28 protein-coding genes and 1 tRNA gene (2 of these 29 only partly in view) are annotated in these 57,671 nt (G+C 55.9%); 15 read left to right on the plus strand and 14 right to left on the minus strand.

What is annotated here, in order from left to right:
- Positions 1-6,384 carry the 5' portion of a DUF4347 domain-containing protein gene (locus DYY88_RS18310; protein ID WP_130199509.1) on the minus strand. It extends 1,686 nt beyond the left edge of the window, so 6,384 of the gene's 8,070 nt are visible here — the first part of the coding sequence; it begins with the start codon at positions 6,382-6,384; its stop codon lies off the left edge, out of view.
- A gap of 294 nt (positions 6,385-6,678) precedes the next feature.
- Here DYY88_RS18310 and DYY88_RS18315 point away from each other — a divergent pair, with 294 nt between their 5' ends.
- Entirely contained in the window at positions 6,679-6,897 is a 219-nt protein-coding gene (locus DYY88_RS18315; RefSeq protein WP_039728933.1) for a hypothetical protein, read from the plus strand.
- A gap of 552 nt (positions 6,898-7,449) precedes the next feature.
- Here the strand turns inward: DYY88_RS18315 and DYY88_RS18320 are convergent.
- The 5 genes from DYY88_RS18320 to DYY88_RS18335 all read right to left on the minus strand — a co-directional run bounded on the left by DYY88_RS18320 (position 7,450) and on the right by DYY88_RS18335 (position 20,660).
- A complete protein-coding gene (locus DYY88_RS18320) occupies positions 7,450-9,210 on the minus strand; it encodes a two-component system response regulator (RefSeq protein ID WP_039728931.1) in 1,761 nt (586 codons plus the stop codon).
- Between the two features lie 816 nt (positions 9,211-10,026).
- Entirely contained in the window at positions 10,027-15,531 is a 5,505-nt protein-coding gene (locus DYY88_RS18325) for a PAS domain S-box protein (RefSeq protein ID WP_052288641.1), read from the minus strand.
- Positions 15,532-16,188: 657 nt separating this feature from the next.
- On the minus strand, positions 16,189-16,311 hold the full coding sequence (locus DYY88_RS24935) for a hypothetical protein (RefSeq protein WP_302849256.1): 123 nt from the start codon (positions 16,309-16,311) through the stop codon (positions 16,189-16,191).
- A gap of 68 nt (positions 16,312-16,379) precedes the next feature.
- Complete coding sequence (locus tag DYY88_RS18330; RefSeq protein WP_084607167.1) at positions 16,380-17,315, minus strand: DUF928 domain-containing protein; 936 nt, start codon at positions 17,313-17,315, stop codon at positions 16,380-16,382.
- Between the two features lie 114 nt (positions 17,316-17,429).
- On the minus strand, positions 17,430-20,660 hold the full coding sequence (locus DYY88_RS18335; protein WP_039728927.1) for a TIR domain-containing protein: 3,231 nt from the start codon (positions 20,658-20,660) through the stop codon (positions 17,430-17,432).
- 252 nt (positions 20,661-20,912) lie between these two features.
- Here DYY88_RS18335 and DYY88_RS18340 point away from each other — a divergent pair, with 252 nt between their 5' ends.
- From DYY88_RS18340 to DYY88_RS18370, 7 genes are all read left to right on the plus strand, one after another.
- Positions 20,913-24,167, plus strand: coding sequence for a two-partner secretion domain-containing protein (locus tag DYY88_RS18340; protein WP_084607166.1), 3,255 nt, complete (start codon positions 20,913-20,915; stop codon positions 24,165-24,167).
- A gap of 155 nt (positions 24,168-24,322) precedes the next feature.
- Positions 24,323-26,323 carry a TRAFs-binding domain-containing protein gene (locus tag DYY88_RS18345; RefSeq protein WP_039728923.1) on the plus strand — a complete coding sequence of 667 codons (2,001 nt, stop codon included), beginning with the start codon at positions 24,323-24,325 and terminating at the stop codon, positions 26,321-26,323.
- 168 nt (positions 26,324-26,491) lie between these two features.
- Positions 26,492-32,023 carry a two-partner secretion domain-containing protein gene (locus DYY88_RS18350; protein ID WP_039728921.1) on the plus strand — a complete coding sequence of 1,844 codons (5,532 nt, stop codon included), beginning with the start codon at positions 26,492-26,494 and terminating at the stop codon, positions 32,021-32,023.
- Positions 32,024-32,144: 121 nt separating this feature from the next.
- Complete coding sequence (locus tag DYY88_RS18355; protein WP_039728919.1) at positions 32,145-35,318, plus strand: two-partner secretion domain-containing protein; 3,174 nt, start codon at positions 32,145-32,147, stop codon at positions 35,316-35,318.
- Between the two features lie 50 nt (positions 35,319-35,368).
- Complete coding sequence (locus tag DYY88_RS18360; protein WP_039728917.1) at positions 35,369-37,195, plus strand: ShlB/FhaC/HecB family hemolysin secretion/activation protein; 1,827 nt, start codon at positions 35,369-35,371, stop codon at positions 37,193-37,195.
- Between the two features lie 79 nt (positions 37,196-37,274).
- A complete protein-coding gene (locus DYY88_RS18365; RefSeq protein WP_039728916.1) occupies positions 37,275-39,953 on the plus strand; it encodes a CHAT domain-containing protein in 2,679 nt (892 codons plus the stop codon).
- A 369-nt stretch (positions 39,954-40,322) separates the two neighbouring features.
- The gene (locus DYY88_RS18370; protein WP_039728914.1) at positions 40,323-41,048 is read left to right on the plus strand and encodes an ABC transporter ATP-binding protein; all 726 of its coding nucleotides are present in this window, start codon (positions 40,323-40,325) and stop codon (positions 41,046-41,048) included.
- Between the two features lie 50 nt (positions 41,049-41,098).
- Here DYY88_RS18370 and DYY88_RS18375 read toward each other — a convergent pair whose 3' ends face one another.
- On the minus strand, positions 41,099-41,722 hold the full coding sequence (locus DYY88_RS18375) for a zinc ribbon domain-containing protein (RefSeq protein WP_039728913.1): 624 nt from the start codon (positions 41,720-41,722) through the stop codon (positions 41,099-41,101).
- Between the two features lie 576 nt (positions 41,723-42,298).
- Here DYY88_RS18375 and DYY88_RS18380 point away from each other — a divergent pair.
- Both DYY88_RS18380 and DYY88_RS18385 read left to right on the plus strand, forming a co-directional pair.
- Positions 42,299-42,379: transfer RNA gene (locus DYY88_RS18380), tRNA-Leu, on the plus strand.
- Between the two features lie 813 nt (positions 42,380-43,192).
- The gene (locus DYY88_RS18385) at positions 43,193-43,816 is read left to right on the plus strand and encodes a hypothetical protein (protein ID WP_052288640.1); all 624 of its coding nucleotides are present in this window, start codon (positions 43,193-43,195) and stop codon (positions 43,814-43,816) included.
- On the opposite strand, the gene DYY88_RS18390 is transcribed toward DYY88_RS18385, so the two are convergent.
- Positions 43,779-44,864, minus strand: coding sequence for a ribonuclease Z (locus tag DYY88_RS18390; RefSeq protein WP_367889308.1), 1,086 nt, complete (start codon positions 44,862-44,864; stop codon positions 43,779-43,781). The two genes, DYY88_RS18385 and DYY88_RS18390, sit on opposite strands and share 38 nt — an antisense overlap.
- 496 nt (positions 44,865-45,360) lie before the next feature.
- On the opposite strand from DYY88_RS18390, the gene DYY88_RS18395 reads away from it, so the two are divergent.
- Complete coding sequence (locus DYY88_RS18395) at positions 45,361-46,962, plus strand: calcium-binding protein (protein ID WP_039728912.1); 1,602 nt, start codon at positions 45,361-45,363, stop codon at positions 46,960-46,962.
- Positions 46,963-47,217: 255 nt separating this feature from the next.
- On the opposite strand, the gene psaM is transcribed toward DYY88_RS18395, so the two are convergent.
- Positions 47,218-47,307 carry a photosystem I reaction center subunit XII gene (gene psaM, locus DYY88_RS18400; RefSeq protein ID WP_072041362.1) on the minus strand — a complete coding sequence of 30 codons (90 nt, stop codon included), beginning with the start codon at positions 47,305-47,307 and terminating at the stop codon, positions 47,218-47,220.
- Positions 47,308-47,654: 347 nt separating this feature from the next.
- On the opposite strand from psaM, the gene phoU reads away from it, so the two are divergent.
- The 3 genes from phoU to DYY88_RS18415 all read left to right on the plus strand — a co-directional run bounded on the left by phoU (position 47,655) and on the right by DYY88_RS18415 (position 51,997).
- Positions 47,655-48,332 (plus strand): phosphate signaling complex protein PhoU, encoded by a 678-nt coding sequence (gene phoU / locus DYY88_RS18405; RefSeq protein WP_044151726.1) that lies wholly within the window; start codon positions 47,655-47,657, stop codon positions 48,330-48,332.
- Between the two features lie 550 nt (positions 48,333-48,882).
- The gene (locus DYY88_RS18410) at positions 48,883-51,243 is read left to right on the plus strand and encodes a ribonuclease R family protein (protein ID WP_039728911.1); all 2,361 of its coding nucleotides are present in this window, start codon (positions 48,883-48,885) and stop codon (positions 51,241-51,243) included.
- 118 nt (positions 51,244-51,361) lie between these two features.
- Entirely contained in the window at positions 51,362-51,997 is a 636-nt protein-coding gene (locus DYY88_RS18415; protein WP_039730418.1) for a flavin prenyltransferase UbiX, read from the plus strand.
- A gap of 147 nt (positions 51,998-52,144) precedes the next feature.
- Here the strand turns inward: DYY88_RS18415 and carA are convergent, their stop codons facing one another.
- Positions 52,145-53,296, minus strand: a complete 1,152-nt coding sequence (gene carA, locus DYY88_RS18420) for a glutamine-hydrolyzing carbamoyl-phosphate synthase small subunit (protein ID WP_044151398.1) — start codon at positions 53,294-53,296, stop codon at positions 52,145-52,147.
- 105 nt (positions 53,297-53,401) lie between these two features.
- On the opposite strand from carA, the gene DYY88_RS18425 reads away from it, so the two are divergent.
- The gene (locus DYY88_RS18425; protein WP_084607164.1) at positions 53,402-54,280 is read left to right on the plus strand and encodes a retropepsin-like aspartic protease family protein; all 879 of its coding nucleotides are present in this window, start codon (positions 53,402-53,404) and stop codon (positions 54,278-54,280) included.
- A gap of 135 nt (positions 54,281-54,415) precedes the next feature.
- Here the strand turns inward: DYY88_RS18425 and DYY88_RS18430 are convergent, their stop codons facing one another.
- From DYY88_RS18430 to DYY88_RS18445, 4 genes are all read right to left on the minus strand, one after another.
- Complete coding sequence (locus DYY88_RS18430; RefSeq protein ID WP_039728908.1) at positions 54,416-55,600, minus strand: S-layer homology domain-containing protein; 1,185 nt, start codon at positions 55,598-55,600, stop codon at positions 54,416-54,418.
- Between the two features lie 402 nt (positions 55,601-56,002).
- The gene (locus tag DYY88_RS18435) at positions 56,003-56,566 is read right to left on the minus strand and encodes a cysteine hydrolase family protein (RefSeq protein WP_039728907.1); all 564 of its coding nucleotides are present in this window, start codon (positions 56,564-56,566) and stop codon (positions 56,003-56,005) included.
- Positions 56,567-56,655: 89 nt separating this feature from the next.
- Positions 56,656-57,267 (minus strand): GIY-YIG nuclease family protein, encoded by a 612-nt coding sequence (locus tag DYY88_RS18440; protein WP_072041361.1) that lies wholly within the window; start codon positions 57,265-57,267, stop codon positions 56,656-56,658.
- Positions 57,268-57,360: 93 nt separating this feature from the next.
- Positions 57,361-57,671, minus strand: the 3' portion of a protein-coding gene (locus DYY88_RS18445) for a CAAX amino protease (protein ID WP_039728906.1). Its footprint extends 3,385 nt past the window's final position; 311 of the gene's 3,696 nt are visible here — the last part of the coding sequence; the start codon falls outside the window, past its right edge; it ends in the stop codon at positions 57,361-57,363.

Below are 57,671 nucleotides of genomic sequence, written 5' to 3' on the forward strand. Positions count from 1 at the left end.
CATGCCCAGGGTGGCGCTGCCCGTGATGCGGGTCAGGTTAGCCGGGTCGTCGATATTCAGATCAATCTGACCGCCGGGGGTAATGATGGTTTCCTGCACTGTTTCCCCAGTGCTGTTGGATTCCACCCGCAGTGTGCCATCGAGGGTGATGCCAGGTAGCCCCACCACCGAACCGTCGCCGTCGCCCATCAGGGCATAGGTCATATTGGTCTGTTCTTCTGGCGGCTTCGTGAAGTCGATCGCCTTATACAGCGCCAACCCAATGTCAGTGTTCTCCACCTTCACCCCAGTTTCGTCGGGGGTATCGAGCCCCGTCCCCATGAAGGCGTAGCCGTTGGTGATGCCCGCCAGCAGTCGGGTTTTCTCGATCTGCTGCTCGTCGTAGAGCACGGAGACCTCGCGGAAGCTGACCTTGCGGTTGGCGGTTTCGGTGCCGTCCGTCGCGGTGGGGTCGTTAGTGGAGGTGGCATCGCCCTCAATCAGGGTGACGCTGACGCCCAGTTCATTGGAGAGGCGATCGCTGAGGGCGACAGCCGCCGCTCGGCGTTGGTCGGCGATGTCATTAGTGGCGTTGAATTCCAGGCTGGCGCGGACAAACTGGTGGTCGCCAGTGCCCCCGGCAGCGGTCAGGTCGATGACTGCGCCCCCGGCAGTGGTGGCCAATTGCAGGCGATCGCCGTCCAGGCTAGCGACGTAGTAGGTGGTGCCGTCGGTGAGACCGCCGATCGCTTGCCCCCCAGCGGCTTCGTAGCGGATGGCTTCGCCCACTTCAAACGCGATCGCCTCCGGCAAAATAATCGTGTCGGTATCGACCTCGACCCGGATATCGTTGGTGGGCACCACCGTTGCCCCCGTGCTCAGGAAGCGATGATTACCGGTGCCGTCGCTGGTCAGGTTGATGGCACTGCCACTAGCCGTATTAGACAGGCGAACCTGGCGATCGTTGAGCACCTGCACATAGTAGGTTTGATTGTCCTTTAAACCGCCAATCGCCCGTTGATTGGCACTCACGTCATAGCGCACGGCCTCCCCATCAGTAAAACCATGATCCGCCTCAAAGTTGATCAGGTCATTCGCAGTATCTACCCGGATAATTTCCTCACTACCCCGCAGCATTGCCACAGGCATGAAACGAAAACTGGTACTCCGTCCCGTTTCGGCCACGTTAATATAGTTGCCTTGGGCCAGGTCTTCAGCGGTTTTTGCCAGCCGGAAGGTCTTGCTATTCAGCACCTTGACGAAATAGGTATTGTTCGCCGTGGGACGATAAACCGGAGCACCGTTGTTGTAAAAATCGGCAGTAATGCCAGAGAGGGGGGAATAGCGCTTACCTGCCCCAATTTGTAAGGACACCTGTTGGCCAGTGCGGAAGCCGTGATTTGACCACAGTTGAATAGCATTGCCTTTGACCACATTCAGCCCGCTGTCATAGCTGAGATGGCTACGACCGCTTTGTTCAATCAGCGAGAAGGTATGAGTCCCCGTGCCAGGGCTTGTGAGGTTAATCCGTTCGGCATAGGTGGGACTGTAACGGTCTTTAGAAAGGGCAATGGACCGATCATCAATCTTGACCACATAGTAGGCAGTGACCACATCGTAGTGATGCAAGGCATCTAGGGTGCCACCGATAGGGCTACCATCCACCGGCTCGTAATACTGAATTTTGTCGCCCGTTTGGAGGTAATGAGGCGTATTGAACTGGATGATGTCACGACTCACGTCAATCGTGCTACCCAGTTCATTCTCCGCCGAAAACGTTAACACAGGGCGAAGGGTATGTTCTCCATCGCTGTCGCTGGTGAGATCGACAATGGCGCTGCCGCTCAGATGGCGCAGGCGCACGGTGTTCGCGTCGATGACTTCGACGGTGTATTGCCGATCATCCCGCAGGCCCCCGATCGCTCGGTTGCCCCCCGTGTCATACTGCACCCGGCTCATGTTGGTGAGGCCGTGGGGCTGGCTGAAGTGGATCAGATTTTGCTCCAGATCCACCGCAAACTGATTGGTGGCGGCAAACTCATGCACCGCGTTGAGCTGATGCAGGCCCGTGCCATCGTCCGTCAAGTCAATGACCTGGCCCGTGCTGCGATCGACCAGTTGCAGGCGCGTGTCGCTCAGTACCGTAACTTCGTACTGTTGGCCCGGCGTCAGGCCCCCGATCGCCGTTTCGCCATCGGCCACGGTGTATTCCACCACCTGTCCATTCGTGAACCCGTGGGGCTGCTCAAAGGTGAGCCAGTCGCGATCGCGATCGACAAAATCTTCATTAAAGGCCCAGCCATCCACCGTCGCAGTGATGCCCTTCACCTCTGACTGTTCCCCTTCCAGGCGAGCTTTCTCGGCGGCGAGCTGGTCGCGCAGGGATTGATACAGATCGGCCCCAATAGTCGTGTCGTACTGAGCCAGGGTCAGGTCATCCACCGTCGGCGTCGAGGTGAGGTCCAGGGCACCCGGCACCTGATCCAGGAACCACTCCAGGGAGAACTCGCCGCCCATCGCCAGGGTATCGGCAGCCGTCCCGTCAACAGTGCCCTCCACCCGCATTTGGTTGGCCTGTGCTTCGGTGAACCGCACCTGAAGCGAGTCAGTCAGCCCCACCGGAATGGTTTCGTCAACCGCGCCGCCCGTCTCATTGATGCGGAGGGCCAGAGTGCCGTCCAGGGCCAAATCTTCCACGCCAATCAGCGCCCCCGCGCCGCTGCTGGTGAGGGCATAGCTGCCGTCATCGCCGTAGATCACCAGGCCCAGATCGGCGTTCGTGATCTGCACCCCAGCGGCGACATCCGTCCCCCCTTCAGACCCGATGAAGGTGGTGGCATTGTCCAGGCCGATCAGCAGTTTGGTGCCGTCTGCCGTCACGGTCTGCTGCATGCCAAACTGGCCGGAGGACTGCACCACACCACCAAAGTCCAGGGTGGCGTCGCCGGTAATTTGGGTGAACTCGCTGCCGTCGGCAAACTCCACCAGAATCTCGCCCGTGGGCGTCACCAGGGTTTCGTTCACCGCTGCGCCCATGCGGTTGATGGCGACATCGAGATTGCCGCTGAGACCCACCTCATTGACGCCGAGCAGGGCACCGCTCCCCGTCCCTTTGAGGGCAAAGCCCTGGGTGGTTTCGCTAGTGACGGCGTTCGTACTCTGCGTCCAAACCAAGCCCAATTTACCGTCGCTGAGTTCCACGCCAACCGCAGCGGCTGTACCATAACCGCTGCCCATAAAGGCGGTGGCCTCGGTGAAGGCGAACAGCAAGTCGGTGTCGGTAACATCGCCGTTGGTGCTGACCTGCTGATCGACGGTCAACCCGCCGTCAATACTCAAAAGGCCGCCCACATCGACGGTGGCGGCTCCGCTGACCTGGGTGATATCAGCCCCCGTATCAAACTGAACGGTGCGATCGCCGCCCGGTAGCGGAATGGTTTCATTCACCGCCTGCCCGGTGCGGTTGATGGCGAGATCCACCTCGCCGCTGAGGGTGAGGTCGTCCACGTTGACCAAACCGGCTGCACCGCTACCCTCCAGGGCGTACCCAGCGCCAGGATCGGTGTAGAGCACCAGGCCCAAATCCAGATCGTCGATCTGCAAGCCACTGCCGTTGGCCCCAATGAAGGCGCTGGCGTCGCGACTGCCCAGCTTCAAGCTGTCAGCAGTTTTATCAATGCCAAAGTCGCCACTGATTTCGGCAAAACCCGCAACGCCCAAGTCCAAGCTGGCTTCGATTTCGGTGAGGTTGGCTTCGGCTTCGCTGTAGCTGAGGGTGACCTCCTGATTGGGGGTGGCAATGGTCTCATTCACTGCCCGTCCCAGCCGATTGAGTTCCAAATCAATAGAACCAGCGACCGTCACATCATCCACCCCGACAATGCCCGCCGACCCACTGGCGCGGAGAGCGTAAGTCGCCGGATCGCTGCCAGCTTGTTCGGCGTACAGAGCCAGTTCCCCATCGTTAAGGGTCAGCCCCACGGCGTCGGCAGTGCCGCCATTTTCCCCGATGAAGGCGTTGACGCCCGTCGCGCCAATGCGGAGTTGACTCTCCGGTTGGCCGTTAGTCACGACCGATTCCTGCGCGATCGCAAATTCCCCATTCAGACTAGTAAGTCCGGCTATGTCCAGATCCGCTGTGCCAGCGATGCGGGGCAGTTCCACCCCGTCGGTAAAGCTGAGGTCGAGAGTGGAACCGTTGGCGAGGGCGATCGCTTCACTCACCGCGCCGCCCGTACCATTGACGGCCAGATCCAGTTCTCCGGACAGGTTCAACTCGGGTAAACCGAGCAAAGCCGCATTGCCCGTAGCCTTGAGGGCATAGGTGGGATCCGCATCGGCTTGACCGTAGAGTGCTAGCCCCAGCGTGGCCGCTGTGAGTTCCACCCCGAGCACCTCGGCAGTGCCGTAGCCCGTACCCAAAAAGGCCGTGGCGTTGGCAGTGCCAAAAAGGAGATTGTCCGCGTCAGCGGCGTAGCGCAACGCACTACCAGCAACGAGCACGTTATCGTCTGCCGCGAGGGCAAAGTTGCCGAAATCGACCTGGGTGCGGGTGCCGTCTTGGCTGGCGCTGATATTCGTGCCGGAGAGGGAGAGGTCGGCAATGCCCTGAAGGCTGGCGCTATCGGCGGTCAGGTTATAGGTATAAGTTTGGTCGGCGGCGATGTCGAGATCCAGGGTGCCGTTGGCGATCGCCAATCCCAGGTCGTCATACACCACTTCCGTGTCGGCCCCTCGGCCCACAAACGCTGACAGCGCCGTCCCCGACACATCCACCGTCGTGCCTTCAGCGGTTTCTTTTACCGTCAGACTGAGCTGCTCGCCGCTGATGGCGGTTTGCTCACCCAGAGCCAAGTCCGCCTGTCCCAAGTTGGCGGTGACGGTCGTGCCGTCTCCACTGGCGCTGATGGTGTTGGCCTCAACGGTGACGCCATCCAGGCCCGTCGTCGCAGCATTCGTCGCGGTTAGGCTGTAGCTGTAGCCATCCCCTTGCAGGTCGATGTCAACGCTAGCGCCACCGAGCACCACCCCGGCATCGTCGCTAGCATCAGCGGTAGCGGCTCCGTGGCCCAGCAACACATCGGCCCCCATCGCGCTGAAATCAAAGGTGCCGTCCACATTGCTGTATTGCAGCGTTTGACTCTCCAGCCGCGCCACGCCGCCCAAATCAACCTGGGCGTTGGCAAGGTCGATGGTGACACCCGCTTCTGTTCCTGAGATCGCCGCCGCATCTGCCGACAGGCTTAGGTCTGATACATTTTGCAGCACCGCCGACCCGGTGAAATCATAGGCGTAGGTGTTGTCCGCATTCAGGGTCAGGTTCAGCGTGTCGGCGGTAATACTCAGGCCGCTGTCGTCAGTGGTTTCTGGGGTGGCATTACCTTCGCCAAAGAAGGCGGTGACGCTAGTGGCGCTTAGGGTCAGGGTGTCAGCAGTGTTTTCCACCACGGTGAAATTGCCGCTGATGACGGAGCCATCCCCCACGGTCAGGTTCAGGTTGCTGAGGTCGCCCAGGGTGCCCGCCTGCCAAGCATCATAGATATTTTGGATGGTGCGATCGCCCAGCACCCCCGCATAATCCACTTGCAGCACCTGTGCTTCGATGTCCCCCGTTTGCGACTCTAGTACCCAGTCGCCGCCCAAATCCAGGCTGCCCGTGAGGTCATCAGACGCCGCTACATCCGCCCCGGTGAGGGCACTCAAGGTTTCAATAAACGCCTGCCCATCATCGTCCGCCGTCACATTACAGCCATACAGCAGAATGTCGGCCCGCTCGGTCAATGCTAATCGCCAGCCATCGATTTTGAGGGCATAACGGGCAATATTCTGGCTGGTAAGTTGGCTATTGCCCAGGCTCAGAGCCGCCTTGCCACCGTGAGAAATGATGTGGATGGCGTCCACGTCGGTGCGATCGCTCAGAATCTCCGTAATTTGGTCAATGCCGTCAACTTCAGAATCCAGAATGAACACTTCGACCCCTTCTGAAACCGAGTCGATGATGTCGGGGAAATGGTCAACGCGGGCATCCACGAAGACGATTTCGCGGGCGAGGGAGATCGAAGGCGTGATGGTCGCGAGGGTTTCTGCGGCGTCTTGGGCGGCTGGCAACAGGGCGTCAGTATCACCGATGAGACGAGTAGCTCCATTGCCATTGGCGGGAACTGAAGTGAACTCTAGCGGCGGCGTCAGCAATGCGGACAAGCCACCTTCTAGCTCTAAAGTCTGGCTATTAGCCCCAATGTCCAAATCCGCCAGGTCAACATCTTCAGCGATGGGAGAACTACTTGGAGGAGCATTGGACTCGCCTTCCAGCAAATTTGTGAGGACGACAGGTTCAACTACAGGTTGAAAAGACTCGGAATTTAAACCTGACAGATGACTGGAAGAAGATACACCGCTACCCATGCTCAGATACCCATGACCATATCTTGGAAGCTAGCACCCCCAAAATGGCCGATAACAGGCTAGATCTACCGATAAAAGGGTGAAGAGTCTCTGCCCACTTGTTGAAATTTACGTTGTATTACTGATACGTCCGTAAAAACCTGGGAATACTCTAGATTGTCGGAGGATTTGAGGCAGTTTGGTGAACATAAATCACCTGTTTAGACACAAAAATAAGTCTGAATAGAGCTGTCGTTAAATACCTTTACATTCTGAACACAATGCAATTCCGTGCAACTACGGTTGAGGTGACTCGTGGCAACTACTAAGCGAACCGTTTATCTGATTTCTGAACAGCAGCGCAATGCGTTACTAAATTATTTGCAAGACCGCCCATATCGTGAGGTCGCAGCAGGTATTCAACTGTTGCTCAATGCCCCGACAGCCAAAATCGATGTTGAACTGCCAGATGATGCACCCGCCGAGGCGGAGGCCAGTGAGGCCACGGTCGAAGAAGCGAGTACCGCTGCATAAGTGCCCGATTAGGTGACGATGCTTAATCGTCAGAGTCCTCATTAAACTTACATTTCAAGACTGAGTCACTCGGTACCCGATGGCTCAGTTTTTTGGTCTTTAAAGGAATGCTGTGAGGGCCGTGTTGTGCCACCCAGCGTAGGCAATCGCTATAGAGGGGGGCTTCTTTAATGAGGCTACCGACTCAGCTTTTCAGGCTCGTTAAGATGGCTGACCAAACTCATCGCATACGCCGACGCAGGCAGACTAAGCGCTGGACTCAGATGCCGAATGAGCGGATCCGAACAAACCGTGTCGATGATTTGGCTACTTGTCTATAGGGGCTGTCATAGATGGGGAAGGTGTTTAGTTTTAAGGTGATTCATGTGTCTTTTCCAGGTCTATTCTCAAGATGTATTTTGTCCTGAGTGAATGTTGTGATCGCGTGAAAGGTCTTGATGTCTAACGACTCATGAAAACTGTAATCAAATTGCATATGATCACTGACCTTGATGCCCTATTTAGACATTCATGTTTGATTCCAACACAACCAATTTCCAATTCACTGAATTTTTAACCGGAGTTGACCGTAGCCTTTAACAACGTCTCCAGATCAGCTGCAGATAAGGGACGAGAGAACAGATATCCCTGACCATATTGACAGTCTCGACCTTGAAGGAGCTCTAGCTGTTGCTGAGTTTCAATACCTTCGGCAATCACGGCAATTTTAAGTTGATGACTGAGAGCCAGAATGGTGTCCACAACGGGATAATCACTGCCGTTGACCTCCATGGCGACAACGAAGGAACGGTCGATTTTAAGTGCATCCACTGGAAAGCGATGGAGATATCCCAATGACGAATAGCCGGTCCCAAAATCGTCGATGCTGATCTGGATGCCGCGCGATCGCAGTTCTTGAGTAATGGCAATGGCCGCTTCGGCATTGTCCATAATGGCACTTTCAGTAATTTCGAGTTTCAGGTAAGCCGGATTAACGCCCGTGAGCGCCACAATGCGGTCAATATCCTGCACTAGGGTAGGGCAAGCAAATTGGCGCACCGACAGATTTACACTCATGGTCCAGTGGGCATGCCCCTGCTGGTGCCAGCGGTGCAGTTGTTCGCAGGCCTGTTGCAACACCACCATGCCCACTGGCACGATGAGCCCGGTGGCCTCCATGCAGGGAATAAACTCACCCGGCGACACCATGCCCCGCTCAGGATGCTGCCACCGGACCAAGGCTTCGAAGCCAGCAAACTGTTGAGTCTGCAAATCTACGATGGGTTGATAGTAGGTGACGAATTCTTGCCGTTCTAATGCCCGCTGCAAATCATTTTCGAGGGTCAGGCGATTGAGGCTAGCCTGATGCATCACCCGCTCAAACCGCTGGACACCTCCTCTGCCATGCTTTTTGGCGTGATAGGTAGCAGTGTCAGACGCTTGGAGGAAAGCCTCTGCAGCCTGATCACTGTCTTCACCTAAGACTGTGCCCACACAAACTGAGGCATAGATTTCTAATTCCCCGACCATAAAGGGCTGCTGAAAACAGTTCAGTAATCTGGCGACCAGTGAATCCATCTCGGCTTGGGTGGTCACGCCCAGACGCAGCCAGCAAAACTCATCTTCACCGACCCGCGCTAACTGGTCTTGGGGCTGCAAGTGAGCTTTTAATCGTTCGGCGATCGCCAGGAGAAACTGATTGCCCACGTCATAACCGAGGGAATCATTCACCAATTGAAAATCGTCGAGGTCAAGTTGAACCAGAGCCAAAGCGGTTTCGCCAGCGGCCAGTTGAGCTTGCAGATTTTCCAATAGGCCCGCCCGATTGGGCAAGCCCGTCAGAGTATCCTGCACAATCATGCGACGTAGCTCGGCGGTGCGATCTTGCACTTTGGCCTCTAGTTGCGCATTAAAGTTAGCCAGGCGGCGCTGCTGTTCATAGATCCGCAGCATGGTTTGGATGCGAGCGCTGAGCTCAATCCCGTTGAGGGGTTTACTGATAAAGTCATCGGCTCCGGCGGCCAAACACCGGGCCATGTCTTGTTTTTGGTTTAAGGCGGTAGCCATGATGATGGGCACAGTTTGCCATTGAGGCATCGCTTTGATCCGCTGGCAGACTTCGATGCCATCCATGCCGGGCATCATCACGTCTAGCAACACCAGGTGAGGATTACAGGTAGCGAGCTGATCAATGCCCATGGGGCCGCTGCTAGCGTAGTGCAGTTGGTAGGAGAGATCGCTATTCCAGCGACCCTCGTGGGCCATCAAGATGGTTTCGACGACTTCAAGATTGGTGGGATCGTCATCGATGACCAAGATGGAGATAGATTGCATAGCTGATAGTCATCCCTCAGATGATGTAGATAGGTTTTGGGGGCTCGTCGCCATGTCTACAAGCCTGAATCTCACCCCAAAAAATGACATTAGAGATTCTGCTAATTGAAACTTGAGTTGGGAAAGATTGCTGTGATCTCGCTTTCCTCATGGCTGCTTGATGAGATGCGTTTGGGCGACATCAATGCGGTCGGAGAATGTGATGGTTGGGCAGCTCAAGCTAGGGCGAGCAGTTCCTAACCTTTGTTAACCAGGATTTGTGATTTGACTGGCTGGCTGTGGACTTGATGGGCATTCGCGATTCAAAATTTGTATTGGCTAACCGTATTTAGTGTTCCCGGTTGAGTGTTCCCGATTGGCTGGCATGACCAAAACTATGGGGAGAATGCTGGGTGGCGTAGTTTTAATATTTGCGAGGGTCTGACTTGCCCAGTTGGAATACTGCATCTAAAGCCAAGCAACCCGAAGCAAAATCGGCATCTCGGAGGGAGCGTTCGTCACGATAAATGGGGGATATGTAAACAGAATTTGCTCTAAAAACAGCTCCCCGATCGCCCCGTCAGGGGACGGGTCCCTGTGGGGACAAGAACGATACCGCTAGAGCCAGCACAAGGGACCCGTCCCCTTAGCGCCGCCGGGATATCCCCGGTTGGCATTGTTCGGGGGATCGCGCCAGGGTCATGGACGATTGGCATGAGGGGGCAGGCAAGCCTGGAAAGGATTGAGAGGGCGGGGGATCGCACGTTGAGAGAAGGGCGCTTGGGGACTCAGCCCAGCGGGGATTGCCGAAACCTAGCAACGGAGACTGGTGGCGGGTCAAGGCTGCAGCAGCTCTTGAATCGTTTGGGCAAGCTGTTTTAGCCGAATCGGCTTGCTGATGTAGGCAGTGGCTCCGGCGGCGAGGCAGCGATCGCGATCGCTCTCCATGGCGAGGGCGGTGACGGCAATGATGGGTATCGCTGCCAGATCGGGATTTTGGCGCAGCTGGGCGATCGCCTCAAAGCCATCCATCTCGGGCATTTGCACATCCATCAAAATCAAGTCTGGCTGCGTGGTTTGGGCTAGATGGATGGCCTCTAGGCCAGTGTTGGCGACGATCAGGTAATAGCCTTTAGCGGTCAAATAAGCGGTGGTGGTGGCGATATTGGCTTCGTTGTCTTCGACGAGCAAAAGTAGGGGCGCGGTGTCGCGATCGACCGTGCCCGGAGCAGCCATCCTCGCTGGGCGATCGCCCATGGTAGCCGCCGCCGTAGCCAAAATCGGCAACCGCACAGTGAAACAACTGCCGCGATCGACTTCACTCGTGAGTTCGACTTGGCCGCCGTGCAGCTCGGCAATGCGTTTAACCAGGGCCAGCCCGAGCCCGGTGCCCTCGTGCTGACGATTAAGCGCAGTATCGACCTGGACGAAGGGTTGGAAGAGCTTTTGAGCATTTTCGGCGCTGATGCCAATGCCGGTATCGGTCACGGCCAAGGCCAGCACGCCGACGGTAGTGGCAGCATCGGCCTGGGGATGAACAATATCGTGGCGGCGGGCCAATTCTAATGTGAAGGGAGTATAGGTAACTGACAGCGTGACTTGGCCGCCTGCCGGCGTGAATTTGACGGCGTTGGTAAGCAGGTTAATGAGCACCTGGCGCAGACGACGTTCGTCACCATACAGAGCCGGCAGACGGGACGGCATCTGGGTAGTGAGCTGGAGTTGCTTTTTATAAGCCTGCTGTTTGACAAAAGTGAGGCTGGACTGGCAAAGCAAATCCACATCCAGAACAGCGAATTCGAGTTCGAGCTGGCCCGCCTCAATTTTGGATAAATCCAGAATGTCGTTGATCAGCGACAGCAGATGGGTGCCGCTGCGCTCGATGGTGACAAGACTGCGCTGCTGGCGCTCGGTAACCGGGCCAAAGACTTCCTCTTGCAGTCCTTCGGCCATGCCGAGAATGGCATTGAGGGGAGTGCGCAGTTCATGACTCATATTGGCGAGGAATTCGTCTTTGAGGCGGGTGGCGCGTGCCAATTCCTGGTTGCTGACAGAGAGTTGCTGGTTGCGCTCGGCCAGTTGTTGTTCGGCCCGCTGGCGATCGCCCAACTCTTGCTGCAACTGCTCAAATAGGTGGGCTTGTTGAATCGAGATCGCCAGCTGATCGGCAACTTGCTGGAGTCGCTGGGCTTCCGAGGGTCGCCACTGCCGCGGCTCTTGACCGGCATGGACTACCAGCACACCCCAGAGTTTACGGACCGGCTGGGGGTTAACCCGTCGGTGAGTGGCAGACTCAAATAGGTCAGTGAGGATGGGGGCCACAATTTTGGATTGAATCTGCCCCTGGCGAGCATAGTCTTGCGGGCAGTCCGTCCAGGGATTGGGCATCCCGTCTGGCACAATGCGGGGTTGCCCCTGACAATAAACCTCCAGCATCTGCTGAGGCCAGACTTCATCTGCCCAGGGTTGCTCATGCAGCGCCAGAAACTCGGGGCTGACGGCTTCCGCTGCGATGCGGCTATGACCATCCGCCAACAGCTGGAACACAATGACGCGATCGCCCCCCAGCATTTGCTTGACCTGCTGGGTCACCACGGGCAAAATCTCCGATAGGTCTAGGGATTGGCGCATATGCTGGGTGATTTCCCGCAACTGTTTTTCTTGGACAAACTGCTGTTTTAGCAATCGTTCCGCCTTGAGCCGCTGGCGGATGTCCACCAGGGTGGCCCGACTGCCCAAAATATTGCCCGTCTCATCTTTTTCCAGCTGTTCACTCATCAGCACCTGCAAGTGCGCACCATCGCGGCCCAGCAGGGTGATTTCATATTCCAGGTTGCTGAGCTGACCTGACTCAACCAACAGCGCTTTTTGCGCTTGATAAGTGGCATGACTCGCGACGGTGATGAACTGCGTCATGGGTTGCCCCAGCACTGCCTCCCGTGGATAGTCGAGCCACCGCAGGGCGGTGTCGTTGATGCGGGTCACACGGTCCTCGGCATCAAAAGAGCAATAACCGCAGGGGGCGTTGTTGTATAGATCTTCGATCTCATGGGCATAAGCGACCAGATCTAGTTCGGCTCGCTTGCGGTGAGTGATATCGCGATTAAGGCCGACCAACTGCACCGGGCGGCCCTGGTCATCGCGCTGCACTTGGGCAAAGGATTGCATCCATCGCAGTTCGCCGTTGGTGTGCCAGATGCGAAACTCGACCCCGGTGTAGGGGGCACCCTCAATGGCGGCCTGCATCAGTGCCTCGACCCGCCCAATATCATCACGGTGAATTTGGCTGCGCCATGCTTGCCAGGAGTTTAGCTGGCTGGTTTCGGGAATGCCATACATACGGCATAACGCCGCATCCCAATAGAGTTGCTGGTCTAAGTCCCAGCTCCAAACGCCCAACTGGCCTGCGTCTAAGGCGAGAGAAAGGCGATTGGAGAGATGCAAAAGTTGCCCTTCTGCTGCTTTGCGATCGGTGATGTCTTGGTTAATGCCGACCACTCGGGTCGGGTGCCCCTGAGGGTCTCGCTGCACCAGGGCGATCGCATAAAGCCAGCGCAGTTCGCCATCGGGTCGCCGGATGCGAAACTCAGTTTCATAGTCGGCTTCGCCCCGCAGGGCTGCTTGCAACAGCGCCTCTACTCGCTCTCGGTCATCGGGATGCAGGCTATTGCTCCAGGTCTCGTAAACGGCCCGGTCGTCAGGGTGTTGCAAGTCGTAGATGGTATGCATTTGCGCATCCCAAGACACTTCGTGGGCTAAATCCCAATCCCAGGTGCCGATCGCACTAGCTTCCAACGCCAGGGAGAGGCGATCAGTCAAATTTTGCAACTCAGTTTCGGCGCGCTTGCGTTGGGTCACATCTTGCGCAGTGCCCAAAATGCCCGTGATTTGGCCATTTTCATCGCAGAGGGGAACTTTATTGATCTCAACCCAAACTTCGACGCCAGTCGTCGTCACTAAGTGCTGCTCGATGTTGAGACACGGTTCTTGAGTGGTGATAATCTGCCGATCTTGGGCTTGAATGGCCTCGACAATCTCTGGCGGCCAGGCCATTTGCTGATCGGTGTGATGCAGCAATTCATCGAGTGAGGAAAGCCCAAACACCTCCACCGTTTTGGCGTTGCCCCCCCGATAGATCCCTTGCACATCTTTCCAAAATATGGCGATGGGGGCCGTATCTAATACGGTTTGCAAAAAGGCTTGCGAGGCTCTTGAGGCTCGTTCGGCGGCCTTGCGATCGCTGATGTCTTCGCACACACAAATCAGCAACCCATCCGGGGTGAGCGTTAGCGATATCCCCTCATCAAACGTGGTGCCGTCTTTGCGAGTGGCCCTAACGTTGCCGCTCCAGGCACCATCACGAGCCACGATGGGCAAAATGTCCTGTTCTATGCGAGCCAATTCGTCTGGCCCGTATAGCATGGTCCACGGTTGCCCGACCAATTCTGGCTGGGTATAGCCAAACAGGTCGAGGTGGGCCCGATTTAAATACAGGTATTGGTCATTTTGCAAAATGGCAATGCCATTGACAGCGGCCTCAATGGCGGCGAGTTGATGTTGGATTTGCAGGTCTTGCTGTTTGCGAGCCGTGATATCGCGAATCACAAAGACCACTTCGTCCGCGCCACAGGGCCGCACTCGCACTTCTTCGTAGCGCACTTGGCCGTGCAACTCAATGCGCTGCTCGCTCACACACAGTTTTTGGGTTCTGAGGGCGCGCTCAATGCGAAACAAATGGGCTTGGGCAATATCAACGGGTAAGACGTCCGTCATTAGATGGCCGGTCAAATCATCCAGGCTGCCAATGTTGGGCGTAAACGCCGAGGGATAAAAGTCTAAATATCGCCCCTCCCGCGTCATCCGAAAGACGAGATCGGGTAAGGCGGTGATGACGGCTTGCAGGCGATCGCGACTGTCTTCCAGTTCGGCTTCCATAGCTTTGCGATCGGTAATATCTATCGACATACCGCAGAGCCCATACGCCTCGCCTTGGGCATCTCGCAACCAAAACTTGTGGGATAACAAGGTGCGCTCTTCACCATCGATCAAAACGACTTCTTCAAACTGCTGCACATTGCCTTGGGTGATCAGCGACTGCTCATTGGCTCGAAACTGTTCAGCAATATGGGCCGGAAACAGGTCAAAGGGCGTTTTGCCTAACACCTCTTCGAGTTGGCGATCCAAAAGGGTGAGAAACGCTTGGTTAACAAAGCGATAGCGTCCGGCCAAATCTTCAACGTAGATTTTGAAGGGCGAATTATTCAGCACTGCCTGGATCTCTGCCTGGCTCTGATGTAGGGCAGCAGTGCGTTCAGCAACGGTTTGCTCTAGAGCCCGATTGAGCTCCTGGAGGGCTTGTTGAGCGGCGACCCGTGGAGTAATATCCTGAGCCATTACCAGTTCTGCCCGTCGCCCTTCGAACTCTAGGGCGTAAGACACAATCTCGACCTGAATGATCTGACCATTGCGCAGGCAGTGCTGCCAGATTCCCGCCAGATCGAGTCCAGTATCGACCTGGGCCACGTTTGCCAGCAGCCGGGGCACGTCGGCGGCGGGGCGAATGTCGGCAATGGTCATGGCCAAAAATTCTGCCCGGGAATAGCCGTATTTGGCGATCGCGGCATCGTTAACCGCTAGGAATTGCAGCGTTTCCAGGTCATATACCCACATGGGCTGGGGGTTGCCGTCAAACAGGTGCCGGTAAGTGGCCGCTTGCTCAGCCAAGACCTGACGAAACTGCTGATTTTCCTCCGCAATGCGTTGCAGTTCTTGCTCGACTCGCTGTTCAGTTTGGGCGCGATCGGCCACCAGCCGTTTCTGCTCGCTTATATCCGTGAAATAGCCCACCACCGTGGCTGGGTCACCCTGGTCATCTAGCAATACGTTCCGTTCATCTCGTAGCCACACATAATGGCCATCCCGATGGCGAAAGCGATATTCGTTGACCAAATGGCCCTGTTCAAATAGCTGAGCAAGGTCTGCCAGGGCTCGCTCCGTATCGTCTGGATGCAGCCGCTGTGGCCAAAACTGCGGTTCGCTCAGCACAGCCTCTGGGGAATATCCCAAAATTGCCTGAATATTGGGCGTAATGAACGTGCAGCCATAGTTCACCGCCGCCTCACATCGATAGGTCGTGGCCGGGCTGGCATTAATCAGGTGCTGTAGCTGCTCAGTTTTCGCCTCTAAGGCGTGCAACTGCTCAGTCTGCTGGTTCAGTTGGTCGGTCAACTGGGCTTGGGTGGCGGCGGCGGTGGCCCGTTCTGTCGTCAGCTGGTGAGATAGTTGCTGAATCTGGACTTGGGCGGCGGCTAGCTGCTGCCGGAGATTGGATAGCTCTGCCATGATCACCCTCCTCCCGATTGAAGTGCCCAATTGGCCAACTGGCTAAAGGGAGGTGCCTTCAGTCGTGTGCTGTGACCACATTATCTATTCAAAAATAATTCTTCCCGATGTTTAAATCTGGCAAACATTAAGGCATAAATTATTTTTTCACGAACGTTAATCTGCGTTAAAAGTCATTCAAAACGGGAATGCAAGTTGCCTTTAATTATTCCTCGGCGAAGATACCTAACTCATCTTATAAACGGTGTTCGACATTTCTCTGGCACGTCTTCAAGCAACGCTAGAAACCTTGAGGGCCAGTCTTTTTGTACTTATTGTCTCAAGTCTAATCAGAGCCAATTGTGCCTTGGTGATGAGGCTTTGAGAACTGAATGATGTCAGGCTCTAGCTTGACCTAATCACTCATTCCGTAGCGATCTGATGGGGCGCATCCCAGTTTCGTTACCCTCACCTTAAATCCCTCTCCCAGCGTTGAGCGAGGGACTTGTCCGGCCCCCCTTCTCCCAAAACTGGGAGAAGGGGTTGGGGGATGTAGAGCCTTGCTCTTCCCGCAGGGTGGGCCAATTTGCAAAAGTGGGATGCACCCGAGCTGATGAGCTGGTTAACTCACCCAAGATAAAACCGGGGCTGCCGATTTGCGGGCTTAAACCTAGAGCTTCAGACGCTGGCTGACCATTGTTCTTCAGACGCTGACTGACGCAGCCCCAAGCCGCGATCGCCTAAGACCTTGCAGCCTGTCGGGTCGCGGACTTTGAGGCCAACCGCTGCAGGCGCATTCATGCCTTGCTGGTGTCGTCGGTGGCGGGCTACCGGCAGTCGATGGAAACCCTGGGCTCTAACGCCGGAGATTAATTCTCTGATGAGACTTCGCGTAGGGGCTGTAGGGTTTGCGGGGCCGCATCCGTCACCGGAATATCCCACGCCTCGAGCAGGGAGGGCCATTCGGGAGCATTGGGGACAGTCGCCAAATCAGCGACCAACTCAAACCATAATTGGTTGTCGATGTAGGCTTGATAGCGGGCTTCTGGGTCGTTGCTGGCGATCGCGGTTTCTAGTTCGGCGCTGCTCGGCACTCGGGTAATAAAGCCAAACACGGAGGTTTGCTCGACCTCATTCAGCCTGGTTGGCGAAGCGGCCACTGACTCATTACTCACGGTGCCCTCAGCGGTGAGTCTGCGACAGAGCAGCCGGGCCGTCCACTGGTAAGTTTGCCCCACTGCCAACGGCGACTCTAGCGGTAGGGGCAGCTCGACGACGGCATCGTCATCGGGCAGCGCAAAGTAGTACTGCCGAAAACTCTCGGGATTATTTTCGGCGTCGCTCAGCACGAGTTCCAGCAGCAAATCGATGCGCTCACCGGTTCTAAATTGATCTAAATCTTCTTCCCCATAGTCGAGAATGCCTTGCTTCAGATTCGTTTGGGGCAGCTGTTGCTTGGCCTGGGCATCAGCCACCGTTTCCAGGTCGAGATACACAAAAATGGAGGGTGCCGATTGGGCCGTCTGCTGAGCGGTTTCGGGCACGAGGGCCGACAGTCGCCAGGTTTTGGCGATCGCCACGGCGGCCCCGGGTTCACAAAATTCGTCCCGAATAGCGCCACCGCGACTCGTGCCAGCAGCGCCCTCACCAGTATCGCCCGTAAAGATGCCGCGAATCGTATCAATCAGGCCAGCCTGGGCGGTAGTGCTGCTGGCGAGAAGCAGAGGGGTGGATAAAGCCAGCGCGATCGCACTGCGGCCAAGCGCAGGGACCAAAGAGTGAGAGCAGGGTGCAGAAATTTTCATCGTGACTCGCAGAAGAAATAGGAATAGGTAGCAAACGAACTTGGACGGGGATAATGGGGGGCCGCGATCGCCCCAACCTGGGGCCGGGCGGGCGGGGGCGATGGGGGAAGAGGGTTAGGGATGGCGGAGACGATAGCTGAGAATTGAAATGCCTCCGGTGCTGATTGTCAAGGTCAGCAGGGCGGGCACGAAGGGAATCCAGACTGAGTAGGCGACCATAGCCAGCCAACAGCTGCTGTACAGTAGGACGACCGCGATCGCCCAGCCCCCAGCCAGCCGGGGCCAGCGAATGAGCTGTCGGGCTAACAGCCCCCCCGCGATCGCCCAGGCCGCAATCCACAACAGCTCTTTGTCGAGTGACCACCAACCGAGCAGCGGGCGATCATCCAACGCTGCACTGATGAGTTGGCTCGCCTTTTGCCCGTGCAAAAAGACTCCGGGCATTTGGCCATAGGGGGTATCCCAAGAGTCGGCATTGCGATCGGTTAAGTCGGTATAGCCGATGAGGACGATGCGATCGGCAATCAGTTCCCGAGGCACCTGTCCGGTGAGCAGGGCTTCTAACGTCACTTGGGGCGCAAAGCGGGTGGCATCTTTGGCAATATTTTCGTCTGGATTGGGCGCCGTGCGGAAGTTCAGCAGGGTTTGATAGCCTTGCAACTCGGCCGCGTTGTAATAAGGGCCACGCGCCACAAATAAGTTAGGCACGACCACTTCGCCCAGGTTCATCCCGTTCCCCCTAAAGCCGCCTTCGGGCTTGGCTGGACTGCTAAAGACAACCCCTTCTTGAGCGAGATAGCGCTGAGCCAGCAACAGATTAAACGCCGTGTTGGTGTCGCAATCGGGCGGATCGGCACCATCCATCAAAAAGTGACGGCGCACATAACTGAGTCCGGCTTGCTGATCACCCGCCATATTCGCAAACCCGACCTGAGCACTGTCGACTTCGCTGGGTTGCTGGACGCCCGTGCCGCCTTGCGACAGATTACAAACCGCAATAAAGTTGTCACTCGCTTCCAAGAGGCTTTTCAGCTCTGGATTGGCGGGAAAATCGCGGTAAAAGTCCAGACCGACCAAGCGCGCTTGATTTTGCTGCAGAATACGCAAAACCTCGATGAGGGCATCATCGGGCAGGGTGCCAATGCTGGGGGTGTAGCGTTCGCTGATGAGGCCCTCGCGCAGGTAAGAGCCGCTGTCGGCGTCAATGGTGACCGTGAGAAAGCGATCGTCCTGCGGTTCGTTGGGACGCTGGCGCAAGAGATGGTCGTAGGCCAACAGTTCGGCCCCTTGCAGCAGTCCCATAAACCGAGCCATCAGAATGAGGAGGGTGGCGCCGAGGCTCACCCCCAGCACCGATCGCGGCTTGACTTTGCGCGATAGCACGTCTCGACTGGCTTGCAAATAGGTTTTGTGCAGGTCAGCGGGGGGCGGTGACAGGTCGGCGGCGGTGGCCAGCCACTGCTCGGCTTTCGGTAACTCTTTGGGGCGCAGCAACGCACTATCATCGCGGTTGGCCTGCTCCCAACTGGTGGCCCGCATGAGCAAGCGCGTATGGTTGCGCACATGGTCAGGATGGCTTTTGAGAATGCGGTACAAATTGCCAAAGTTAGCGACGAAATCCCCATCGCGATCGCAAAAATCCACCCAAGAACTGGTCATCAGGGCGGCTGGCAGGGCAGTCGGTTCCGGTTGGCTGGGGCCGTCGGAGAAACTTTGATGAGCCAGTTTTGTTCTTAATTGGTTCACCAGCGGCATCACCTCAGCCTGGTAGGACACCGCGATCACTCGTTTTGATAGCGTCTGCGCCGTCTGCAAATCAGCCAAAATAGGCGGGTCGGCCAACGCCTCTACCGAAACGACCACGACGACGTTTTCAGCCCGTTCAATATTTTGAGTAATCAGGGTCGTGAGTTCGGCACTGGCGGCGACCCGATCGGTTTCAAACCAGGTGCGTTCCCCTTGAATCTGGAGGGTTTCGTTGAGCTTGCGGGCAAAGGTCAGATCGCGCGAATGGCTGATGATGAAAACGTTGAGGCCCAGATCAGCGGGCTGCTGCAAACTGGTCTGCACAAAGTCGATCTGAAGGGGCAACGGCGGCTGTTGAGTGCGCTTTTGCGCCACTTGTAGCCACGCCACGGTTTGATTCAGCTCTTTGCCTTGCAGCAGCACACAGGGATTACGCAATTGGCGCTCCCACTTCAGCGCTTGTACTAACAGCTGCTTGTGGGTGTGATAATAATCGGCTTCGGATTTAATCGCCTTCAGCAGCTCGCCAATTTGGGGCACGCCATCTGCTTCAGGGGGGGCGGCGGTGAGGTCAATAAACTGAAGGGCAGCGATCGCTGGCGACACCGCCTCTAAAGCCAACGGCTGAATCAGAACCGGAATGATGCGCTTGTTGAGCTGCATTGCATAGTCCAGTTCTAGCTGGCACCAAGGTGATTGGGCCGCTTCGGGGGACAGCAAGTAAACCACGTTGTCAGTGGTTTCAATGCCCCGGTTAATCGCTTCCTTAAAGTCCACCCCGGTTTGAATGTCGTGCCAGTTGCTCCAAACGGTGAGTCCGGCACGGGTCAGGGCGGCATAAATTTGCTCAAAGGTTTCGCGATCGCTTTCGGCATGACTCAAAAACACCTCGGTCATGCCATCCTGAGCATTTTTCAGGCTTTCGGATATAAACCGGCAGTGCAGTCGCGTCGGGATACAGGGGGGCTGGCGATCGCGAAATTCCGTTTGCAGCCAGCGCTCAGCGGCTTGCAGCGCTTCATTTACCAATAAATCTTGCGGGCGCTGATGGTTGACTTGCCAGGTGAGCGCCTGGCTGAGCAAAACGGTGTGCTGGTGGACGTAGTCGCGATCGCGCTCAAATAGGGCCAGCAGATCTTGCAGCGATTTCTCAAAATCATCAATCCCTTCGCGAAAGTACACCCAGTTGATTTTGCGAATCGCCGCATGCATGTTGGGAAAGTGCGAATGCTTACCCGCCGCTTTGTAGGCTTCCCACTCAGCCTCGGTGCCCTCAGGGGTGCGCTGTTGCCAGGTCTCGCGACTAATTTCTTCGACATGCAAAATCGGCAAAATGCGCTTGTTGCGCTTCAGCGCCAGCTCAATTTCTAACTCGCAATAGGGCGAGTTGACCGAGTGGGGCGAAATGATGAAGAGGAAGTTGTCGGCTTTGTCGATGCCGTCATCAATTTGCTTTTGATAGTCGACCCCAAGGGGAATGTCGTCAAAGTCGAACCAAACTTCGAGACCGGACTCAATCAGTCGCTGATTGAGCCGGGCGGCAAACTCGCGACTGTCCGCCCGTCCATAGGAGATAAAGACATCTTGGAGTGGATTCATCGATTTACCCGCAGGGCAAATAGGCAAAAATTAGCTTGAGCAGAACGCCCTAGCTGGGGAATTGAGATTTTAGTGGCGCTCTCAGGAGTTTTATCGAGTCCTGCAACCTGAGGGCGCGAGGCTTTGTTGATCCATCACGAGCTATCTATCTCAAAATAAATATCACGTTTTATCCGAAAAAATACGGTTCCTTTATACCGCCTTCGGTTACGATACCTAAATCATTTTTCTCAACTGGTCATCGACTCGGCTATGGCTGCATTCAGACGTTTGCCGCATTGCCTAACTCTGTCTCTAGCGGGGATGCTAGGGACGACTTTGGGGCTCTTGGGGGACACCGCTGCGATCGCTCAACTCATCCCCGATGCCACCCTGGGGGTCGAAAGCTCCGTAGTTACGCCCGGAGTCCCCGTGCGCGGCAACCCCGCCGACCTGATTGAGGGAGGAGCGACGCGCGGCGGCAATCTGTTCCACAGCTTTCAAGACTTCAACATCGGCACCGGGCAGGCGGTGTACTTCGCCAACCCCATCAATATTGAGAATATTTTGACGCGGGTGACCGGGGGCAATGGCTCAAATATCGATGGTCTGCTCGGTGTCACGGGCGCCGCCAACCTGTTTTTGCTGAACCCCAACGGCGTCATTTTTGGACCGAATGCCCGGCTGGATATCGGTGGTTCGTTCACTACCAGCACAGGCAGCAGTTTTACCTTTGCGGACGGCAGTGAGTTTAGTGCGGTGCCGACAGGGGATGAATTGCTCAGCGTCAGTGTGCCGCTAGGGGTGCAGTTTAACGATCAACCCCAGGCAGATATTCGGCAAAGCGGTGTACTCAGCGTCAGCGATCGCGCCGGGATCACGCTTTTTGGCGAGACAGTCATGGTGGATGGTCAACTCAATGCGCCGGGCGGGGCGGTTCAGGTCTTGGGGAATCAGGTTGGGCTAGTCGATCAAGCTCGTATTGACGTGACGGGTGAGACGGGTGGGGGCACAGTCCAAATTGGGGGAGATTACCAAGGACAGGGAGATCTGCCCCATGCGTCACGAACCTATGTTGGGCCAGGAGTAGCGATCACCGCGAATGCGATCGCCAGCGGCGACGGCGGTGAAGTGATTGTGTGGGCCGATGACATCACCCGCTTTTACGGCAGAGTTGAGGCTCAGGGCGGTAATATCTCTGGTGATGGTGGGTTTGTCGAAATTTCTGGGCGCGAATCTCTCGATTTTCAGGGCACCGTAGATACCTCAGCGCCCAATGGCACATCGGGAACCCTGCTGCTTGACCCGAGGAATATCTTTGTTGTCGCGGGCGCTAATGTTCCGGCTCAGTTGCCCTCAGACAACAACAGCGCCCTTCTGTTTGCCGATAATCCCAATGGCGATAGCACAGTCAGCGCCGCAACGATTCAGGCGGCGTCTGCCAATGCCCGAGTCGTCTTGCAAGCCACCGAAAATATTGTGATCGATGTAGATAATTTTGGTCGGCAACTGCTTATCGGGGCGGCGGGTGCCAGCTTCGAGGCAGGCCGCAATTTAGTCATCGAGAACACCAGAGTTTTCTCGACTGATTCGTCGGAAACAGTCGAGTTTTCTGCTGCGAGTCGAACTGTGGACGGTCGTTTTACCCTGCGTGGGGACTCAATCATTGTTGCTAACGGGGATGTCATCATCACCAGCGGCGGGGATATCAACTTGGTGCCCAACCTGCCGACTCCTTCGACATTTCTCGGCACCCCAGGAATGTTGAATCTCACCGCCAACGGGAGCATCAACATCGCACCTCAAAATACGGCTAATCGAGCTGACATCAGTGCTGGATCCCTGAATTTCTCAGCGATCAACGGTGATATCGTCATTAACCCTCCCACCACCCTGTTTACTCGTAATGGCGGAAATGCTGGGTTGTCTGCCCCAAATGGAGCGATCTCGATTAGCGGAGCCAGTACTGTACAAACCGCTAATGGCCTTGGTGGGCGGTCTGGTGATTTGACCATTACCTCCCGTCAGCTCGCCATCCGTGATGGTGCCAGGATTTTTACCTCGACAGCGGGCACAGGCGCAGCAGGCAATCTGACCGTTAACGCGACTGACTCCACCATCATTTCAGGAGGTCGGTTTTCCCTTACTACCCCCAACGGTGTTGAGACCTCTCTGATTGGGTCTGATGTGCTTGAAAATGCTACTGGCAATGCAGGCCGTGTCACTATCAATACCCCGCGTTTATTTGTGCGGGACGGTGGCACTATCGGTTCTTTGACCTTTCCAGGGAGTACTGGTAACCCTGGAAATATCGTTGTGAATGCTGAAGCAGTAGAAATCTCAGGCATCTTTGACTTAGGGGGTCGCAATCAAACTTCACGCATCACCGTTGAAACCCAGAGTGCCGGCTCCGGAGGCCTCATCCAAATCAATTCCACAGATTTGCGCATCGAAAATCAAGGTGGAATCATATCAAGCTCATTCGCTGCGCCGAATGACCGCGTACGAGCTGGCGACATTGAGTTAAACATTGCGGAAACTTTAACGGTTAATGGGGTCAATGATGGACGACGATTTACCGGGATTTTTGCCACCGCAAGTCAGAGCCCAGACGTCGCTTCCAGTGGTGGCAATATTACGATTAACGCCGGTGCCATCGAAATGGATAATGTGGCTCGCATTACCAGCCAGAATTTCAATCGGGGCAGGGCTGGAGCAATCAACCTTAATACCGCTTCTTTGACTTTGCGCAATGGCAGTCAAATCACCACGACGACAGCTTTTGGTGAAGGGGGAAACTTGAACTTCAATATTGATGGCATCTTGCTGTTGCGTAACGGTAGCCTAATTTCCACCGAGGCTGGACAAGCAGCTAATTCGACTACTGGCCTGGCAGGTATTTCAGGCAATGGCGGCAACATTAACATCCGATCTCTGTTCACTATTGCAGTGCCCCGGGAAAACAGCAACATCATTGCGAATGCCTTTGGCGGTAATGGCGGGCAGATTACGCTCACTGCGGTGCGCAACCTGGGGCTGATCGATCGCACGCCCTTGGGATTCACCAGCGCTCAATTGATTGGGGAAATTCTGACGAGTGATGTGAGTGCGTCCTCGAATCAGGGACTTTCCGGTACGGTCACCTTTGCTAACTTGGGCATCGATCCGAGTCAGGGCCTGACCGAGTTGCCGCTAAATTTGGAGGATCGGGCCAACCAAATCACGCCGGGGTGTGGGTTGGGCAACACCGACGACGGCAGTGAATTTGTGGTGACGGGGCGCGGTGGGTTGCCGCCGGGGGCCAGCGATCCGCTCATGGCGAATGGCGTCGAGGTGCCCTGGGTGGTGAGCGCGAGTGATGAGAGCACGGCTAACACCGCAGCGGAGCCAATCGAGATGATAATGCCGACGGCACTGGTCGAGGCGCAAAGCGTTGCGATCGATGCTGATGGACAACCTTATTTGGTTGGGCAGGCGGTGCCCGATGCACCTCTATCCACTTGTGCGGCGCTGGTTCCAAGGCCGTAGTCGCCAGGCCAAGGTGAACTCTCGATGCCGTTGGGGGATAGCCGGTGCGGCGGCCATCTCTCCTCGTTTGGGCGAGGCTAATATCGGTGGTGTAGGTGATAATAAGGGCGATCGCGATCGCATCGACCACCGTGGAACTCTTCTTTTAGCCGCCCATGACCTCTGAAACCACAGAGATACCCTTTCCCGATTTGCAGTTGCGGTTGCAATCCCTGCAAAACACCACCGAATTGGAGTTACCGGAACTCTTGGAGCTGCAGCGCGATACCGTGCGGCTGCAATCCAAAACGGTGGAGGTGTACCAGGCGATCGCCGATGGATTTCTGCGGCTGGGCGAACCGTTAATCGCCTACGACATGCTCTCCGAAGGGCTGAAACAATGGCCCCAAGACCTGAAACTGCAACAGTCGATGGCCCTGGCCCTGGCCCGCAGTGGCGCGACGATTTCCGCCAACACGTTGCTCCAACAGTTGGTCGATACGGGACAGCAAGATGAAACCACCCTCGGCCTGCTTGCCCGCACCCACAAAGACTTGTGGAGCCAAGCGATTGAGGAAGACCGACAACGGGAACAGCTCGCCCTCGCCGCGAATCGCTACGAACAAGCCTATGCGTTGCGCCCCGCCCCCTGGACCGGGATTAATGCCGCCACGATGGCACTATTGCAGGGGCGACGCGATCGCGCTGAAACCCTGGCTCAAGAAATTCAGCAACAGTGCTGGGCCGACCTGGACGCTAACCCCACCGCCGATCACTACTGGACCCTGGCAACCCTGGGAGAAGCGGCGCTGATTTTGGGCGACCTCACCGCTGCTGCTGATTTATATCGACGGGCGATCGCCGCTGGCCAAGGGCGCTTTGGCGATTTGAGTTCCAGCTGTCGCAATGCCACCCTCTTGTTGCAACACCAGGGCGGCGACGTCAGTTTGCTCCAACAATGGTTTCAGATGCCTCGGGTGGCGGTGTTTTGCGGTCACATGGTGGATGCGCCCGATCGCCCCACCCCTCGCTTTCCTCCCGAGTTAGAACCCCACGTTTACCAGGCCATTTACGACTACCTGGAACGCCACAACATTCGCTTTGGCTATGCCTCCGCCGCCTGCGGTTCCGATCTGCTCTTTTTAGAAGCCATGCTGGCGCTCAAAGGGGAAACCCACATTGTTTTGCCCTACGAGCAGCAGCAATTTATCCAAGACTCCGTCGCGGTCGTGCCGACGGGTAACTGGCGACACCGGTTTGAGCAGGCGATCGCCCACGCCACTGAAGTGATCATTGCCTCCCAACACAAGATTGCCAGCGTTAACGAAGTCTTTTTTGAATATTCCTATCGGATGCTCCACGGGTTAGCCAAAGTGCGCGCCACCCAGCTCAACACCGAGCTCATGCCCCTCACCGTATGGAATCAGCAAGCGGGCGATGGCTTTGGCGGCACCAGCAGCGCTGTCCACTACTGGCAGCAATGGTCTGACGCCGTGGAAATCATCGACATCAACGCCCTGTTACGGGCGCATCGTCCCCTTGATTTAGACCGGGTAGCCCAGACCGCTAAGAGCGTCGCGACTGTGGCAACGGCGATCGCCCCCGCGCCCCCACTACCGCCCGAACCGGACGACTTTCACCCCGAGTTGCGAGCCATGCTCTTTGCCGATGTGGTGCATTTCTCCTACCTGCGCGAAGAGCAATTTCCCGCCTTTGTGAAACATTTTCTGGGCACTGTCGCCCAGCTCACCCAAACCTCGCCGCACGCTCCCCTGTTTCAAAACACCTGGGGCGATGCCCTGTATTTTGTGTTTGCCTCGGTGCAAGATGCGGGCATGTTTGCCCTGGAACTCTGCGACACCATCCACACGGTTGACTGGGCCGCCCACGGCTTACCCGCCACCCTCAATCTGCGCATTGCCCTCCATGCTGGCCCGGTAGCGCGACACCAAGACCCCATCACCGGCTACGAAAACTATATGGGCACCCACGTCAACCACACCGCCCGCATCGAGCCCATTACGCCCCCTGGCAAAGTGTATGCCAGTCAAGCCTTTACGGCACTAGCGGCGTCCGAAGCGGTCAGCACCTTTACCTGCGACTATGTGGGCAAAACCCCCTACGCCAAACAGTACGGCACCTTTCCCACTTATCACGTCTGCCGCTGTCGGGCGTAAGAGCTGCACCGAGCAAAGCGCGATCGCCCTCGCTGCGCCACATCCACCCAGATTAATTTATGTGAATTTTCGGGAACTCACTGATTCCGACTACTTGGTGAGTGGCAGTAAAATTACGGAATTCAAACTGCTGCTGCCGTTTCAGGTTCCTTTATCAGGGTAGGGTCAATGCATCGCGATCGCCGCTGTTACGCTTGGGCCTGGCTCCAGGGCTCCACCCGCTACTCTGCCCAGACCAAAGCCTGGCTTTCTCTCACTTCCGTACTCTGGCTCGGCAGCTTGGGAGCTCAGTCTAGTCCCGCCGCCACCGGGGAACTCCCGATGCCTGACTGGTTGCCTGACTCCGCAACCCCGGTGCAGCCAGACGAGGCCGAACTGGACTTGACGATTCCCGCAACGGATCCCATTCCCGTCGCCCCCGTCTTCGCCCCGACGGTGCAGTTTTCCACTCCCGTGTCGCCGCCCCCTACAGCGGTGGAGGCATTACCTTCCCTGATGGAAGCAGAGGCGATCGCTCCCCCCAGCCATGAGTTCTCAGAGGGTGAAGCGACTGTTCCGCCAGAGCCGACTCCGGTGACAACAGTTGCGCCACTGGAAGTAGAAGCGATCGCCCCTGTGAATCCCCAAGCTCCAGATTCCGCGACGACAGCCCGCCCGCCTGAGGCGATCGCCCCTGCCACTGACTCTCTAACCCCCGCCACCCCACAGGCTGAAGTCCCAGCGGCCAGCAGCGATCCAGCCTCGGAGCTGACTCAGTTCTCACCGCCTCGGGTGTGGGAGCCGGGGACGATGCCACAAGATGACTGGGAGGATGCGGCAGAACTGGCATCGGAGCCGCGATCGCTTCAATTAGCCCAACTCACTGTGCCCGACAACACCCTGGGGGCCGAAAGCTCTGTTGTAAATTTTGTTGAGCCACCTAACGGTCAAGATTTCTACCGCATTGAAGGTGGCGCAACTCGCGGCAGCAACCTCTTTCACAGCTTCGAAAGATTCGGGGTTGGTTTCTTCGGTGTCTACTTCGCCAATCCTGTCAACATTGAAAACATTTTTGCGCGGGTAACCGGTGGTGAGTCTTCTTTTATTAGCGGCACCTTAGGGGTCGAAGGTCCTGCTAACCTCTTTCTGCTCAATCCCAACGGCATCACTTTCGACTCGGGGGCACGGCTGGATATTAGCGGTTCGTTTACCGCCAGCACAGGCAGTCGCTTTACGTTTGCCGATGGGGGCGAATTCAACGCTGCCCCTGTTCCCGGCGGCGACTTGCTGACCTTGAGCGTGCCCTTAGGAGTGCAGTTTAATGACAACAATGGCCCATTCAACGGTGACATTATCAACTTTGCTCGACCGATCTTGTCCGCTGGACAAGATTTAACGTTGTTGGGTAACACCTTAGACTTATTTGAGCAGTCTAGTGCAGGCAATAACCTGACGTTGGTGGGCAATACCTTAAGCCTATCTGGATCATTAAATGCGGGGAATAACCTGACCTTGGGAGCGACTGAAACCGTGACGTTCAATGGCACGGAGACGAAACCATTTGCGGCGAATGCAACGAACGATCTCACCATTCAGGGCAATCAGGGGATTACGGTTTTTACTGTGCAGTCGGCTCCAGTGCCGTTGGTTAGTGGGGGCGACATGACCCTAATTAGCGATGGGGCGATCGCGGCCGACACTACATTTTTTGACAGTGGTGGCAACCTCCAGTTTCTCCGCTTAGATGGCACCCCAGCCAATTTAACGGACTTCAATGCCCCGGTGATCGCCGCCATCGGCGATATCATCTTTGGCGATTACCGAGGAACCGCTCTGAAAGTTATCGCTACCGGCAGTATTCAAGCTGGGGATATTGAAATTGTGGGTCCCAACACCCGGTTTGTCGCCGATGGTTCTGGAAGTGATGAAGATTTACTGGCCAGTAGCCAGGCGGTGATCTTGCGAGCTGGGGTGCCCCAGGTCGACAACCCCAACGTGCCCCAAGTAGCAGGGGGCACCACCTTTGATAATGGAACTATCACCAACCCATTCTCCGGTGTTTTGCTACCCCCTGGCAGCATCTTGTTCGACAGCATCGACACCTCGAACTTTACTGGGGGAGATGGTGGCCCCATCATTCTGGAGGCCGCGGGCAGTATCACCGGTTTCTATTTGGACTCCTACTCTAGAACTGTTACTGGGAATAGTGGCAACGGTGGCAATATTTCCCTATCGGCGGGGCGAGGAGTCACAGGGCAAGGGGATATTATTCTGAATCGCCCGGTGCGATCGGGCTCTCAGTCCTTCGGCGGCAATGCCGGCAATGGGGGGGCGGTATCCTTCAGCACTCGAGCAGGCGATATCCAACTCAATAATGCGGGCGTATTTAGTGGCTCAGCTTCGGACGATTTTCAGGGGGGGAGCGCCCAAGCGGGCGGAGCCATTTCATTCAGTACAACCAGCGGGAATATTCGCCTGACGAATTCCCCCCTATCTTCTGAATCAGATGCATTTGATGCAGGGCCACAAGCCAATACCGGGCCAGCTGGTAATGTTTCCCTCACCACTAGCACCGGCAATATTACGCTGGAAAACTCGGCCATCTTTGCCATGAACGACGCCCCCAACCAAAGCAGCCCTGGCGGCACGGTGACCATTGCTTCTACCGATGGCGGCGACATTACCTTAAATAACCTCTCTCGGATTTGGAGTTATTCGGCGTCTCGTCTGGGTCAGGCGGGCGATGGCGGTGCCGTCCGGCTATCGACGACAACGGGCAATATCCGCCTCAGTGACAGGTCATTTATCGATACCGCATCCAGATCATCGGAGAGTGATGCTGGCAACGGCGGTGCCATTTCGCTATCCACCACCACCGGCAACATCATGCTGAGCGGGAACAGTTCTTTGGACTCGAGGGCGTCTGCGTTTTCTTTTGATGCGGCTCGTAACGCTGGGCATGGCGGCAACATCAGCATCACTAGTGAGAGCGGTGACATCACGATTATGGATAATGCCAGCATCGACTCACAGACGTCCACCAATTTCGCTGGTGGTGAGTTTGGCGAGGGGGGCGATATTACGATTTCTAGCCCCGCTGGCACAGTCACCTTGGGGTCTGGCATCAACCTCAACAGCAATGCCGCCGGGGGCGAGGGCAATGGGGGCGATATTCGAGTTGCGGGAACCACCGTTCAACTCACCAACAATGAACTATCCACTACGGTTGGCGGCTCGGGGACGGCGGGCGACATCACCATCAATGCCAGCAATCAGGCCCGAATTACGAGTAGCCGTCTACTTTCTGGTCGATTGGCTAGTGCTGAGGGCAGTGGTGGCGGCGGCACCATTCGCATCACTGCAGCTGACATTGAGCTAAGGGACTTTTCCTTCCTGAATACGGCCACCTTTGGCTTCGGGGATGCGGGCGATGTGCAACTGGTGACCACGCAGGGCGACATTGTCCTCATCGACAGCAGCATCTTTAGTCTGGCAGCACAGCAAGGTAATCCCGGCAATATCCGGCTAGATTCGGCGGGTCAGTTGCGGCTAGAGGGCAATAGTCTCGTGAGCACTGCCGTCGCACTGGGAGTCCCGAATACGTCCAGCAGTCGCTCCGGCAACATCACGATTAATGCCGCCAACGGAGTGGAGATCATCGGTACAGGGGCCATTAATCAGCCAGTGCAGGTCAGTACCAATCCGAACCTGGTCTCAATTAACAGCACTGACCGCTCTACGCCTCAGCCGCTAGATGAGGCCTTCGCGCTATTGCCCAATGTTCAAACCGCCCCTAACGTCTTGTTTCCCCAAGATATCCCCTTCGTGAGCGTTAACTCCAGCAGCAGTATTTCCTGCTGCTCTACACGCCACTACTACTCTATTGACATTGAGTCGGTGGGTACTCAGATTATTCTCGATGTAGATACTCCCAAGACGAAAATTTTTGGAGCCTCTGAAGTCATCGATGAGCTGAACTTATTGGATGTCGATCTCTCACTGCAGCGGTTTGATGGCATCGGCAACTTTGATACTCTGATCTTCACTCCAGTTGCCGAGAATGCCAGTGCGCCAACAACGTTAGGAGCAGGGGGAAGTACAACGTCTGATGATGCCTATCTCACGTATATTTTCGATCGCCCCGGCACTTATGTCATTGAAGTCATATCTGAATTCTCAAATCCATTCTTCTCGCCTTTCGCTGAAATTGATTACACGCTCAACGTCTCACTGGTTGATGATTCACTGGTGAGCAGCGGCATTAGCACTCAAACCCGCTCTGGCATTCCCTCTGGTGATATCACCATCAATACCCCCAGTATCACCCTGCAAAATGGGGGAGAAATCTCAGCTGAAACCCTTCGCGATGGACCAGCGGGCGACATCACCCTGCAACCCTTCGGCAGTGGACAGACCTTAGATATTCAACTGGGCGATCGCAGCACGATTTCCAGTTCTACTCTACCCAGTCGGGCTGGCACTGATGGGTCATTAGTAACCGGCAACAGTGGACGAATTAGCCTCAGTGCCCCGGCAGCCCTTAATCTCTCTGGGCCTGGTAGCATCCAGGTCGAAACCAACACGGCTGGCGATGCGGGGGCGATCGCCCTCACCGCTCCCCAAATCACCCTGAACGGCATTGAAGTCTCCGCTTCCACCGAGTTTCCAGAGGGCTTAACGGCAGCTCAACAAGCGGCACTAATTGCCAATCGCACCGCTGGGCGCGGTGGCGATATTGATATTAGGACGTCGCTTCTGACCCTCAATAACGGCAGTCAGATTCGGGCCGCCACGGCCAGTACTGCCACCGGGGGCAATCTCACCGTCACGGGCAACAGTCCCCTCACAATCGGTGGCGACGGTCGCCTCACCGTCGAAGCAACGGGAGCCAATAGCGGTCAAGCGGGCAACCTAAACGTCCGCGCATCGGAACTCCTGCGACTGCGCGACGGCATCGAACTCTCGGCAAACAGTGAGTCTCGCCAGGGTGGGGGCAACATCAACATTGATGTGGAAAATGGCAGTCTGGTGATGCGCGGCGGCAGCTACATCAACGCCACCTCCAGCAATCCCAACGCAGGGGATGGGGGCAACGTCACCCTCACTCTCAGCGACGGCTTTTTGATTGCCCTGCCGGGACAAAACAACGACATTATTGCTAATGCGGTGAGGGGCAGAGGCGGCAACATCAACATTAGTGCGCTGCGACTGTTTGGCTTTACCCTGCAAGACGATGCCAATGTCTCGCGACTGCGGGGCAATAATACCAACGACATCAGCGCCAGTTCTGAGATCGGCTTGCCCGGTGACATTGCGATCGACACTCTGGCCCTCGACCCCAGCCAGGGCCTGACCGAATTGCCCTTGAACCTGGAAGACCGCGCAGATCAAGTTACGCCGGGGTGTGGTCTCGGCAACACTGACGACGGCAGCGAGTTTGTGGTCACCGGGCGCGGCGGACTGCCACCGGGCGCCAGCGATCCGCTCATGGCGAATGGGGTGAGCGTGCCCTGGGTGACGGCGACTGAGGGGGAGTCAACGATCGCGATCGCCCCTACCAATTCTCCCGTCACAAATGCGGTCTTGATTGAAGCGCAAGGCGTCGCCTTAGATGCGGCTGGGCAGCCTTACTTGGCAGCCACAGCTGAGGATTGGGCAATCTACCAGGCGGGCTTACCCACCGCTACCACTTGCACTGTCCAACCGACGCGATCGCACTAAGTCGACGCCAAATGTAAATTTATATGGCTTTGTGTATGGTGTGATATCACCAGTTTTTGAGGAACCACAGTAGAATTACGGAAATATTTTTTCGGTTCTTTTACTTAAAGGAGAGCCATGAATGTATCGCGATCGCTATAACGTCTCTCTACCGGTTGCTCGCTGCTTCACGGCTGGCATGTTGGCTTCCTTTGTCAGTAGTTTCACGCTGCTCGCCCCGGCTCAGGCTCAACTCATTCCCGACGATACGCTGGGGGTCGAAAGCTCGGTCGTGGTGCCCAATGGGGTGCTGCCCGGAGGAAATGCTGACCTGATCGAAGGGGGCGCGGCGCGGGGCAGCAATCTCTTCCACAGTTTTCAAGACTTTAATGTGGGCACGGAGCAGGCGGTGTATTTCGCCAACCCGGTGAATATCGAGAATATTTTGACGCGGGTGACGGGGGGCAATGGCTCGAATATTGATGGATTGCTGGGGGTCGATGGCGCGGCAAACTTGTTTTTGCTCAATCCCAACGGCGTCATCTTTGGACCGAATGCGCGGCTGGATATTGGCGGCTCGTTTATCACCAGCACGGGCAGCAGCTTTACCTTTGCCGACGGCAGTGAGTTTAGCGCGGTGCCGACGGGGGATGAATTGCTCAGCGTCAGTGTGCCGCTGGGGGTGCAGTTTAATGACCAACCCCAGGGAAATGTGACCAATGAAGGCATTCTGACTGTCGGAGCGGGAGCCAGCCTGACGCTGTGGGGCGATACCGTTTTGAGCCGAGGGGCGCTAACGGCGGCAGAAGGCACAATCCAGCTGGCTGGCAATCAAGTGAATCTGGTGGATGCGGCGACCGTCGATGTCTCAGGCATCCAGGGCGGCCAGGTGGTGATCAGGGCGGCAGAAGCAGCACTCTCTTCTGGCTTGATTGATATTTCTGGGACGGAGAGGGGCGGCGACCTGCAAGTTTATGCGACCCAAAATCTGACCTTGGGGATAGACGTGGACGCGACCGGAGGCGGTCAGGCTCTCTTCGACCCGCCCACCTTGGATATCAACGCGCCGGAAGCCGCCACCATCGTCGCTACGCTGTTGGGCGGCAATGCGATCGTCAGTGCTTCGGAAATTATCAACATCAATGCGGCGATCGATAGCAGTGCCCAGGGCAATGCCAACACCCTGACCCTGGATGACGAGAATGGCGATAATGCCCTGACCATTAATCTGAATGCGCCGATTCAGCTGGGGGCAGCCCAAACGCTGTTGGGGGACGGCACCACCGTTAACGTGACTGTTACCGATGCTGGAATTGTCCAGAATGGGGTGGATGTGGCCGCAGATGGCGGGACAGTGAACCTGGCCGCAGGCACCTACCAGGAAGGCCAGGAGATTCTCTTGACCCGTGATGTCACCTTAAATGGCGCGGGGGCAGGCAACACCCTCCTGGACGGTAACGATGCTCACCGGGTGCTCCAGGTGAATGGTGGGGTTACGGCGAGTCTCAATGGTTTAACCATCACGAAGGGAAATTCGGCGGACAACGGCGGCGGCATCTTTAATAGCGGCACGGTAAGCCTCACCAACGCCACCCTCAGCGGCAATTCGGCACGCGACGGCGGCGGCATCTACAACTTGGGCACGGTGAACTTCACCAACGCCACCCTCAGCGACAATTCGGCAGAAGGCGGCGGCTTTGATGACGGTGGCGGCATTTATAACTCTGGTACGGTGAGCCTCATCAACGCCACCCTCAGCGGTAATTCGGCAAACAGCGACGGCGGCGGCATCTGGAACGAGGGCACGCTAGATATCACCAACGTCACCCTCAGCGGCAATTCGGCAAACAGCGACGGCGGCGGCATCAGGAACGGCGGCACGAGCACGGTGAGCGTCACCAACACTATCCTCAGTGGCAATTCGGCAGAAAGAGGCGGCGGCATCTCGAATAACGGCACGGGCACGCTGAGCGTCACCGACACCACCCTCAGCGGTAATTCGGCAACTGTCGACGGCGGCGGCATCTTGAACTTTGGCACACTGAGCCTTGCCAACACTATCCTCAGCGGCAATTCGGCAACCCGCAGCGGCGGCGGCATTAGGAACGGCGGTACGATGAACCTCACCAACACTATCCTCAGCGGCAATTCGGCAACCGACATTGGCGGCGGCATCTGGAACAGCGGTACGGTGAACCTCACCAACGCTACCCTCAGTGGCAATTCGGCAGAAAGAGGCGGTGGCATCTCGAATATCACCGGCGGTACGGTGAGCCTCACCAACGCCACCCTCAGCGGCAATTCGGCATTAAACGATGATGGCGGCGGCATCAGGAACGTCGGCGGTAGGGTGAGCCTCACCAACGCCACCCTCAGTGGCAATTCGGCATTAAATAGTGATGGCGGCGGTATCTACACCCTTGGCGGTACGGTGAGCCTCACTAACGCCACCCTCAGCGGCAATTCGGCAACCAACAACGGCGGAGGCATCAATAATGACGGAGGAAATGTCGAACTCGTCAACAGCCTCATTGCGATCAATACCGCTGGGACTGGCCCTGATTTCTCTGGTACGGTGTGGAGCTTTGGCTTTAACCTCATCGGCAACTCGGCAGGGGTCATCGGCTTAGTCGATAGCGATCTCCGCGATATTGACCCGCGATTGGGGCCGCTGGCTGATAACGGCGGCCCGACCCAAACTCATGCGTTGCTGCCAGGCAGCCCGGCGATAAATGCCGCCGGGGCGGGAGCAACGGCTGCCGATCAACGGGGAGTTTTAGCCATTGGCGTTCGCGATATCGGGGCGTTTGAATTTGGGGCTTCTAGTACAAGCCCCGACACCCCTACCCTGTCAACGGTAGCGATACTGACCCTGGCACGCCAAGACTCTGCTAGGTCAATCGCTACACTGACCTTTGCACGCCAAGACTCGGTCAGGTCAGACGAAGATACTGTCGTTCGCTTTACTGACCGCGATCAAGAAGCACTCCAGAGTCTGCAAGTCATAGCAGGCTGTGGCGATGGGCGTTTCGTCCTGACTGGGCGCGGCGGCTTGCCCCTCAGCGATCGCCGTCCGTTAGATGCCGCCGGGGTGAGTGTGCCCTGGGTGACGGCGGCTGAGGGAGAGTCAACGATCGCACCCCCCACCCCATCCGCACATGCACCGCTGATCGAAGCGCAAGGCGTCGCTTTGGATGCCGCAGGGCAGCCTTACCTGGCGGCAGCGGGCGGGGCGATCGCCCCTGGTTTAGCTGGCGTGCCTCCCAACCTGTGTCGCCGCGCTCCCTTAACGGAGGATGTGGTGTCGCTTCGCTAAATTTGTGTTCCCCTCAGTTTCCGCTATCTACCTTGATGTGAGTTTCGCTAATGTCGCTGCCTGCTTTGTCATCTCAGCCCTTAATCGGGCGATCGCCTGCTACTCAATTTTCGCTTTCCCCTCGCCCCCAATATTGGCCGCTGCTGGCTGGCGTCACCGTCGGCTGCTGGTTGGGCGGGCCTGCGGACATGGCCCAAGCGCTGCCCTTGGTGCCACCGGCTCCTGAGCCGGTCGCCCAAGTCACATCTCCCAATCGCCCCGGCACTTCCCCCAGTCTGGAGCCCCTGCCTGACATTGCGCCGCCCGCCCCGCTGCCCGCCCCCGAAGAGCTACTGGGCCCAGATTTCACCCCCGCCCCACCCCCCGAGCTACCGCTGCCCGGCGACGAAATCACCTTTACCGTGCAGCAATTTACCCTCGTGGGCAGCACCGTCTATACCGACGCCGACTTTGCCGACGAGTTTGCTCAGTATGTCGATCGCCCCATTACCTTCGACGACCTCTTAACAGTCCGAGATGCCATCACTGCCCAATATCGCGAAGACGGGTATTTGACCTCAGGAGCGATCGTGCCGCCCCAACCGCTACAAGACGGCATTGTCGAAATTCAAATCATTGAGGGCAGCGTCGAAGATATCGACATCGAAGGCACCCGGCGGCTGCACCCCGCTTATGTCAGCAGTCGCCTCGGCCTCGGTGCCCAAGCCCCTCTCCAGATTGACGACCTCTTGCGACAGCTCCAGCTCTTACAGCTCAACCCCCTGATTGAGACCATCTCGGCAGACTTGCAAGCGGGCACCGTGCCTGGCACCAACCGCCTGGTGGTCACCGTCACCGAGGCCGACAGCTTTCGCATGGGCTACACCCTCGACAACAACCGCTCCCCCAGCGTGGGCAGCATTCGCCATCAACTGCGGGCCAACGAGGGCAACGTGACCGGCTACGGCGATACCCTCTCCCTCAGCACGTCTTTTACCGAGGGCAGCCAAGACTTAGACCTGGCCTACTCTCTGCCCGTGAGTCCCTACAACACGCTGGTGACCGCCTATTACAGCACGACCCATAGCGACGTGATTGAGTCGCCCTTCGACATTCTCGAAGCCTCATCCGAGGCGTCAGTCTTTGAGCTGACAGTGCAGCATCCCCTCGTGCAGACCCCCACCGAAGAAGTCGTGCTCGGCCTGATCGGTTCCCATCAGCGCACCCAAACCTTTCTCGGCATTGATGATATTGGCGGCTTTCCCCTCTCTGCCGGGGCCGATGAAGACGGTCGTACCCGCGTCAGTGCCGTACGATTTTTCCAGGGTTGGACGCGCCGCAGTCCCCAGCAGGTGTTTGCCGTGCGATCGCAATTCAATCTGGGAGTCGATGCGTTTGGGGCCACCATCAACGACGGCGACACCCCCGATAGCGAATTTTTTTCCTGGCTGGGGCAGGCGCAATGGGTCCGCCTGTTAGCGCCCGATACACCGCTGATTGTGAGAGGCAGTTTGCAACTCACCCCCGACGCCCTGCTGACCCTAGAGCGCTATGGTCTGGGCGGCCAAGCCACCGTGCGCGGCTACCGTCAAGATGAGTTGCTGACCGATAACGGTGCGGCGCTCTCAGTCGAAGCCCGCATCCCCGTGTGGCAAAGCGATACGCAAACCGCTCTGCTGCAAATCACCCCGTTTATTGATGGCGGCCACGGCTGGAACACTCGCGAAGCCGATCCCGCCGATAACACCCTGCTGAGTGTCGGGGCTGGCCTGTTACTCCAGGTTCGCGATGCGACCTTTCGGCTCGACTGGGGCATTCCCCTGCTACAACGCGACGGCAGCGACAACACCCTCCAAGAACAGGGCCTCTATTTCACGCTAGATTTACCCTTCTTTTAACCACCGGGTTGGGGTTACAGAGACAGAGCACAGACGGTTACTCAGTTCACTCTTTCAGTTACATCGAGGACAGGTCACGATGGGCAAGCGGCAACGATGGCAATACGGGTTACTCAGTCTCGTGGTCCTGATCCTGTGCGTGGTGGGGCGACCCGCGATCGCTCACCTCGCAGCATCAGACCCGGCCCCTCACAGGCTGGTGGCCCAAGCCAGCACCACCTTAGAGCAGCAGGCCCAAACCGCCTATCAGCAAGGGCAATATCAAACCGCCATCGACCTGCTGCAACAGGCGCAACAGCAATATGTGGCTCAAGGAGACCGCGTCAAAGCGGCGATCGCCCTCAGCAACCTTTCCCTGACCTACCAACAGTTGGGCCAATGGGAAGCCGCCACCAGTGCCCTCCAACAAGCCTGGACCTTACTGGATAATCAATCCGTGCCCGTGCCCGTGCAGGCCCAAATGCTGGATGTCCAAGGCCAACTTTACTTTGCCACCGGCCAGTTAAATCCCGCCCTGACCGCTTGGCAGCAAACCGCCGATTTGTATGACCAGCTAGGCGACTCCCAACGCTATGTGCTCAGCCGTCTCCACCAAGCCCAAGCATTACAGGCCCAGGGATTATTTCAGCAAGTGCTGAGCACCTTGACCGATCTGGCCGACACCGTCAATAACCAGCCCGACTCGCCCACCAAGGTCACCATTTTGCGGCAGCTGGGTGACAGTCTCCGCGCCACCGGCAACTTAGACCAGGCCGAAACGCAACTGCAAACCAGCCTGCAACTGGCGGAACAGCTGCAAGAGCCCACCCTGATGGCAGCCAGCAACCTCAGCTTAGGCAATCTCGAACAGGGCAAATTTAATATTGCGTTTGAAGATAAACGGCTAGAAGACGCCAACAACCACATTCGGCAGGCGCTGAACTACTACCAGCAGGTGGCTCAGCTTGATACTGGCGAATTGAGCATTCAAGCCAACCTCAACTTCATGCGGCTGTTAGTCAGCCCCAGCCTGCCCCAGTGGGATCTCGCCCTGCGCCGCCTCTATCCAGACCTGAAGGGCTTTTTACCCAAACTGTCTCCGGGCCGCTCGACGGTGCTCGCCTATGTCGGTCTGGCTAAAAACCTGATTTTGCTGCGCGAAAACAACGCCCCGAACGCCCCCAGCTGGCGGGAAATTGCCACCTTGTTGGCCCCTGCCCAAACCCAGGCTCAAGCCTTGGGAGACGCTCGCAGTCAGTCCTTGGTGTTAGGCACTCTCGGGCACATTTATGAACTCGCACAGCAGTGGCCCGATGCCGAAGACCTGTCTCGTCAAGCGCTGGTCTTGGCCCAAGAGGTGCGGGCCGATGACCTGCGCTATCAGTGGGAATGGCAGCTCGGGCGCATCTTAAAAGCGGAAGACCAAGAACCGGGGGCGATCGCGGCTTACACCCAGGCGTTTGAAACCCTCAAAACCATTCGCAGCGATCTGGTCACGGCTAACCCGGATGTGCAGTTTTCGTTTCGCGAAAGTGTGGAACCCATTTATCGGGAACTGGTGCAACTGCTCGTTGATCCGGTGCCCGAGATTACGGAAATTGCCCAGCTTAAAGCCAATAAGCAAAACGGTTCCTCAGATGACGATCAAGCTCGCTTGCGCCAGGCCCGCGATGTCATGGAGGCGCTGCAAGTGGCCGAACTGGAAAACTTCTTTCAGGCCGCCTGCATCGACAACACCGTCAGCATTGACGAAGTGGTGAACGAAGAAGACACCACCGCCGCCGTGCTGTATGCCATCTTGCTGGACGATCGCTTAGAAGTGGTCATGAAACTACCCCAGCGGTCTGACCTAATTCACTACTCAGCCCCCGCCTCCCGCGCCACTGTCAACAATTTGCTGGCTGATTATCGCAGCCAACTCACTCGGGGCAGCAACGTCAAGGCTAGTGGCCAAACCCTTTACGATTGGCTACTGCGCCCCGCCGCCGAGCAAGGCTTACTCGCCCCCGACGACATCAAAACGCTGATTTTCGTCCTCGACGGCAACCTGCGACTCATCCCCATGACGACCCTGCACGACGATGACGACTTTTTAGTCAGAAAGTACGCCATCTCCCTCGTTCTAGGGTTGGAAGTCCGCGACCCCGAAGTCTTGCCCCCCCGTGAGCAGGTCAAGGTCTTGGCCGCTTCCCTCGAAACGCCTCCCCCTGAGGAAGCGCGATTTTATGACGTGCTGCCCGGGGTGACAGTAGAACTGGGCATTATTCAGGACACCAACATGGCCGTCACGGCTCTGCAAGATGACGCCTTTACCCGCCCAGCCCTCACCAGTGAACTCCAATCGACCGATTTCAATATTGTGCATTTGGCGACTCACGGGCAATTCGGTAGCGATCGCCAAAACACCTATATCCTCTCTGCCGACGGACGGCTCAACATCGATACCCTGGGCCAAATTTTCAAAAGTCGTCGGCAAGCCGATACCCAGCTCGAAATGCTGATTCTCAGTGCCTGCAAAACCGCCACGGGCGATAGTCGCGAAGTGCTCGGCATTGCTGGCGCAATGGTGCAATCCGGTGCCCGCAGCGCGATCGCCACCCTCTGGAGTGTGGATGACAACGCCAGCGTCCTCTTTACCGAAACGCTCTATGCCGAACTCGCCAAACCAGGGGTGAGCCGCGCCGAAGCCCTGCGTCGGGCGCAAGTCGCCCTGCTCGATCGCTATCCCGGACGTCCTCGGTTCTGGGCGCCCTATGTCTTAGTCGGTAGCTGGCGCTAGCGGCGTGGATGATGGCCCATACGGGCTTTACAGAAGGTCCCTTACTTTCTGGCTTAGAGTCCCCCTGAGATGAGCGATCGCCGCCCCGTCGCCAACGGTGATTCCTAATGTCATAAGCGTTGCGCAGATAGCTCCGTTCATCTCTTTGGCGGAAAAACGGGGGTCTTAGATTGAGAAGCAGGATTCTATCCAATCCAAGTTTTGTGAGGCAGGCATCTTGCCTGCCCCAGGACAGCCGTGACGGCTGTCCACACTTCGATTCAATGCCCATACTTTTAACTTTTGGGCTCTCGGCCCCCTAACTACGGATTGCGATAGAACCGCTCGTCCCTCATCCAACCCTCTTTTTACGGCTGCTATAGTGGCTCTATGGTGGCTTTATCTAACGATCAACCCGTTGTTTTTCATGCCGAAAAGCTAACGAAGACCTACCAAATGGGCGAGGTCGCCGTTCGGGCTCTGCAATCAGTTGATCTCGATTTATACGAAGGCGAATTTGCGGTATTGCTTGGCCCTTCCGGCAGCGGCAAATCCACCCTGCTGAATATCCTCGGCGGCCTCGACATCCCCACCAGCGGCCAACTCATCTTTCGCGGTCATAACCTTACCCACGCCAACGATCGCGAGCTGACACAATTTCGCCGCGCCTCAATTGGCTTCATATTTCAGTTCTACAACTTAATTCCCAGCCTCACCGCCCGAGAAAACGTCGGACTCGTGACCGAAATCGCCAGTCGCCCCCTCAGTCCTGAAAAAGCACTGGCGATTGTGGGCCTCAGCAATCGCCTCAACCACTTCCCCGCCCAACTCTCGGGGGGCGAACAGCAACGAGTCGCCATTGCCAGAGCGATCGCCAAACGGCCCGAAGTGCTGCTCTGTGACGAACCCACCGGCGCCCTCGATTACCGCACTGGCAAGCTGGTTCTCGGCGCGCTGCAAGAGGTGAACCAAGAATTTGGCACCACAACCGTCGTCATCACCCACAATGCCGGGGTTGCAGCCATGGCCAACCGGGTCATTCACATGGGCAGCGGCCAAATTAGCAGCATCGAACATAATGACCACCCCGTCGGCGCAGAATTATTGGAGTGGTAATCAGGCTGAGTGACCTCCCCCTCACCGCCAAGACTCGACCGTTGCCAGGTCTACGTATGCAGTTGGTGGCCGCAGTTGGCACAAAAGCGATCGCTAGGCTGCACCGGAGTGCCACACTGACTGCAAAACTTAGCTTTACCAGCACTGGCTGCACTGCTAGCAGTATGACTCGACGCGGCATTCCCCATTTGCATTTCCATATTGCCCATCCGCATTTGCATGGGGCTGGCATTCATTTCCATGTTGCCCATTTTCATCGGCTGCATGGGCTGCATGGGCTGCATCGGTTCCATGGGCTGCATCGGCTGCATGGGCTGCATCGGTTGAGCAGACCCCATCGGCTGCATGGGCGGCATCGTGTTGCCCGGCATCGCCACGCCCGCACTCATCTGCATTTGCTGCGCGTTGCCCAACGCCGGACTTTGGGACATGACACCGAGTTGATTGCCCTGCAACTGTAAATGGTGACTGCCCTGAGCCGTCGTAAGCTGAATGACCACCCCTTGCGGCGTCCGAAACAGGGCTGGCGGTGCCGTCCAAGCGCCAGTCGTAAATTGGCTGCCAGACTGTTGCTGCTGTCCGGCCCCACTAGAGGCGAGGGTGACCGCAGTATGCTCACCAACATTCTCCAAATAAATTCGTTGTCCAGAGCCGAGTTCACAGGTATAAGCCATAACAGGTGGGGTTGCATTATGAGTGTGCAGGCAACGTTGCCTATTTATATTGTGTCGGCAATATTTCTGCCTCAGCCTAGACTTTAGAAAACTGTTAGGTCTGTCTGCAAACCACCACAGCAGGCCAAAGAACTGCCGCCCAAGACACCACCACATCACACGTTGCTGATGGCTCATACCCCGATCGCGACCAGCCCCCTCTTGTCACCGCTGTCATGAACTGTGCCCCCTCAACACGTCATCCGCCTTCTCTTCCACATGCCGCTTCAGACCTGCCTTACACCAGGTTTAACGACTGCTGAGGCAGGACAGCTTCGTTGGCATTAGTTGTGACATCACTCAAGCAAATTCCCGACCATCAAGCCCTTTGCACAGAAAACCGAGTGAGACTCCGTTGGTCAAACCAGGGTACACCCGTGATCTTCGAGTCCAGTCCTAAAGGGATGCTCAATACAGAGGCATCACAACTGGGCATCAATCTTTGCCACTTGCCGTAAATTTTCCTTGAAAAAGACCCAATCTAAGCTATTTTAAATGAGCGGTTCTTGTAATCCCTCTGAGCACCGTACCTCCCACGCGGATGTGGTGGAATTGGTAGACACGCACGCTTGAGGGGCGTGTGGCTTTGCCGTGCGAGTTCGAGTCTCGCCATCCGCATTAATTTATGTGACTTTACCCATAAGTTGGACAAACGTTCACTTTTGTACGATCCAGATTTATCTGTCATCAATCTAGGATTAGTGTCGCTTTCCGGAGCTATTGTCATCGAAAGTACTCAGGATCCTTGTGGTGGATATTTCTAGGCATGTACTTTTGGATGCCACCATCCTTTGCCAATGCCAAGAAGCAAAGGGATACGGATGGCGAGACTCATTTCAACCCATGCACTCTAATTTTAGTACAGATAAACTTACTTGAATGCCTTATTAGAGGTGAGGGGGCTTTGCAAGCAACTTATCTATAAAGGCTGCGTCACATACAGTTTCAGCCATGTACTCTAAATACTCCATAACAGGATTGTTTCAACCCTCATGAGCCTTCAAGGCTCATTGCGCCTCCGGTTTGAGACGCTGGTAGACATCGCGACAGCGCTGTTTCAACCCTCATGAGCCTTCAAGGCTCATTGCGCCCTGCTGCACTCAACTCTCCACTAGAGTCGTTCTCGTAGCGTTTCAACCCTCATGAGCTGTACGATCCGGGTTTATTTGACATCTTCCGAGATTAATGTCGTCAGAAAGGAGTAGATCGCTTGGCGAAACTGGCGTAGCGGTTCAAGATAGGTTGACATTGGTGGTAGAGGCAAGACGATTGATATCCTCTACCACTTTCCTGGTTCTCATGCACACCGATTGTCCAAAGTCCAGACAATTTGCAAACCCTTAAGATACCTACGGTTTCTGCAAGCAGCGACTAGGATCAGGGTAACGACGCAAATCGCAGCCCCTTATACGGCAAGGTTGCAAGGTATTTATGGCTTCTGTACAAAAAGTTCAAGCTTATTTGGCTTACTGGTTTCAATTGGGTAAGCCGATTGTTTTGCAACACCACAACACCCAATGTTTGCCGACTCCCGTGTTTCAAGGAGGCAAGTTAAGTCTGCCCTTCTTAAACTGCTGGCGGCAGATTATGGAAAATCCGAAACAAAGTTTTCTCAAAGGTACCGATGAGAGTATTGCGGCCCTCTTAACGGATGAGTGGGATATCGAGGGCTGTGCTCGCTGCACGATGCCGCTGCCTATGCCTGTCCGGGGCATTAAAATTTCCCCTTGTCCCTGCGCCGACTTGCCCTCTTGGCCCAATGAAACCATGCCCTCGCCGCGCACGGCAGTCTGTTCGCAAACTCATTTAGGGCAGCTGCGCCATCGCCTCGACCAACCGACTGACGAGGAAATGGATACAGCCAGCGACTCTTTGACCCACGATCGCGATCGCTTACAAGTCGCTTTCGCCCACAGCCCAACCCTCCGACGGGTCGTCAATCAGCTGAGTAACAGGGCTACGGATGATCGCGACCCAATGTCCGACATCCATGCTGCCCCCACCGCTCAGGAGCCCGTCAAGAAGCCATCAGAGCCGTCTGCTCTGGACGGTTAATGGTGTGAGTATCGAAATCGCGAGCCATCACCGTATTCGGAAAGATGGCTTGAGCCTCTGCCAGCAAATCCGCTAGCTGAATCGCATTACCCGGCGCATAGCGAGGGCTAAAGTGCGTCATGATGAGCTGCTTGGCCTGCGCTAACAGGGCCGTCTGGGCTGCCATAGTCGAGGTGGAATGTAATCGCTGGTAAGCCATTTCAGCATCTTGATGGGCAAACGTTGCCTCATGGATTAGCACATCGACCCCTTGGGCCAACTCCACCGCGCGATCGCAAAATACCGTATCGGTGCAATAGGCTAGGCTGCGGCCGGTCAGCGTCGGCCCACACAAGTCTTTGCCGTTGATGCGACGACCATCGGGCAACGTCACCACTTCACCATTCTTTAACTTGCCGTAAATTGGCCCTGGCGGGATACCCAACGCCCGGGCTCGTTTCACATCAAATCGACCGGGTCGATCCTTTTCATCCACCCGGTAGCCGTGAGCGGGCACCCGGTGCTCGAGCAACGCACAACTGACCTTGAACTCATCATCTTCGTAAACCAAGCCCGGCTGCACAGTGTGAACCTTGATGGGAAAGGAAAAATGCGTCTGCGAATAGCGACGGCAAGCCTGCAAATAATCGTTGAGCTTGGGGGGGCCATAAATATCGACTTTTTGTTGTGGATTCCCCGCTAAGCCGCAACTGGCTAACAGCCCCATCAGGCCAAAAATATGGTCGCCGTGCATGTGGGTGATGAAAATGCGCCGAATCTGGCTGGCTTTAAAATCGCTGCGCAAAAACTGATGCTGTGTGCCCTCACCGCAGTCAAAGAGCCAAATTTCGCCGCGTTGGGGGAGTCGCAGCGCCACACTCGACACATTGCGCGATCGCGTTGGCACCCCCGAACTCGTCCCCAAAAAAGTAATCTCCAAACCCACTCTCCTAATGCCACTGCACAGGTCTATCTTGACATGGGTGTTGAACGGATGACTGCCAGACGATGGACTGGCGATCGCGAGTGCTCTTGCTGCCAGCGATCGCAGGTCTGACATTGCGGGCATGGGGGCTTTCGCTCAACACAATATCGCTGTCATCCGCCAAAAGTGACTCGCCTTATAGGAACTCCGTAAGCCACATGGATTTATTACATTACTGATCTGGTGTTCATACGGAGTCGCGTCAGCGGCATATAAAGTTAGCGTGAAGCCGTTTATACCAAACTTGAAAGCCCGATGAAGCCAGCCCGGACTGTGTGTTAAACCTATGGCGCTTGGCTATTTTAATAACAGTCATTACAGTTCACTTCATCAAACAATTACGCAACATAACAAGTTTGTTATCTGTGCTGATGGTGACTTGTAAAGCTTGTAAAGATCATTGGCCCGGCAGCCACATGACAGCTTCACAGTTGGCAAATAGTTGTAAGAGTGATGAACGAGAAAGATGCCCGGTCGCTGTTCTCGGCTGCTGGTTTAGATAAATTCACTGAGTTCCTGACGGCGAATAAACAATCCGTTTGTGCGCCAAAGTGTGTGACCTGAAGATTCAATTGATGCGATGAACATTATTTACGGCACTCATTTAGGCGAGTACCTGATCGGTACAGCGGCAGCCGACGAAATCTTTGCTGGAGACGGCGACGACATTGTCTTTGGGGGTGATGGCGACGACATTCTGCATGATGGCGGTGGCAACGATAAGCTATTTGGCGGCAATGGCAACGATATATTCAAGCTATCCGACTCCAATTTGCTGGGGCCACCCCCAGACTCTCGGCCATTACCGTTTGACCCATTTGGGATGCCCGAAATTAGCGGCGGGGCTGGCTATGACGTGGTAGATGCGACTAATGCCGTCGAGGGTATTAGCTTTAGTGCTGATAATTTTGCCCATGCCAGCATTGAGGAATTTATCGGTTCGGCCTTTGCCGATATGGTCAATGCGATGCGGGTGAGTTTTGACGTGGTGCTCAGCGGCCACGGGGGCAATGACACCCTCGTCGGGGGCAGCGGCAACGATACCTTAAACGGGGGGCAGGAGGACGATCTTTTAATCGGTGGACTGGGGGCCGATGTTTTGACTGGCGGTGAGGGGCAAGATGGTTTTCAGTTCACACAGCTTGCGGATTCTTTGCTGGCTAGCTTTGATGTCATTACAGACTTGACTATTGCCGCTAGCGCTAGCTCGGTTGTCACTACAGCAACGCTCGAAACCGTCACGACTGATGACGATGTGGCTGAGGCGACAGACGCGGGAGAGACAATCGAGGCTGCTGGCGCTGCTTTGGACGTTGATGCCGCCGAGGTGGTCAGCGATGACGTTGATATCGCCGAAGTTGTCAGCGATGACCTTCCCGACGAAGATTCACCCATCCCTGGTCCACTCCCCTCGTCGGACAACAGCGATTCGTCAATCGATCAGCTAGACGATGAGAATGTGGCGACCGAGGAGATCGAGACTGCCGACGCGGATCTGGACCTTGACGCCGCTGAGGTTGTCAGCGATCGCCCCGCCGACCTCCCTCATGACGATCCCCCTATCTCTGCTCCAACAACAGCATCGGAAGAGAACGATCCGTCGGTAGTTGTGGCCGTAGTGCCGCCTGTTTCAGAAGATGCAGAAGGGTTGCCGACAGTGAACCCTCCTAGCGCCCTAACCCAGCCGGAAGAAGGCGTCCTGCCCGCTGTTCCTTCATCGCCGGAACTGCCCCCAGCTGCCTTAGGTGATGAGGGCCTTGGCACTCCAACCACAGGTACAGAGGCAGTGTCCGCAGCGCTTGCTGAGGCTGGCAATGGTGAGGAGGACGACACCTCTGAGCTGCATTCAACAGATGAAAGCGATAGTCTGCTGGGTAGCAGCGCTGTTGAACCGCATGATGAGTTGACGATGGGCGATTCAATTTTTGCAACCCATGCTGTGGCCGCGGCTGACCTGCCACAATTAGGGGCCGTGACAGCGTTAGAAGAAGCGGCGATCGCGGCTGTTTTATCAGCTGACCTGTTTACGCCTTTGGGGGCCGCTACATTCACCTTTGAGCAACGCACCTTTTTGGCGCTGAATGATGCGATCGCGGGCTTCCAATCGGCCAGCGATGCCGTGGTTGAAATCACTGGCTTCTCAGGCGATTTAGCCAATCTAGAAATTAGCGCCCTCTCTTAAGAATGGGGCGCTAGTCAGTTGGAACAGCTGTCTCGGCTATTCGCGGCCACGTCATACCCATCTGACCAGAATTGGCCTTGATTTAGCCCTGATTCCTCAAATCTGCGATTGGATCGGCGCACCCGTTCACACAGCTCTACTCCCAACCCCTCACGGGTACGACCGTGGGGACAAAAAATGCCGCAGCGACCAACGTCACTGCGGCATCTGTCATCGGTATTCTCTAGACAAGAGAGCGTCGATGACTTTGACGATTTATTTGTAAAGTTCAGTAGCTAGGCGCAAAGCCAAGAATCCAGGTACCAGAGCGATCGCTAACGCGACAAAAACTTGAGTATCCGTCATTGCTATGAGTCCTTCTAATAACGTCGATCCGTCTCACACAGCGAGACTGAACTAATTTTTGACCAAGATCCCGCAATTGCCAGTCTTTTAGCGCGCAACTGTTACACAGCGTTACCTAAAACAAATAAATACAGCTTGTTGGTTTCTTAACCTTGATAGGTCATCATGTGTATGCATAGGTCTAGACCTTTTGCGCGGTTAGCTGCTTGAGTTGTATGACGTGCGGTCTGGTTTCCCACTAACGAAGACAATTGCCAGGTCTAGCCCTTCAGGGCTCGCATGAGTTGTTAATTCCGCGCTTTGGAGTCCTCGCTGCCCACCTTGAATGATTTGCCGATTTGATTGTAGTGACCCATTCCAACTCTTTTTTGCGCTCTGAAAATTCATCTTCGCCGCCTTTTGGTCATCAACTGCGACGGATCCAGCGTGATGTTCTGCGAATGGGGGCATTAGTCGAGCAATCCTGTTTGCTGGCTCGCTCAGCCCTGTGCGATCGCAACCTGGAAGCTGCCCAGCAGCTCAAAATCCACGACAAGCAGATCGACCAGTTTTACCGTCAGATTGAAGTTGACTGCATTGAACTGCTGACCCACCCGCCCCAAGGCATGCAAGACTTGCGCCACGTCAGCGCCTTTATGCAATTAATTCGCGACTTAGAACGCATCGGCGACTATGCCAAAGACATTGGCGAAGTCGCAATCAAACTCTTTCCTTATCCAGCACATCCCAGTTTAGCCAGAATCCAAGTCATGCTCGATCGCTGCCGTTCGATGGTGGCGCTGAGCTTGTTAGCCGTGTCTGATCTCAATGCCGATGTCGGGTTGGATATCAAAGTCAAAGACGATGCAGTCGATGAAGACTACGACTATTTATATGACACGCTGATCCATCACGAGCCGACGCTCACCAATGTCGAAGTGATTGTCTTGCTGGTTCTCGTCATCCGTTATTTAGAACGCATCGCCGATCACGCGACAAATGTGGGACGACGCATTGCCTATGTGGTGACCGGCGAGCGACGGTAACCCCTGATCTGAGGGAACTTCAGCAAGAAGTAGGCTCCCATCTCTAAGATGGACGTAGCGCGTTTAGCCCATTGCTCCTGGAGTATTTTGACCCGCCTTCATCGGTTATGCCCACATCGGTATTAGCCCACCGAGTCTGTTACAAACCATGAAAAATGGGCTAAACGCGCCCGTTTTGGCAGATTAGGGTATAGTTATAACGGCTTAGGGCTGGCGGCTCTGTCGTTTTGAGCTGTTATTTTTTAATCTGCCTGCTGCGACACAAACACACCGTTTCTAGGCTCCTGTGATGTTCGGTTAGGGTTCGAAACGTGAGACATCTGGGCGTTTCCCTGGGAGATGGGGCTGTTTGCAAGTAGTTGGGTGACGATACTGAAAGCCTCAACGCCACGGCACAGCATCGGGTGAGCCAACGCTTTGACCAGTTATTGAGTCAGGCGGTGGTGATCCTCGAAGGGCTAGAGTTTTCGCTAATTTTTTGGAACCCGAAGACTCTCAGCTTGCCTCGTGCGTGTCAGCAAAATTGCACCGGATAAGGATTACCCGCTTCATGAATTTCTCGATCGCCTCGTTGCTGGCCAACTTTACCGATGGTAAAACCCACACCCTCAAAAACATTCAAAAGAAGCTGCACTGCGACTCTGACGATAGTGTGCGGGAACTGCAGATTGCTCTAGATGCCCTGGAACGGATTGGGGTATTGGCGAAAGAGAAAGGCAAATATCAACGCGCCACGGAAGATGGTGTCGTTGAAGGCAAGCTGCGCTGCTCTAGCAAGGGCTTTTGCTTTGCGATTCAAGACGATGAAGCCGCCGATGATATTTACATTCGCGAAAGTCAGCTCAACACCGCTTGGAATGGCGATCGCGTCCTCGTCCGAGTCACCAAAGACGGCAGCCGTCGCCGCAGTCCCGAAGGGGAAGTCAAAGTCATCCTCGAACGAGCCAATGCCTCTGTCCTGGCCCGCGTCAAACAAGAGAACGAAAGTTATCAAGCCGTCCCTTTGGACGATCGCCTGCTGTTTGAGCTGAGCCTTGACGACGAAGCTGAAAAGTTGCAACAAGCCGTCGATCAACTCGCCCATATCGAAGTGGTGCGGTATCCCCTCGCCCAAGAACCCCCTCATGGTCGGATTGCCCAAATCCTCGGCAGTGATGCCGAAGCCGCCTCTGACATCGACATCGTTTACTGCAAATACGACCTGCCGCGCACCTTCCCTGACAATGCCTTCGAAGAAGCGAAAGGATTGCCGACTCGCGTGCGCAAGGCCGACCTCAAAGGTCGCCTTGATTTGCGCGATCAGCTGACTGTGACTATTCACAGCTCCCAAGCGCAAGTCATCGACGACGCTCTGACGATCGCTAAAACCGAGGACGGCAACTGGCAGTTGGGCGTCCATATCGCCGACGTAGCCCATTACGTGCCGCTCCATTCACCCATTGATCGAGAAGCCTTGAAGCGCGGCATGGCCGTCTATCTGGGCAACGAGATGATTCCACTGGTGCCGCCACCCTTAGCCACGTCGCTCTGTTCGCTGAACCCTGGCAAAGACCGACTGGCAATTTCCCTGTTGGCGACGCTGAATGCCGAGGGCGAAGTGCTGGAGTTTGAATTGCAACCCAGCGTCATCGCCGTTGACCATGCGTTGGATTACAAACAGGCTCAGGCGATTCTCTCCCGCGAGAATCCTGAAGAATTGGAAAAACTAGAGATTGAGTCTAAAGATCTCAAGAAGTTAGAGCCGATTTTTGAAGTCGTCGATCACCTCTATGAGGTCAGCCGGGCAGTGCGGCAGCAACGGATGGCCCGGGGCTCTTTTGAGCTCAATCTGCCCGAGCACGAATTTCCCGATGACGCCAAAGAACCGCTGGCCTCCTACGCCTCGCGGCGTTTTCAGTATGACGATGAAGGCTTATTGGGGGTGATTGTCGTCGCTTCATCACTCACGGCCCGGATGGTGGTGACTGAGTTCATTTTGCTGGCGAACCAGCTGGTGGCGTCTCATCTCAAGGCGCTTGCCGTGCCCGCCATTTACCGATTGCATCGCACTCCCACCATTTCTGATGTGCAAGAGCTGACTAAGTTGGCCGAAAACATGGACATCAATCTCGAACTGGCGGAAGAGGAAACCATCTATCCGATGGATTATCAGCGGTTTACCCAACAGTTCGCCGCCTCACCGTCGGAAAAGATCTTGACCTATTTGCTGCTGTCCACCTTTAAGCCTGCGTTTTACGGTATCCATCCCGATTTGCATTTTGGGCTGGCGCTGACGGATGGCTACGCCCATTTCTCGTCGCCAACTCGGCGCTATCCCGATTTGGTGATTCATCGGGTGCTGCATGCGATCTTCTCGGATGGTCGCGATCGCCGCTCTACCCGGTCAAAAGATCGCGTCAATCTGCGTCACAGTAGCTGCCACGGCAAGATTAACTGGAACGTGTTGCCGCCGGACATCAACAATGAACTGGAAGACTACATCAAGCGCATCGTCGGCCCCCTGAGCGAACGCGAGCAACTGGCTCAAGATGCCGAAACCGATCTGGAAGGGCTAAAAAAAGCTGAATTCATGCGGGATCACACGGGTTCCGTCTTCCACGGCTTGATCACGGGGGTGCAGTCCTATGGCTTCTTTGTGGAGATTGAAGAGCTGCTGGTGGAAGGGCTGGTGCATGTTAGCTCGCTGAAAGATGACTGGTACGAATATCGATCGCGCCAACAAAAGCTGGTCGGTCGCAAAAATCGTCGCCAGTTCCGCCTGGGCGATCGCGTCGAAGTTCAGGTAAAGAGTGTCGATTACTATCGTCAGCAAATTGACCTGGTGGTGGTTGGCGGCGGCAGCGAAGCCAGCGAAGATGACCTCAACGATGACGACATGAACGATGATCGGGGTCACGACGAGTCTGAATAAGGCGATCGTGCCTCGGTATGGGCAACTCGTTAGAATTAAGCAGCAGTGCGAAGAACCTTCTGTAATGAACGATTCCAGTGCTGGCTAACGATTGCCCGTCGAACTGATTAATTTTGTGATGAAACCCGCAGGGCGATCGCTGCCCATTACCTTAGGCGTCACTGGCGCATCTGGCCTTATTTATGCGGTGAGAGCCGTGAAATACTTGCTCACAGCCGACATTCCTGTAGAGCTAGTGGCCTCAAAAGCTACTTATCAGGTTTGGAAAGCTGAGCAAGATATCCAAATGCCGGGAGATGTCGTGGCCCAAGCCGACTTTTGGCGCGAGCAGGCGGGCCTCCCACCCACCCAAGGTAAATTGCGCTGTCATCCCTGGAGCGATGTGGGGGCCAATATCGCCAGTGGCTCTTTCAAAACCCGAGGAATGCTCATCATGCCTTGCAGCATGAGCACCGTTGGCAAACTGGCGGCGGGCCTCAGTTCTGACCTGTTGGAGCGGGCCGCCGATGTGCAACTTAAGGAGGGTAAGCCCTTGGTGCTAGTGCCGCGCGAGACGCCGTTGAGTCTGATCCACCTGCGGAATCTCGTGACGCTGGCGGAAGCTGGAGCCCGCATTGTTCCGGCGATTCCCGCTTGGTATCACCAACCCCAGACGGTTTTGGACTTAGTGGATTTTGTGGTTGCTCGCGCGCTCGATCAGTTCGATATCGACTGTGTGCCGTTGCAGCGTTGGGCAGGCCACCACCACGAGTAGACGAGGTGAGGTTAATGGCCTATCTTCCGTTGCGAGATCAAGGTTTGGCGCTTAAATCATCTCCCCAAGACCAAAATGAAGGCTGTTGTAGGGGTTTGGCAGTGCCAAACCCCTACGATTTTTCTGCACTTTCCTAAAGAAGGACTGCTATTGGCCTGCATTCTGACGCATCAACGCGACGAAATCGCGGAAGAGGTAATCAGCATCGTGGGGGCCAGGGCTGGCTTCGGGGTGATATTGCACTGAGAACAAGGGCAGCGTCTTATGGCGTATACCCGCCACGGTGCGATCGTTCAGGTTGAGATGGCTGATTTCTACGTCAGCGTTTTGGATGGAATCGGCGCTGATGGCAAAACCGTGGTTTTGGCTGGTGATTTCGACCTGCTGAGACAAGCCACAGGGATGATTGAGCCCACGATGACCAAACTTGAGCTTAAAGGTTTCGCCGCCCAGCGATCGCCCTAAAATCTGGTGCCCCATGCAGATGCCAAAGGTCGGTAATTGCTGATCGAGCAACGCCTGCACGGTTTTGGGCGCTTCTTCCACAGCGGCAGGGTCGCCCGGCCCATTAGACAGGAAAATACCGTCGGGTTTGTAGCTCAGGATTTGCTCCGGTGACGTATCGGCAGGCACCACAATGACGCGACAGCCATACCGCGTTAACCGCCGCAGAATATTGCGCTTAATGCCAAAATCGAGCGCCACAACGGTCAAAGTGGGCTCTGCGGCATCCGCTTCGGGATAGCACTCCCACAGGGTGTCCGTGGGTTCGTTCCATTCGTAAGGTTCGGACGTCGTGACTTCTTGCACCAGGTTCAAGCCGACCATACTGGGAGCGGCTTGTAACTGTCGTAGCAGTTCGTCAACTTCCAACACTTCAGTGGAAATAACTCCATTCATTGCCCCGGCTTGCCGCAGAACGCGCGTTAGCGATCGCGTATCAATGCCAAAAATGCCGGGAATCTGATGCTGTTTGAGATAATCGGGCAGCGACTGAGTGGAACGCCAATTGCTAGGAATATCGCAAATGTTGCGGGCGATCGCGCCACGAATATGTGGGCGAGTCGATTCCTCATCGTCTGGGTTGACCCCGGTGTTGCCCAACTCGGGATAGGTAAACGTCACAATCTGACCACAATAGCTGGGGTCAGTCAGCACTTCTTGATAGCCCGTCATGCCCGTGTTGAAGACCACCTCCCCCATGACTGTGCCCGGTGCCCCAAAACTCCAACCGCGAAAACTGGAACCATCGGCCAGAACGAGCAAAGCAGGGGCATAGTTTTCTGAAAACATAGGCATGAGGCCGGTAGGTGTAACCGTGCGCTAGCGTGAGGGCACTCTTAAGAATAGCGGACTCGGCGAAGTCCGTTGCATGATTCTGTAGGTTTCTTTGAGGAGAGAATTATGAAGCGTTCGCTCCATTGGCTGGTTGGTGTCGGCAGTTGCTGGCTGGTGTCGGGGTGCTCTTTGCTGCCCTTCCAGATCACGATTACGCCAACCAATCCCGAAACCACTCCCCAAGAAACCTCAGCAGTGGACTCATCCTCGGAAACGGCTGATGCCAGTGACTCATCATCAGAGGTTGAGACGGTAACAGATGCCCCTACTGCTGCTACTGAAGCGGAGGCAACCCCCAGCACTCCGGGGCGAAATTATTTTCGGGAGGCGGTGACCCGGGCTGAGAGTGCGGTGGCGATCGGTCAGTCGGCCCAATCGCCCGATGATTGGCAGCTTGCCGCGAGTCGTTGGCAGCAGGCCGTTTTGTATATGCAGCAGGTGCCGACTGACGACCCGAATCGTGCTACTGCCCAACAAAAAGTCAAAGAATATGGTCAGAATCTAGCCTTGGCCGAACAGCGCGCCGCTGGCCAACCCTCAACCCTGGCCCAACCCACAACTCCTGATCGCCCAAATGGCCTGGTGGCAACCATTCCCATTGTGGATAATATGGGCGGTACGCCCGTGGTGCCTGTGACTTTGCAGGGCAATCGCAGCACCCAAGAATTCACCATGCTGTTTGATACCGGGGCCTCGGGCACGCTGATCACCCAAGCGATGGCAAATGAGATTGGTGTCGTGGTGACGGGTGAAGCCCTGGTGACGGTGGCCGATGGTCGCCAAGTCCAAATTCCCGTCGGCTATGTAGGTCGCCTTCAGGTCGGTGATTTGGTTGTGGAAAACGTCTGGGTCGCCATTGGGGGAGATGTCGGCCTGCTAGGGCAAGACATCTACGGCGAATATGGGCTCTCGATTGGCGGCAGCCAAATCAATCTTTATGAGTAGAATCGGAAACCAGCGGTCAGACTCGGAGGGGTAAGCTGCCAAGAGCGTTCAGCCACCAAGCGTATATGTTGGAAGAGCGATCGCCCTCCGTCGCACTGTGAGATAGGCGGCAACAGCAATCCTGACCCAGCCGCCTTAAGGATTATCGATAGGAGCGATACGCCCCTGAGCAACCAGCGCCTGGTGAATGGTGGCAATCAGGTCAGCCCGAGTCGCGGGTGCCTGAGGGGCTAACTGCTGGGGATCTGGGTGATTAACCACCATGCCCTGACTTGCGGCGGCGGCCACCTGGGCTCTGGCCCAGGTCGGTAAAGACTCAGTGCCTTGATATTGATTAATCGTGCCGTCGACATCGGCTGGTGGCGCAAGGTCTAAACCCGTCGCCATGGTGATGTATACCTGGTAGCGGGGCACGATCGCGTTAGGTTGGAAAATGCCTTCTGGAAAGCCCGACATGTAGCCTGCCTCGACCACTTGCTTGATGTCGTTAGCCGCCCAGTAGTCGGGGGGGACATCCGAGAAGTTGAGCGATCGCTTCGGCGGCACGTCAGCCACAATCGACTTATTGAGCAACGCTGCCAATTCGGCTCTGGTGAGCGGCTTGTCAGGTTGCAGCGTACCACTCGGGAAATCGGGCAATAACCCCGCTTCAAACAAACTGACGATATAAGGATAGGCCCAATAATCTTCAGACACATCTGAAATGCTCAACTCAGGCAACGGCGCGGGTTCAGCATCCGTAGTCGCTGAGGATGCGGCGTCTGAGGGTGCCGCTGTCGTGCCGTCGGTTGCAGATTCTGCTGACTGTCCAGTAGCGTTAATATTGGCTGACGCTTGCCCCGGAGTTGCGGCGCTGGTGCCAGTGCCGGTTGTCGGTACTGCCGCCCCGCTGGAAAGCGGATTGTTGCGGTCTGGATTGGCGTCAGTGGCCTCATCTTCAACGGTCTCATCGACGTCGGGCTCTGCAAGCCGCGCAGCGTTATCTGAGCCAGTGGCTTCACCATTGCCAAAAAAGAAGAGACCGCCGAAGAAGCCGCGACGGTTGGCGGTCTCTTCAGTCGGTGGATTGTCTGCATCGTCGGCCACCGTGGCGTCGCCTGGCACCGTAGTGAGCGATTCATCTTCGACTAGGCTAGGGCTGTCTGCCAGCCCAGGCAAACTGATGTCGGGCGCAAAAATACTTTCGCCGCGAGTCCATCCCCACCAGAGTATGGCCCCTACCGACAGCAGGGCGATCGCGATGGCGATCGCTTCGTCATTGTCCCGCGACTGGCCCGCAGGCTGCTGATCATTCGACTCAGGGGGGGGCAGATTTACCATGACACTATGACTGAGGCTTTTACAACAGGAATTTTATAGGGCCATCCTACTGCCAATAGCGCATTCCTTCACCCCATTCGCGGTAAAAAGTCGATTTTCCTACCGAGATGGGGGGCACAAAGATTGATTGCCGGACAAGTTGAATCGAAATCGTAAGTTCGCTTTTTGCAACCTCCTCGTGCCAATGGGGGGCAAAATGATCACCTTCTTTGCCCGTGGTAATCCTTTCAACATGGGCTACGGTGTATTCCGCTGCGCGAATGACACTTTACAAATGAGGCGTTCTTTTTCAGAGATGCTTGCAAGCGATCGCCCTGCTTTGGTCGGGGCCTCTCCTCCAAAATGGTCCAAAATGGTGTGCGATGCATTCAGCCACGGTTGAGTGGAATCATGCCCAAAGAGCTATGTCACTGGGGCTGCTGTGAGCAAGGTTTCAGTGGTGACAACCGTCGCAAATTCGTCATGCAAGCTCGCGAGCGAGATGGCGTGGACCTGTGCCGCTTTATATAGAGTGCCATCGGGGCCAACTCGGTCAAAGGTGGCGGTGGCATCAGCCACCACAAAGGTCGTGAAGCCCAGATTTCCGGCCATGCGCACTGTGGTCGACACGCAGTGATTGGTCGTCAGGCCAACTACTACTAGCGTGTTGATTGCTCGTTCCCGCAGATACGTCTCTAAATCCGTCCCAATAAACGCGCTATTCACCGTTTTCTGAAAAATTGGCTCACTCGCTTGCGGTGCGACCACATCCTGAAAAGCGTTGCCGGGGCGATCGGGGCGGAGGGGTGAGTCTGGCTCGGTCGAGCAATGCTGAATGTGGATTACCGGACGCTGGGTGTTCCGCCAATACGCCAGCAATCGGCCAATGTTCTCCTCCGCTTCTGGGTTATTGCGCGGTCCCCATTTTGGCTCTTTGAGACCTTGTTGGACGTCAACAATCAGTAATGCCGCATTCTCAATAGTCATAAGAATTTACCGAATAATGCCTGAGTTTAGCTGGGGCAAAGTTGCACAGCAGAAATGCTTCTAAATGCGAGTTGTTAGATTTGGACGCTCTATGTATCTAGGAGCGATTGATCATGATGATCGTTTTCAATCATAAACTTGACGCCTTTAGGCAAAAGTATCCACCTGCCGATGCCATCGCAAGGTCGATTAACACGCTTGACAAAACCATGTGTCTCCAAGGTCATTAACTTCAAATCAAGAGTGATCGGTGTGTAGTCTCGGTGATGTTCAGCCAACTCTTTGCTGGAATAAGACGTGCCTTGTTGATAGCAGTCGTGTAACAAATAGAACATGAAGTAGATATCATTTTCATCTGGTGAAAATTCTTCAGATTGAACTGCCGTAGATGAATGAGGAAAATTACCATCAAGAAACGGGATGATTTCCTCAATGGCTTCTCGAAGTAGAACATCTACACCAGCGGAAAAGAACTCTCGCTTTGGATTATCACGGTAGGAATGTAGCTTTGCATGAACTGCCGCCTCACAGCGCTTTGAATCCTTCACGTAGAATGTTGCGACCACTTCAAAAGGACTAGGGACACCAGTTGATGAAAGTTGCTGCAATCGAACCCCTAGCTTACCGGTTGTATAGCCAATCTTTACTAAACCAGGCATGGACGGGTTTGTCAGAAAGTACAGAATGCCGGGAGAGCACATTTTGACGGTTAACGTATTAAGTTCCCTTCTATTTAGCCGGAAAGGAGGAATCGCTTTCAAGCTTGGACCAATTTTTTAGCACTGACTAAAACCTTAGAGGGTCATCGGGGCGATCGGTTCGATGTCGGGGTCATCGCCGCCGACTTGGTTGGTGCGCAAAATCCAGGCGGCGGCACCATAGGCAAGAAATTTGCGGGCCACGGTGTCGCTGGCTTTGCGGGGGAGCAGGGTGCGCCAACTGGTGATGCCCGTCATCAGGTTCTGCAAGGGTTTGTCTTCAATCGTGCTGCCCAGGTTATAGGCGTTGGTTTCCCAGTCGGCGCGGGGTTTGCCCAAGGGTTGCAACGCTTGTTTCAGGTCATGCCCAAAGCGCCGGAGTTCTTCGAATCGCGCCGCCTGCTCAG

The sequence above is a fragment of the Leptolyngbya iicbica LK genome, assembly GCF_004212215.1.
In the GTDB taxonomy this organism is placed as follows: domain Bacteria; phylum Cyanobacteriota; class Cyanobacteriia; order Phormidesmidales; family Phormidesmidaceae; genus Halomicronema; species Halomicronema iicbica.

Bases quoted from the DNA above. Each gene is read 5' to 3' on its own strand.
- DYY88_RS18395 (WP_039728912.1), top strand. From the start codon at position 45,361: ATGAACATTATTTACGGCACTCATTTAGGCGAGTACCTGATCGGTACA.
- DYY88_RS24935 (WP_302849256.1), bottom strand. From the start codon at position 16,311: ATGAATGCGCCTGCAGCGGTTGGCCTCAAAGTCCGCGACCCGACAGGC.
- DYY88_RS18425 (WP_084607164.1), top strand. From the start codon at position 53,402: ATGAAGCGTTCGCTCCATTGGCTGGTTGGTGTCGGCAGTTGCTGGCTG.
- DYY88_RS18340 (WP_084607166.1), top strand. From the start codon at position 20,913: ATGGCTGCATTCAGACGTTTGCCGCATTGCCTAACTCTGTCTCTAGCG.
- DYY88_RS18345 (WP_039728923.1), top strand. From the start codon at position 24,323: ATGACCTCTGAAACCACAGAGATACCCTTTCCCGATTTGCAGTTGCGG.
- DYY88_RS18370 (WP_039728914.1), top strand. From the start codon at position 40,323: ATGGTGGCTTTATCTAACGATCAACCCGTTGTTTTTCATGCCGAAAAG.
- DYY88_RS18360 (WP_039728917.1), top strand. From the start codon at position 35,369: ATGTCGCTGCCTGCTTTGTCATCTCAGCCCTTAATCGGGCGATCGCCT.
- DYY88_RS18330 (WP_084607167.1), bottom strand. From the start codon at position 17,315: ATGAAAATTTCTGCACCCTGCTCTCACTCTTTGGTCCCTGCGCTTGGC.
- DYY88_RS18350 (WP_039728921.1), top strand. From the start codon at position 26,492: ATGCATCGCGATCGCCGCTGTTACGCTTGGGCCTGGCTCCAGGGCTCC.
- DYY88_RS18415 (WP_039730418.1), top strand. From the start codon at position 51,362: ATGAAACCCGCAGGGCGATCGCTGCCCATTACCTTAGGCGTCACTGGC.
- DYY88_RS18335 (WP_039728927.1), bottom strand. From the start codon at position 20,660: ATGAATCCACTCCAAGATGTCTTTATCTCCTATGGACGGGCGGACAGT.
- DYY88_RS18325 (WP_052288641.1), bottom strand. From the start codon at position 15,531: ATGGCAGAGCTATCCAATCTCCGGCAGCAGCTAGCCGCCGCCCAAGTC.
- DYY88_RS18365 (WP_039728916.1), top strand. From the start codon at position 37,275: ATGGGCAAGCGGCAACGATGGCAATACGGGTTACTCAGTCTCGTGGTC.
- DYY88_RS18435 (WP_039728907.1), bottom strand. From the start codon at position 56,566: ATGACTATTGAGAATGCGGCATTACTGATTGTTGACGTCCAACAAGGT.
- DYY88_RS18320 (WP_039728931.1), bottom strand. From the start codon at position 9,210: ATGCAATCTATCTCCATCTTGGTCATCGATGACGATCCCACCAATCTT.
- DYY88_RS18385 (WP_052288640.1), top strand. From the start codon at position 43,193: ATGGCTTCTGTACAAAAAGTTCAAGCTTATTTGGCTTACTGGTTTCAA.
- DYY88_RS18355 (WP_039728919.1), top strand. From the start codon at position 32,145: ATGTATCGCGATCGCTATAACGTCTCTCTACCGGTTGCTCGCTGCTTC.
- carA (WP_044151398.1), bottom strand. From the start codon at position 53,296: ATGCCTATGTTTTCAGAAAACTATGCCCCTGCTTTGCTCGTTCTGGCC.
- DYY88_RS18410 (WP_039728911.1), top strand. From the start codon at position 48,883: ATGAATTTCTCGATCGCCTCGTTGCTGGCCAACTTTACCGATGGTAAA.
- psaM (WP_072041362.1), bottom strand. From the start codon at position 47,307: ATGACGGATACTCAAGTTTTTGTCGCGTTAGCGATCGCTCTGGTACCT.
- DYY88_RS18390 (WP_367889308.1), bottom strand. From the start codon at position 44,864: ATGCCCGCAATGTCAGACCTGCGATCGCTGGCAGCAAGAGCACTCGCG.
- DYY88_RS18430 (WP_039728908.1), bottom strand. From the start codon at position 55,600: ATGGTAAATCTGCCCCCCCCTGAGTCGAATGATCAGCAGCCTGCGGGC.
- DYY88_RS18375 (WP_039728913.1), bottom strand. From the start codon at position 41,722: ATGGCTTATACCTGTGAACTCGGCTCTGGACAACGAATTTATTTGGAG.
- DYY88_RS18440 (WP_072041361.1), bottom strand. From the start codon at position 57,267: ATGTGCTCTCCCGGCATTCTGTACTTTCTGACAAACCCGTCCATGCCT.